Source organism: Streptomyces sp. NPDC048606, from assembly GCF_040650855.1.
In the GTDB taxonomy this organism is placed as follows: Bacteria; Actinomycetota; Actinomycetes; order Streptomycetales; family Streptomycetaceae; genus Streptomyces.
The window spans coordinates 53,886-108,825 of sequence record NZ_JBEZIB010000024.1; the positions used below are offsets into that span (position 1 = coordinate 53,886).

General features: G+C 73.0%; 56 protein-coding genes (2 of these 56 only partly in view). 30 read left to right on the top strand and 26 right to left on the bottom strand.

Annotated features, from left to right (window positions below; all coding sequences use genetic code 11):
• The 3 genes from AB0D01_RS24830 to AB0D01_RS24840 all read right to left on the bottom strand — a co-directional run.
• Nucleotides 1–8, bottom strand: the beginning of a protein-coding gene (locus tag AB0D01_RS24830) for a DUF6286 domain-containing protein (RefSeq protein ID WP_363058792.1). It extends 1,111 nt beyond the left edge of the window; the window shows 8 of its 1,119 coding nt (coding positions 1–8); its start codon is at nucleotides 6–8; its stop codon lies beyond the left edge, outside the window.
• Nucleotides 9–25: 17 nt separating this feature from the next.
• Nucleotides 26–211: a hypothetical protein gene (locus tag AB0D01_RS24835; RefSeq protein WP_363058794.1), complete on the bottom strand. Its 186-nt coding sequence runs from the start codon at nucleotides 209–211 to the stop codon at nucleotides 26–28.
• Nucleotides 212–288: 77 nt separating this feature from the next.
• Nucleotides 289–783 (bottom strand): Asp23/Gls24 family envelope stress response protein, encoded by a 495-nt coding sequence (locus tag AB0D01_RS24840; RefSeq protein ID WP_363058796.1) that lies wholly within the window; start codon nucleotides 781–783, stop codon nucleotides 289–291.
• Between the two features lie 195 nt (nucleotides 784–978).
• Here AB0D01_RS24840 and AB0D01_RS24845 point away from each other — a divergent pair, with 195 nt between their 5' ends.
• Genes AB0D01_RS24845 through AB0D01_RS24855 form a run of 3 tightly spaced genes read left to right on the top strand, consistent with a single transcriptional unit; the run spans nucleotide 979 to nucleotide 2,509 of the window.
• Nucleotides 979–1,560: a sigma-70 family RNA polymerase sigma factor gene (locus AB0D01_RS24845; protein WP_363058798.1), complete on the top strand. Its 582-nt coding sequence runs from the start codon at nucleotides 979–981 to the stop codon at nucleotides 1,558–1,560.
• Nucleotides 1,551–2,195, top strand: a complete 645-nt coding sequence (locus tag AB0D01_RS24850) for an Asp23/Gls24 family envelope stress response protein (protein WP_363058800.1) — start codon at nucleotides 1,551–1,553, stop codon at nucleotides 2,193–2,195. Before AB0D01_RS24845 ends, AB0D01_RS24850 begins: the two co-directional genes overlap by 10 nt.
• On the top strand, nucleotides 2,192–2,509 hold the full coding sequence (locus AB0D01_RS24855) for an Asp23/Gls24 family envelope stress response protein (protein ID WP_363058802.1): 318 nt from the start codon (nucleotides 2,192–2,194) through the stop codon (nucleotides 2,507–2,509). Before AB0D01_RS24850 ends, AB0D01_RS24855 begins: the two co-directional genes overlap by 4 nt.
• A 54-nt stretch (nucleotides 2,510–2,563) precedes the next feature.
• Here AB0D01_RS24855 and AB0D01_RS24860 read toward each other — a convergent pair whose 3' ends face one another.
• The 3 genes from AB0D01_RS24860 to AB0D01_RS24870 form a co-directional block, all read right to left on the bottom strand.
• Entirely contained in the window at nucleotides 2,564–3,145 is a 582-nt protein-coding gene (locus AB0D01_RS24860; RefSeq protein WP_363058804.1) for a helix-turn-helix domain-containing protein, read from the bottom strand.
• A 73-nt stretch (nucleotides 3,146–3,218) separates the two neighbouring features.
• Complete coding sequence (locus tag AB0D01_RS24865) at nucleotides 3,219–3,440, bottom strand: hypothetical protein (protein ID WP_363058805.1); 222 nt, start codon at nucleotides 3,438–3,440, stop codon at nucleotides 3,219–3,221.
• Nucleotides 3,441–3,460: 20 nt separating this feature from the next.
• Nucleotides 3,461–4,975, bottom strand: a complete 1,515-nt coding sequence (locus AB0D01_RS24870; RefSeq protein WP_363058807.1) for a hypothetical protein — start codon at nucleotides 4,973–4,975, stop codon at nucleotides 3,461–3,463.
• A gap of 158 nt (nucleotides 4,976–5,133) precedes the next feature.
• Between AB0D01_RS24870 and AB0D01_RS24875 the strand changes: the two genes are divergently transcribed.
• From AB0D01_RS24875 to AB0D01_RS24885, 3 genes are all read left to right on the top strand, one after another.
• On the top strand, nucleotides 5,134–9,864 hold the full coding sequence (locus AB0D01_RS24875; protein WP_363058809.1) for an AAA family ATPase: 4,731 nt from the start codon (nucleotides 5,134–5,136) through the stop codon (nucleotides 9,862–9,864).
• Nucleotides 9,865–10,224: 360 nt separating this feature from the next.
• Nucleotides 10,225–10,923: an RES domain-containing protein gene (locus AB0D01_RS24880; protein ID WP_363058811.1), complete on the top strand. Its 699-nt coding sequence runs from the start codon at nucleotides 10,225–10,227 to the stop codon at nucleotides 10,921–10,923.
• A 742-nt stretch (nucleotides 10,924–11,665) separates the two neighbouring features.
• Nucleotides 11,666–12,073, top strand: a complete 408-nt coding sequence (locus AB0D01_RS24885) for an XRE family transcriptional regulator (RefSeq protein ID WP_363058813.1) — start codon at nucleotides 11,666–11,668, stop codon at nucleotides 12,071–12,073.
• A gap of 21 nt (nucleotides 12,074–12,094) precedes the next feature.
• Here AB0D01_RS24885 and AB0D01_RS24890 read toward each other — a convergent pair whose 3' ends face one another.
• The 4 genes from AB0D01_RS24890 to AB0D01_RS24905 form a co-directional block, all read right to left on the bottom strand.
• Nucleotides 12,095–13,636 carry a hypothetical protein gene (locus AB0D01_RS24890; RefSeq protein WP_363058815.1) on the bottom strand — a complete coding sequence of 514 codons (1,542 nt, stop codon included), beginning with the start codon at nucleotides 13,634–13,636 and terminating at the stop codon, nucleotides 12,095–12,097.
• The gene (locus AB0D01_RS24895; RefSeq protein WP_363058817.1) at nucleotides 13,633–13,983 is read right to left on the bottom strand and encodes a hypothetical protein; all 351 of its coding nucleotides are present in this window, start codon (nucleotides 13,981–13,983) and stop codon (nucleotides 13,633–13,635) included. The genes AB0D01_RS24890 and AB0D01_RS24895 overlap by 4 nt, the downstream gene beginning before the upstream one ends.
• Nucleotides 13,984–14,148: 165 nt before the next feature.
• On the bottom strand, nucleotides 14,149–14,616 hold the full coding sequence (locus tag AB0D01_RS24900) for a hypothetical protein (protein WP_363058819.1): 468 nt from the start codon (nucleotides 14,614–14,616) through the stop codon (nucleotides 14,149–14,151).
• Nucleotides 14,617–14,763: 147 nt separating this feature from the next.
• On the bottom strand, nucleotides 14,764–15,288 hold the full coding sequence (locus tag AB0D01_RS24905) for a carbonic anhydrase (protein WP_363058821.1): 525 nt from the start codon (nucleotides 15,286–15,288) through the stop codon (nucleotides 14,764–14,766).
• Between the two features lie 385 nt (nucleotides 15,289–15,673).
• Here AB0D01_RS24905 and AB0D01_RS24910 point away from each other — a divergent pair, with 385 nt between their 5' ends.
• Nucleotides 15,674–16,666: an Lrp/AsnC family transcriptional regulator gene (locus AB0D01_RS24910; protein WP_363058823.1), complete on the top strand. Its 993-nt coding sequence runs from the start codon at nucleotides 15,674–15,676 to the stop codon at nucleotides 16,664–16,666.
• Nucleotides 16,667–16,822: 156 nt separating this feature from the next.
• Here the strand turns inward: AB0D01_RS24910 and AB0D01_RS24915 are convergent, their stop codons facing one another.
• Nucleotides 16,823–18,571: a nucleobase:cation symporter-2 family protein gene (locus tag AB0D01_RS24915; RefSeq protein WP_363058824.1), complete on the bottom strand. Its 1,749-nt coding sequence runs from the start codon at nucleotides 18,569–18,571 to the stop codon at nucleotides 16,823–16,825.
• 480 nt (nucleotides 18,572–19,051) lie between these two features.
• On the opposite strand from AB0D01_RS24915, the gene AB0D01_RS24920 reads away from it, so the two are divergent.
• Together AB0D01_RS24920 and AB0D01_RS24925 are read left to right on the top strand one after the other, a co-directional pair.
• Nucleotides 19,052–19,795, top strand: a complete 744-nt coding sequence (locus AB0D01_RS24920; RefSeq protein WP_363058826.1) for a helix-turn-helix transcriptional regulator — start codon at nucleotides 19,052–19,054, stop codon at nucleotides 19,793–19,795.
• Nucleotides 19,796–20,178: 383 nt separating this feature from the next.
• Complete coding sequence (locus tag AB0D01_RS24925) at nucleotides 20,179–21,573, top strand: nucleobase:cation symporter-2 family protein (protein WP_363058828.1); 1,395 nt, start codon at nucleotides 20,179–20,181, stop codon at nucleotides 21,571–21,573.
• Between the two features lie 55 nt (nucleotides 21,574–21,628).
• On the opposite strand, the gene AB0D01_RS24930 is transcribed toward AB0D01_RS24925, so the two are convergent.
• Nucleotides 21,629–22,507: a LysR family transcriptional regulator gene (locus tag AB0D01_RS24930; RefSeq protein WP_363058830.1), complete on the bottom strand. Its 879-nt coding sequence runs from the start codon at nucleotides 22,505–22,507 to the stop codon at nucleotides 21,629–21,631.
• A gap of 70 nt (nucleotides 22,508–22,577) precedes the next feature.
• Between AB0D01_RS24930 and AB0D01_RS24935 the strand changes: the two genes are divergently transcribed.
• Complete coding sequence (locus AB0D01_RS24935; RefSeq protein WP_363058832.1) at nucleotides 22,578–22,949, top strand: nuclear transport factor 2 family protein; 372 nt, start codon at nucleotides 22,578–22,580, stop codon at nucleotides 22,947–22,949.
• A 37-nt stretch (nucleotides 22,950–22,986) separates the two neighbouring features.
• On the opposite strand, the gene AB0D01_RS24940 is transcribed toward AB0D01_RS24935, so the two are convergent.
• The 3 genes from AB0D01_RS24940 to AB0D01_RS24950 form a co-directional block, all read right to left on the bottom strand.
• Nucleotides 22,987–23,559 carry a hypothetical protein gene (locus AB0D01_RS24940; RefSeq protein ID WP_363058834.1) on the bottom strand — a complete coding sequence of 191 codons (573 nt, stop codon included), beginning with the start codon at nucleotides 23,557–23,559 and terminating at the stop codon, nucleotides 22,987–22,989.
• Nucleotides 23,560–23,666: 107 nt separating this feature from the next.
• Nucleotides 23,667–24,980 (bottom strand): amidohydrolase, encoded by a 1,314-nt coding sequence (locus AB0D01_RS24945; protein WP_363058836.1) that lies wholly within the window; start codon nucleotides 24,978–24,980, stop codon nucleotides 23,667–23,669.
• A 166-nt stretch (nucleotides 24,981–25,146) separates the two neighbouring features.
• A complete protein-coding gene (locus AB0D01_RS24950) occupies nucleotides 25,147–25,800 on the bottom strand; it encodes a GntR family transcriptional regulator (RefSeq protein ID WP_363058955.1) in 654 nt (217 codons plus the stop codon).
• Between the two features lie 223 nt (nucleotides 25,801–26,023).
• On the opposite strand from AB0D01_RS24950, the gene AB0D01_RS24955 reads away from it, so the two are divergent.
• Together AB0D01_RS24955 and AB0D01_RS24960 are read left to right on the top strand one after the other, a co-directional pair.
• Nucleotides 26,024–27,403, top strand: coding sequence for an MFS transporter (locus AB0D01_RS24955; RefSeq protein WP_363058838.1), 1,380 nt, complete (start codon nucleotides 26,024–26,026; stop codon nucleotides 27,401–27,403).
• Nucleotides 27,404–27,453: 50 nt separating this feature from the next.
• Nucleotides 27,454–28,215 carry a hypothetical protein gene (locus AB0D01_RS24960; RefSeq protein ID WP_363058840.1) on the top strand — a complete coding sequence of 254 codons (762 nt, stop codon included), beginning with the start codon at nucleotides 27,454–27,456 and terminating at the stop codon, nucleotides 28,213–28,215.
• 43 nt (nucleotides 28,216–28,258) lie between these two features.
• On the opposite strand, the gene AB0D01_RS24965 is transcribed toward AB0D01_RS24960, so the two are convergent.
• Nucleotides 28,259–28,867 (bottom strand): GNAT family protein, encoded by a 609-nt coding sequence (locus AB0D01_RS24965; protein ID WP_363058842.1) that lies wholly within the window; start codon nucleotides 28,865–28,867, stop codon nucleotides 28,259–28,261.
• Nucleotides 28,868–28,977: 110 nt separating this feature from the next.
• On the opposite strand from AB0D01_RS24965, the gene AB0D01_RS24970 reads away from it, so the two are divergent.
• Entirely contained in the window at nucleotides 28,978–29,454 is a 477-nt protein-coding gene (locus AB0D01_RS24970; protein WP_363058844.1) for a hypothetical protein, read from the top strand.
• 66 nt (nucleotides 29,455–29,520) lie between these two features.
• On the opposite strand, the gene AB0D01_RS24975 is transcribed toward AB0D01_RS24970, so the two are convergent.
• Nucleotides 29,521–29,967: a hypothetical protein gene (locus AB0D01_RS24975; protein WP_363058846.1), complete on the bottom strand. Its 447-nt coding sequence runs from the start codon at nucleotides 29,965–29,967 to the stop codon at nucleotides 29,521–29,523.
• Nucleotides 29,968–30,306: 339 nt separating this feature from the next.
• Here AB0D01_RS24975 and AB0D01_RS24980 point away from each other — a divergent pair, with 339 nt between their 5' ends.
• Nucleotides 30,307–31,908, top strand: a complete 1,602-nt coding sequence (locus AB0D01_RS24980; protein WP_363058848.1) for a hypothetical protein — start codon at nucleotides 30,307–30,309, stop codon at nucleotides 31,906–31,908.
• 74 nt (nucleotides 31,909–31,982) lie between these two features.
• Here AB0D01_RS24980 and AB0D01_RS24985 read toward each other — a convergent pair whose 3' ends face one another.
• Nucleotides 31,983–32,480, bottom strand: coding sequence for a hypothetical protein (locus tag AB0D01_RS24985; RefSeq protein WP_363058850.1), 498 nt, complete (start codon nucleotides 32,478–32,480; stop codon nucleotides 31,983–31,985).
• A 125-nt stretch (nucleotides 32,481–32,605) separates the two neighbouring features.
• Between AB0D01_RS24985 and AB0D01_RS24990 the strand changes: the two genes are divergently transcribed.
• The 5 genes from AB0D01_RS24990 (at nucleotide 32,606) to AB0D01_RS25010 (ending at nucleotide 35,987) form a co-directional block, all read left to right on the top strand.
• Entirely contained in the window at nucleotides 32,606–32,845 is a 240-nt protein-coding gene (locus AB0D01_RS24990) for a hypothetical protein (protein ID WP_363058852.1), read from the top strand.
• Between the two features lie 12 nt (nucleotides 32,846–32,857).
• Nucleotides 32,858–33,340, top strand: a complete 483-nt coding sequence (locus AB0D01_RS24995) for a hypothetical protein (RefSeq protein ID WP_363058853.1) — start codon at nucleotides 32,858–32,860, stop codon at nucleotides 33,338–33,340.
• A gap of 108 nt (nucleotides 33,341–33,448) precedes the next feature.
• The gene (locus AB0D01_RS25000; RefSeq protein WP_363058855.1) at nucleotides 33,449–34,393 is read left to right on the top strand and encodes an NUDIX domain-containing protein; all 945 of its coding nucleotides are present in this window, start codon (nucleotides 33,449–33,451) and stop codon (nucleotides 34,391–34,393) included.
• Nucleotides 34,394–34,449: 56 nt separating this feature from the next.
• On the top strand, nucleotides 34,450–35,244 hold the full coding sequence (locus AB0D01_RS25005; protein ID WP_363058857.1) for a PIG-L family deacetylase: 795 nt from the start codon (nucleotides 34,450–34,452) through the stop codon (nucleotides 35,242–35,244).
• Nucleotides 35,245–35,477: 233 nt separating this feature from the next.
• Nucleotides 35,478–35,987: a VTT domain-containing protein gene (locus AB0D01_RS25010; protein ID WP_363058859.1), complete on the top strand. Its 510-nt coding sequence runs from the start codon at nucleotides 35,478–35,480 to the stop codon at nucleotides 35,985–35,987.
• Nucleotides 35,988–36,004: 17 nt separating this feature from the next.
• Here the strand turns inward: AB0D01_RS25010 and AB0D01_RS25015 are convergent, their stop codons facing one another.
• Nucleotides 36,005–36,991 (bottom strand): alpha/beta hydrolase, encoded by a 987-nt coding sequence (locus AB0D01_RS25015; protein WP_363058861.1) that lies wholly within the window; start codon nucleotides 36,989–36,991, stop codon nucleotides 36,005–36,007.
• 79 nt (nucleotides 36,992–37,070) lie between these two features.
• Here AB0D01_RS25015 and AB0D01_RS25020 point away from each other — a divergent pair, with 79 nt between their 5' ends.
• Nucleotides 37,071–38,039: a DUF5937 family protein gene (locus tag AB0D01_RS25020; protein ID WP_363058863.1), complete on the top strand. Its 969-nt coding sequence runs from the start codon at nucleotides 37,071–37,073 to the stop codon at nucleotides 38,037–38,039.
• Nucleotides 38,040–38,066: 27 nt separating this feature from the next.
• Here AB0D01_RS25020 and AB0D01_RS25025 read toward each other — a convergent pair whose 3' ends face one another.
• The 4 genes from AB0D01_RS25025 to AB0D01_RS25040 form a co-directional block, all read right to left on the bottom strand.
• Complete coding sequence (locus tag AB0D01_RS25025; protein WP_363058865.1) at nucleotides 38,067–38,756, bottom strand: hypothetical protein; 690 nt, start codon at nucleotides 38,754–38,756, stop codon at nucleotides 38,067–38,069.
• A 148-nt stretch (nucleotides 38,757–38,904) separates the two neighbouring features.
• Nucleotides 38,905–39,153: a helix-turn-helix transcriptional regulator gene (locus AB0D01_RS25030; RefSeq protein WP_363058867.1), complete on the bottom strand. Its 249-nt coding sequence runs from the start codon at nucleotides 39,151–39,153 to the stop codon at nucleotides 38,905–38,907.
• Nucleotides 39,153–39,644 carry a DUF2975 domain-containing protein gene (locus AB0D01_RS25035; protein ID WP_363058869.1) on the bottom strand — a complete coding sequence of 164 codons (492 nt, stop codon included), beginning with the start codon at nucleotides 39,642–39,644 and terminating at the stop codon, nucleotides 39,153–39,155. Before AB0D01_RS25035 ends, AB0D01_RS25030 begins: the two co-directional genes overlap by 1 nt.
• A 339-nt stretch (nucleotides 39,645–39,983) precedes the next feature.
• Nucleotides 39,984–40,637, bottom strand: coding sequence for a DUF1963 domain-containing protein (locus AB0D01_RS25040; RefSeq protein ID WP_363058871.1), 654 nt, complete (start codon nucleotides 40,635–40,637; stop codon nucleotides 39,984–39,986).
• Nucleotides 40,638–41,201: 564 nt separating this feature from the next.
• Here AB0D01_RS25040 and AB0D01_RS25045 point away from each other — a divergent pair.
• Entirely contained in the window at nucleotides 41,202–42,302 is a 1,101-nt protein-coding gene (locus AB0D01_RS25045; protein WP_363058873.1) for a serine hydrolase domain-containing protein, read from the top strand.
• Nucleotides 42,303–42,413: 111 nt separating this feature from the next.
• Nucleotides 42,414–42,779, top strand: coding sequence for a hypothetical protein (locus AB0D01_RS25050; RefSeq protein WP_363058875.1), 366 nt, complete (start codon nucleotides 42,414–42,416; stop codon nucleotides 42,777–42,779).
• Nucleotides 42,780–42,809: 30 nt separating this feature from the next.
• Here the strand turns inward: AB0D01_RS25050 and AB0D01_RS25055 are convergent, their stop codons facing one another.
• Nucleotides 42,810–43,286 (bottom strand): hypothetical protein, encoded by a 477-nt coding sequence (locus AB0D01_RS25055; RefSeq protein WP_363058877.1) that lies wholly within the window; start codon nucleotides 43,284–43,286, stop codon nucleotides 42,810–42,812.
• 155 nt (nucleotides 43,287–43,441) lie between these two features.
• On the opposite strand from AB0D01_RS25055, the gene AB0D01_RS25060 reads away from it, so the two are divergent.
• From AB0D01_RS25060 to AB0D01_RS25075, 4 genes are all read left to right on the top strand, one after another.
• Nucleotides 43,442–44,812 (top strand): hypothetical protein, encoded by a 1,371-nt coding sequence (locus AB0D01_RS25060; RefSeq protein WP_363058879.1) that lies wholly within the window; start codon nucleotides 43,442–43,444, stop codon nucleotides 44,810–44,812.
• A 203-nt stretch (nucleotides 44,813–45,015) separates the two neighbouring features.
• Nucleotides 45,016–46,200 (top strand): ParA family protein, encoded by a 1,185-nt coding sequence (locus tag AB0D01_RS25065; protein WP_363058881.1) that lies wholly within the window; start codon nucleotides 45,016–45,018, stop codon nucleotides 46,198–46,200.
• Nucleotides 46,197–47,237 (top strand): ParB/RepB/Spo0J family partition protein, encoded by a 1,041-nt coding sequence (locus AB0D01_RS25070; RefSeq protein WP_363058883.1) that lies wholly within the window; start codon nucleotides 46,197–46,199, stop codon nucleotides 47,235–47,237. Before AB0D01_RS25065 ends, AB0D01_RS25070 begins: the two co-directional genes overlap by 4 nt.
• 226 nt (nucleotides 47,238–47,463) lie before the next feature.
• The gene (locus tag AB0D01_RS25075) at nucleotides 47,464–48,432 is read left to right on the top strand and encodes a hypothetical protein (protein WP_363058885.1); all 969 of its coding nucleotides are present in this window, start codon (nucleotides 47,464–47,466) and stop codon (nucleotides 48,430–48,432) included.
• A gap of 232 nt (nucleotides 48,433–48,664) precedes the next feature.
• Here the strand turns inward: AB0D01_RS25075 and AB0D01_RS25080 are convergent, their stop codons facing one another.
• Nucleotides 48,665–49,492 (bottom strand): oxidoreductase, encoded by an 828-nt coding sequence (locus AB0D01_RS25080; RefSeq protein ID WP_363058886.1) that lies wholly within the window; start codon nucleotides 49,490–49,492, stop codon nucleotides 48,665–48,667.
• Between the two features lie 112 nt (nucleotides 49,493–49,604).
• Between AB0D01_RS25080 and AB0D01_RS25085 the strand changes: the two genes are divergently transcribed.
• Nucleotides 49,605–50,057: a MerR family transcriptional regulator gene (locus AB0D01_RS25085; RefSeq protein ID WP_363058888.1), complete on the top strand. Its 453-nt coding sequence runs from the start codon at nucleotides 49,605–49,607 to the stop codon at nucleotides 50,055–50,057.
• 237 nt (nucleotides 50,058–50,294) lie between these two features.
• On the opposite strand, the gene AB0D01_RS25090 is transcribed toward AB0D01_RS25085, so the two are convergent.
• On the bottom strand, nucleotides 50,295–51,083 hold the full coding sequence (locus tag AB0D01_RS25090) for a hypothetical protein (RefSeq protein WP_363058890.1): 789 nt from the start codon (nucleotides 51,081–51,083) through the stop codon (nucleotides 50,295–50,297).
• Nucleotides 51,084–52,027: 944 nt separating this feature from the next.
• On the opposite strand from AB0D01_RS25090, the gene AB0D01_RS25095 reads away from it, so the two are divergent.
• From AB0D01_RS25095 to AB0D01_RS25105, 3 genes are all read left to right on the top strand, one after another.
• Nucleotides 52,028–53,089 (top strand): bifunctional DNA primase/polymerase, encoded by a 1,062-nt coding sequence (locus AB0D01_RS25095; RefSeq protein ID WP_363058957.1) that lies wholly within the window; start codon nucleotides 52,028–52,030, stop codon nucleotides 53,087–53,089.
• Nucleotides 53,086–54,666, top strand: coding sequence for a phage/plasmid primase, P4 family (locus AB0D01_RS25100; RefSeq protein ID WP_363058892.1), 1,581 nt, complete (start codon nucleotides 53,086–53,088; stop codon nucleotides 54,664–54,666). Before AB0D01_RS25095 ends, AB0D01_RS25100 begins: the two co-directional genes overlap by 4 nt.
• A gap of 163 nt (nucleotides 54,667–54,829) precedes the next feature.
• Nucleotides 54,830–54,940: the beginning of a DUF6009 family protein gene (locus AB0D01_RS25105; protein WP_363058894.1), read on the top strand. It continues 270 nt past the right edge of the window; 111 of the gene's 381 nt are visible here — the first part of the coding sequence; it begins with the start codon at nucleotides 54,830–54,832; the stop codon falls past the right edge of the window.

A 54,940-nucleotide genomic window follows, 5' to 3' on the forward strand; every position in this document is an offset into this window, starting at 1 on the left:
GTGGTCACACCCCGTCCGGCCGCCTTCACGGGCGCCTGCGGTCATAGGAGAACAGCAGGTCCCTGAGGTCGGCTCCGCCCTCCAGGTGCCGGCCGGCCGCGTAGCCGAGCGCGCCGAGGACCGCGACGAGGAGGAACGCCCCGAAGCCTCCGAACCAGCCCGCGAACGCCAACGCCATCCCGGTGATCAACCCGAGCCCGTCCTTGCCCATGCCTCTTCCACCTCGTCCTCGTTCTCGTCCTCGATCGACCGAACCGACCGTCCGGTGCCCCCCCCTTGCGCCGCCTCCTACTCCACGCGCGCCTCGCCCGCCGCGAGGAGCTCGTCACCGGGCAGGTGGACGTCCACGACGGCGATGTTCACCTCGACGACCTCCAGTCCGGTGATGCGCTCGACGGCGCCGATGACGTTCTCGCGGACGTCGCGCGCGACCTCCGGCACCGGAACTCCGTACTCCACGACGAGTTCGACGTCGATGGCGGCCTGCCGTGCGCCGACCTCGACCTTCACGCCGCGCCCGAGTTGGGGCCTGCCTCCGGGCACCCGGTCGCGTACCGCGCCCAGCGTCCGCGACAGCCCGCCGCCCATGTCGTGGACGCCCGGGATCTCCCGCGCCGCCATCCCGGCGATCTTCACGACGACCGCGTCCGCGATCGACGTCCTGCCGCGCGTGCCCGTCGGCTCGCCGACCTCCGTCCGGCCGGCACCGAGGTCCTTCTCGGCGCCGAGGCCGTTCACACGTCCCGGCCGGGCGGGTGCGGTTTCCTGCGTCGTCGCGGTCATGACTGCCCTTTCGTCCACTTCGGTCACTTCGGTTGCTTCGGTCACTTCGGATCCCTGCCTCCCTTTGACACCGCCGGTGGGGGATCCGTTACGCACCTCTTCCGTGGGCGAACCGGACAAAAGTGCGGATTCTGTCGCCGTAACGGACGGGGCGGCATCGGTGTCAAAGCAGACAAGGCCGGAAGGAGCCCGCGTGTGAGTGCTCGATGGGACGCCGACGGGGACGGCGGCGCGTCCGGGGCCGGTGACCAGCTGCTGGCCGTGAGGGCGGCGGAAGGGGACGAGGAGGCGTTCGAAGTGCTCGTACACCGTCATGGACCGGTCATGCTCCAGCTCGCCGAACGCCTCCTGGGCAACGGCGCCGAGGCCGAGGACGCCGTACAGGACGCGTTCGTCAGCGCCTGGCGCAAACTGCCGGAGTTCCGCGGCGAGGCCGGCTTCGCCACCTGGCTGCACCGCATCGTCACCAACCGGTGCCTGAACCTCCTGCGCGCCCGCAGAACCACCGCCGACCTCGACACCGTGCCGGAGCCGGCAGCTCCGGAACACCAGTCCTCCCCCGTCCGCGCCGCCGAATCGCACGCCGCGGCCGACGACCTCGGCCGGGCCATGCGCGCTCTGTCCGCCGAGCAACGGGTGTGCTGGGTCCTGCGGGAGATCGAAGGCCTGCCGTACGAATCGATCGCCTCGACGGTCCGCATCAGCCCGGAGGCGGTCCGCGCGCGCGTCTTCCGGGCCCGGCGCGTGCTGACGGAGGCGATGGCCGCATGGCGATGAACGACCCGGCCCACGAGACCGGCCACCACCCCCACCCCGCCCCCTTCGACGACGCGGACGCCGAACTCCTGGCCTGCGGCCGCGACCTGGCCGCCGTATGGGAACAGGCCGAGGAGGCGGCGGCGGACCCGCACACCCCGGGCTGCGCCTACTGCCAGGAGGCCCTGGCCGACCTGAGGCGGCTCCGCGCCGCCGCACTGGCCCCCGCGGTCTCCCCCACCGGCGCACCCCCGGACGCCACGGCCCTCGCGCGCCGGGTCATGGACGTGGTGCGGCTGGAACTGCGCCCCGGCAGGACCCTGCCCCTGGGCGAGCGGGACGAGGACACCTGGATCTACGAGTCCGTCGCCGCCCGAACACTGCGCGTGGCCGCCGAGGAAGTCCCCGGCGTCCGCGCGGGCGGCTGCCGCGTCGCCCCGCCGGACGGCCACGGCCCGCCGCGGCGCGGTCCGGTGACGGTCCGTCTGGAGGTGACGGTCGAGTTCGGCCGCGACCTGCGGGCCGCGGCCGAGGCCGTGCGCGCGGCCGTCACCCGGGCCGCCCAGCGGCGGCTGGGCCTGGAGCTCGCCTCGGTCGACGTCACCGTCACCGACCTGCACGACCCGCCGGACCGACACCGGGAGAGCACGGCATGAACACACCACGGACCGCCACCGTCTCCGCGGCGGTGACCGACGCCGTGCTGGACGTGCCCGGCGTCGCCTGCCTGCGCCCCGGCTTGCGGAGCCTGCTGCACGCCGCCGTACGCCGCCCCGGCCCGGTCGAGGACCGGGGCGCCGTACGCGTCACCGTCGGCCCCTGCGGGTCCGTCACCGCCCTGCACATCGAGTTCGTCGCCCGCGCCCCCCACCGGGCGGCCGACGTGGCCCGGGCGGTACGGGCCGCGGCCGCCGAGACGGCCTCGCTCCCCCGGGCGGCGGTGCGGGTCACCGTGACCGGGATCGTCTGAGCCGGGCGCGCGCCGCGGCGGCTTCCGCGGCGGGGCCTACGGCGGCGGCCGGGCCTACAGCGGCGGCGGGCAGGTGAGGATCACCCACAGCGCCAGCGACCACAGGCAGGCCGCCGCCCCGAGCAGTCGCAGCCGGCGCACCCGCTCGGGCGAGACCGGATCCACCGCCCGCCGGACGACGGCGCCCGCCCGCACCGGGGACGGCGGAGCGGTGGCCACCGGGTCTTTGGAGTTCCCGAGGTGCCCGGGGTGCCCGGGGTTCCCGACCGGCCGGACCACGGGGCGCCGCGCCTCGGCCGCGCGGACCGGTCCCCCGCCCCGGGGACCGACGCCCGCGAGGGCGCCGTGCTGGGCGAGCCCGGCCAGGAACCGCCGGTACGCGTCGCGCCGGCCCCCTCGCGGCGCGCTGCGACCGGACTCCCAGGACCGTACGGTCGCCGGCTTCACCCCGAACGCGACCGCGACCTGCCGGGTCGAAAGCCCCCACTGCTCCCGGAGCCGACGCCGCTCCTCGGGCGCGGGCAACCCCGTCGGACGGAAGGACCGGCCGACCGATCGGTCTCGCGACCGGTCGAGCGACCGGGAGCGCGGGCGGACGAACTGACTCTGGCGCGGCAGGAGCTGATCTACTGTCATACAGATCGGACAATCCTCACCGCCCAGCTGTGACGCCCGCCCGCCCCCCTTCACCCGATCGGCCGCCCGGGGCTCAGACCAGGTTGGCGAGCAGGCCGATCTCCGGGGCCGTCACACCGGGTTGGCCGAGCGTACGGAAGTCCCGCTCGACCTCCACCGGATCGAGGACCCCGGCGCGGACGGCGTGGTAGCGGAGCATCGTCCAGACGAAGACGTCGAGGTCGTCGAACCCCGTGCCCTCCTCGATGGCCTCCTCCTCGTGGAACCACAGCGCCTGTTCGACTGTGAGTGACATGCGGCGAGGCTAGCCGAGGTTCAGTCTTCCGACTCCGCCAGGGTTTGGCCCGGTTCGGCGGCCAGGAGCAGTTGGGTGATGTCGGAGCCGTCGGGCGTGTGGACCTCAATGCGGTACAGGCTGGGGGCCGGTACGGACGGGCGGGCGGTGGCGATGCCGTCCTCCCAGGCCAGGGTGGGTTCCAGGGCCGGGCGGTCCGGGTGCGCGAGGTCGGTGATGCGGCAGGTGACGCCCGCGAGGGAGTCGACGTCGCCGAGCTGGAGCTTCCACGTACGGTCGGCCTCGACGAAGTCGGGCGCGCTCAGGCCGCATCCGGCCTCGCCCAGGGGCGGTCCGGGGTGGATGTCGTCGCGGAGGATCTCGGTGACGGCTTCGAGGGCGGTCTGCGCCTTGGCCACGTCGCCGTGTTGCAGGGGCAGGTGCGTGACGGCCTCGGTGAGGATCGCCGACTCCTTGTAGACGGTGCCGTCGCCCTGGACCCGGAAGAAGCGGACGCGTTCGTTCGCGTCGCGCAGGAGCGTGCCGTCGGAGTTCGCCCGGGCCCCGTCGAGGTGCGGCACGACCGTGCCGCCGTTGATGGTCAGGTTCTGGAACGTGGGTTGGTTGACGCCGACGACGGAGCGGTGCCCGGGCAGGGTGATCGTCTTCTGGCCGTGGTGGAAGCGGGCCGCGTCACGCGCCAGCTCGGCGTTGCCGCCGATGGCGGTGACGTCGCGCGGGGTGAGGTGGCGTACGTCGCCGCCGGAGCGCAGGCTGCGGTACTGCGGCAGGAGGTCGTGCAGGCCGGGCATGGTGGCGCACAGGGTCCGGAGCTTGCGGTGCGGCAGCGGTACGGGGGCGCCGCGTCCGGTGGCGAGGATGACGGCCGCCTTGACCGCGCCCTGGAAGGGGGTGCCGAGCGTGATGACGCCTCGGGTGTCGCCCTGGAGGTCGCCGTCGTGGCGGGGATCGAGGGCGGCGCGGGTGACGAGGCCGCCCATGGAGTGGGCGACGAAGACGAGTCGGCCTTCGCGCTGGTCGACGCGGTGGCGGCGGGCCTCCGTGTGGGCGGGGTGGTCGCGCCAGGCGGTCAGGTGGCGGCGGGCGGCCTCGGCCAGGAGGCGGCCGTTGACGGCGACGGGCAGGCGCCAGTCGTAGGCGAACTCCAGTACCGCGGCGGGGTCGGCGACGCTGGTCAGCACGGTGTCGACGAGGTCGGTGTACGGCTCGCTGCCGGCGAGGTACGGGGTCCACGCGGAGGTGCGCAGCAGGCCCGTGGCCTCGATGCGGCCGGTCTTGCCCGCCAGTTCGTCCTCGGTCATGGCCAGGGCTTCCAGGCCCTTGGGGAGGGTCCACGCCTTCAGCAGCCAGGAGATCCCTCCGATGCCCCAGACGTGCTTGCCGGTGGTCGTGTCGCGCAGGGCGCTGCCCATGATCCCGGGGACGACGACGACCGCGTCCTGGGTGACGTGGTCGGGTAACCCGTCGGTGTCGGGCGGGGCGGGCGTGGCGGAGGTGGCGGGAGCGGTGGTGGTGTGGCGATGGTGCTGGTTCATGGCAGTGAAGAATAGGGAGCATGGACGGGGAGCGGGGCGAGAACGGCTTAGCCGGACCGGTGGGGCTGGGGGTGACCGTGCCCGCGCCGACAGCGGCACCCACAGCGGTACCGGCACCGACGCCGGCACCGGTCCGGGTGCACGTGCGGGATGCGACGATGCCGCCGGCGGCCGGCACGCTGTACGTCCTGCCCATGGAGGACGGTACCGAGGCGCTGCGCCACGCGTTCGAGACGCAGTGGGAGGCGGTGGCCCTCTGGTGGGAGAGGCCGCCGCCGGACGGGCCCGGTTTCGTGAGGGTGGCCCCCACCGAACCGGTGACCGACCGTCATGGCGTGGAGTGCTTCCTGGCCTCCTCCGGGATCAGGGAGGCGGAAGCGGACGTACCGCTGGTGCTGTACGTGACGGGCCACGGTGTCACGTCGGCCGCGGCCAAGCACTTCGCGGTCCTGCGCGACACCGACACCCACCGCCTGCTGGCGACGGGGCTGCGCACGACGGAGATCGTGGTCGCCGCGCTCGACTCGTACGCCCGTGACGTCCTGGTGATCGTGAACATGTGCGAGTCCGCCGACCTGGCGGGGGAACTGCTGGAGCTCTCACGGGACCTTTCCACCGCGCGCACCACGTACGGCACGCTGAACGTACTGGTCACCGCGGCGCCCAAGATGCGGGTGCTGAGCGGGGAGTTCGCGATGGTGCTGGCCAGGGCGCACGAGTGGCTGCGGACCGCCGGCGGGATCACCCGGCGGTACCTGACCGTGTCGGAGTTCAGCCGGGCGCTCTACCAGGCGACGCGGGCGCTCGGGGAGGAGCTCGGGCGCGTCCTGTCGGTCGACTGTTCCGTGGTGTGGGGCAAGCTCCACGTCCCGACCGCCGCGCTGCCCAACCCCGGGCACCGGCCGGAGATCGCCGCGGTGGAGGACAGCCGTCGGGAGGTGGCGGCGAGCCCGGACGATCTGGAGTACTGGCTGGAGAAGGCCAGCGGGCGGCCCGGGGCGCAGGACGCGGGCTGGTACTTCTCGGGGCGCGAGCCGCTCAACGCGGCGGTGGTGGCCTTCCTGTCGGGCAGCCCGGGGGTGTTGCTGGTCACGGGGGTCACGGCGAGCGGGAAGTCGGCCATCCTGGGCCGCGCCGTGACCTTGAGCGACGCGCGGTTCAGGGGGTCGCAGCTGTTCGCGGAGGCCGTCCGGCACTGCCCGGAGGGAACCGTTCCGCAGGAGGGGGCGGTGACCATCGCGATCACCGCGCGGCACCGGGAGGCGCTGACGCTGCTCCAGGTCGTCTGCCAGAGGCTCGGCGTCACCCCGGACCCCTCGGGGCGGGACCGGTCGAGCCGCTGGCAGGCCGGGCTGCGGAAGTTCCTCGACGCGCCCGGCCCGCCGGTGACGATCGTCGTGGACTCCCTGGACGAGGCGAGCGAACCGTCGGCCGCCCTCTACCAGGCCCTGGTCCCGCTGGCCGACCACCTGTCCGCACGGCCGGCGCCGGACACGGCCGGGGCGGCGGACGCGGCCGGCGGGTCCGACGCGCCGCGCCGCGGGGTCCGACTGGTGGTCGCCGTCCGCAGCACCGATCCGGGCACCGACGGCGGCGGCGCCCGCTCCGACCCGGACGACGGCCAGGACCTGTTGGGCCGCCTCCAGGAGGCCTTCCCCGGCGCGGTCGTCCTGCGCACCGACGACGCGGACATGGGCGAGGACGTCCGGGGGTACGTACGGGCCCTGCTACACGGGGAACCCGCGTGGGCGGGCCACGACCTGGACGAACCCGCGCGGACGGTCGCCGCGGCGGTGGGCCGCTCCTTCCTCGACGCCCGGGTCGCGGCCGGCCAACTGCGTACGGCGGGACCTCGGCTGTTGACGGACCGGGCCTGGCTCGCGGGGCTGGGCGAGGGGACGACGGGACTGTTGCGCGCGGATCTGGCGCGCGCCCCGGAGGACGGGTTGGCGGCGGACGAGGCGCTGGCGCTGCTGCGCGCCACGGCGTTCGCGCGGGGGCGGGGCATCGCCTGGGGCGAGGTGTGGCCGGCGGTGGCCTCCGCGTTGCTCGGGCGGACCCTGGAGGACGCGGACGACAAGATCAGGACCCTGCTGGGAGGCCGTCTGGCGGGATATCTCACCCGTGACGTACAAGAGGACCAGCGGGTGTACCGGCCGGCGCACGAACGGCTGGCCGCGGTGCTGCGCGCCTGGCGCGGCGCCGGCGACGCGCCCGGGGGGAGGCTGGGCATGACGGGGGATCAGCTCGACGTCGGTGACGCGGAAGGGGCGCCCGGGGACGGGGCCGGGAGGGACGACGGGCGGGCGTACGCGTCCGACGGCGGCGCGCGGGACGCCGCGTACGAAGCCACGCGGGACGAAGCCCCGCAGGACGACGCCTTGCAGGACGAAGCCGACGCGCCCGACGACGCCGACGCCTCCGGCGGTACCGACGCGTACGAGGCCGACGCCGACGCGCACGCCCGCATCGCGCGGGCGCTCGCCGAGCTGGCCGCCCCGCACACGGCCGGCGCCGACGGAACCGCCCCGCACCCGTACGTGCGGCAGCACCTGGCGCGCCACGCCCGCCTGGGCGGCGTCCTGGACGACGCGCACGTGCCGGCCGACTTCCTGCCGTGGCTGACGGGCAGCCCCCTGCGCGGGCTGCTGGGCCTGGACCGGGGGCGGGAGGACCGGCGCCGGCTGGAGGCCTGGGCGGCGGTGGAGCCGTACCTGCACCGCGCCGGCCACGTCTCGCGCCTGGCGAGCCTGCACCTGGCGTACACGGCGCTGCGCTCCCCCGGGCCGGCGCGCCCGCGCACCCCCGAGGAGGCGGAGGCCGCGCGGCGGGCGCCGTTGGACGTGCTGTGGTCCCGGTGGGCGCCCCCCGTCAACGTCCTGGCCACCCTGGACACCGCGGTGCGGTCCCTGACGGCGCTGACGGCACCGGACGGGCGCGGCGTCCTCGCCGTGGGCGACACCGAGGGCGGCATCGAACTGCTCGACGCGGTCGACGGGACGACGCTGCGCGAACGGGTGCCCGGGCACGAGGGGGAGGTCCGCCACCTGCTGGGGGCCCGGCGCCCCGGGCAGTCCGCGCTGCTGGTGTCCGGGAGCACCGACGGCACGGTCCGCCTGTGGGACTTCGCGAGCGGCGACCTCGTCGACCAGGTCCACCGCCCCGGTGACATCTGGATCGCCGACGTGTGCGCGTACGTCGACGGCGAGGGCGAGCTCGCGGTTCTCTGCGTCAACGGCAACGGGCGGGTGGTGTGGTGGAACGACCGCATGGGGCCGCAGGAGCTGCCGGGCCTGCCGGGGGAGGTGCCGCGTACGACGACCCCCCGCCTGACGGTGGTGCGGGGGCCGGACGGTCGGCCGCTGCTGGCGGTCGCCGACGGCGACGCCCTGGTGTTCCGGGACGCCGAGACCTCCGCGGAGGTGGCCCGGTTCGAGCTCCCCGGCACCGTGCGGGTGCTGGTCGCCGCCTCGGCGGGGACGGTCGCGGCCGGCCACGCGGACGGGAGCGTCACCCTCTGGGACACCTCCGGGCCGGGTGCGAGCCTCACCGGGGCCGTCGGGCCGGTGAGTGCGCTGGTGCCCCTCGAACTCGACGGGCGCCGGCTCCTGGCGGCCTCGTCGGGCCGCGACATCGCCGTGTGGGACACCGCCGCCCCGGGCCCGCCGGGGCTGCTGCGGGGGCACGACTCCTCGGTGACGGCGCTCGCTCCCCTGGTCTCCGCGGAGGCCACGACCCTCGCGTCGGCCTCGACGGACGGGACGCTGCGGCTGTGGCACCGGGAGGCCCTGGGGCGCGTACTGGACGTACCGGGGGCGGCTGCGGGCGGGTCCGTCGAGCCGGTTCCGAGCCGGGGCGCCCTGTCGGTGCCGGGGATCGGGGACGCGGCCGGTCCCGCCTGGTTCGCGCTCGGCAACGACCAGGACGCGCGGATCGAGGTGCGTGACATCGGCTCGGGCGAGGCGGTCGCCCTCCTCGACGTCGGCCGGCCGGCGACCGCCCTGACCTGGGCCCGCCGGGCGGGGGGCCGCGTACTGGTGACGGCCGCGGACGAGGACCACTCCATCCGGCTGTGGGACGCCGACGGGCACCGGTTCCTCCCGGGAGCCACGGGAGCCGCAGAACCCGCCGGAGCCGCAGAACCCGAGGAACCATTGGAGGCACCGGAGGCGGCGGGGATCCTCGAAGGGCACATCCTGCCGGTCCGCTGCCTGGCCGCCTGGACCGGCGGCGACGGCCGGAACCTGCTCCTGAGCGGGGGCGACGACGAGCGGGTGCGGCTGTGGGACCTGGACCGCGCCGCTCCCCTGCGGGCGTGGGCCGGGCACGGCATGCGCGTACGGGCCGTCGCCGCGGCGGCGGCCCCGAACGGCGCCGGCCCCGACCTCGGCCCCGACCTGCTCGTCTCCGCCGGCGCCGACGGCACCGTACGGCTGTGGGACCCGGAGCACGGCCCCGTCGGTGCGCCGCTGCGGTGCGACCAGGGTGTCCTCAACGCCGTCACCGTCAACGCCGACCCGCTCGGCGGCCTGCCCCCGTACGTGGCCAGCGCCGGCGACACCGGCACGGTGCGGCTGTGGGACCTGCGCGAACGGCGGCCCCTGGGCGATCCGTTGACCGGCCACGGCGCGGCCGTGCACGCGCTGACCTCGTGGAACACGGAGGGGCAGGGCAGCTTCGTCGCGAGCGGGTCCGCCGACGGGACGGTCCGCGTCTGGGACGCCGCCGGCGGGCGGTGCCGTCTGCTGCTCGCGGTGGGGAGCCCCGTGCGGGCCCTCGGCGCGCACCCGGGGGCGTCCGGCGGGCGGGTGGTGCTCTCCTTCACCGGGGACGCGGGGGCCGCCGTCGTGGAGGTGGACCTGGCCCGCTGCCGGGCCGGTGAGGCCTGAACGCGTCGGTATGCGCCCCCCTTGTTCCCTCGTGCGCCCCCGATGAGCACCTCATCCCGGTCGCTTCCGGCCTGTCCGCGCATGAAAATGATCGTTCGGCACGTGGCGGGGACCGGTGCGCCTCCGGTACGCGCCCCCTGGCCCGCCCGTCCCACGCGCCACAGGCGCCCCACGCACCACCACCACCCGCAAGCGCCGCTCCCTCCTGGACGAACACCGCACCGACACCGTCACGACACCGGCCCCGTGCCGCGGACCGGCCGGCCGACCCTCGTCCGCCGTCCCTCGTCCGCCGTACGAGCCCACGAGCATCACCGGCCCGAGCCCGCGCAGGGTGGCCGGAGCAAGGAGCACCGCCCTATGAGCAGGGACACCGCACAGCCCGACGTCGTCCTCGTCCCGGCACCCGAGCGCGGCATCTGGCGCCTGGGGAAGGCGAAGAATCCGCTCACGTTCGAAACGATCAGTCGGGAAGACGCGTCGGGGAAGGGGGGAAACCGCTGGAGCCTGATCACCCACGGGACCCTCTACTGCGCGTCCGAGCACGACGGTTGCTTCGCCGAGGCCTTAGCGCACTTCCGGGTGGCCCCCGGGATGCGGGAGGTCATCGGGGACGAGTGGCAGGGCGGCCCCCACCACTTCCCCCCGGGCAGGCTCCCCCGGGACTGGACGACCCGGCACACGCTGGTCCGCCTCCAGCCGCCCAAGGACGCCCGGTTCCTGGACGTGGACGAGGAACGGACCCTGGAGACGCTCTCCCACGAGCTCAGGGACGAACTGGCGGAGCGGGGCGTGCGGCGGCTCACCCCCGAACACATCCAGGGCTTCGACCGCCGGATCACCCGGCTGATCTCCGCCTGGGCCATCACGCGGCGGACCGGGCCGATGGAGCGGGAGCGCCTCATCCACGGGATCGCGTACCGCTCCCGCTTCGGGATGCGCCAGTGCTGGGCCGTCTTCAACGACGTGGAGCTGAAGCAGGAGGAGTCCAGTCTGGTCTTCCCCGAGGCGGAGGCCCTCAGGCGGGTGGCGGACGAGTACGGGCTCACCATGCTCTGACCCGGACGTGACACCCCGCAACCCCCTGGGGCAGCCCACCCGGAAACCCACCTGAAAACCCACCACAAAAGCACTACGCGGACGTCGTCCGAAAGAAGGAAATCAACCCCTCATCGGCCGACCACACGCCGCCGGCACCTGCCCTGCCGGCGGCGTTCGCGCAGGTCGGAGCGGTAAGCACCGCTCCAAACAGGGCAGTTGACGCAACGTCCGCGCGTGCGTGATTTCGCCCAAGAGGTGGAGTTGGGGCGGGATAATGGGTAACCTAACAACTACTCAGACTACGTGGAGCATGTGGGGGATCTCATGAACGTGATCGGCAGGACTGTCACCCGTCGCTTATCCGGGGCTTCCGGGTGGTGCGCGCAACCGCCGCCGTGCGTCGCGGTCACCGCCCTCACGACCGGGGTCGCGGAGTGCCGTAGCGCCCCCGACGGACTCCCCCACCTGCTCGGCCGACCGGGTGCCGGATCCCCACGGACCGGAATACCTCGAAGCTGAACGCCGGCCGCGACCGGCCGACACCCCCCGCCCGCACGGTCACGCTTCCCTGCGGTCGGGCGCACGACACGACGACACGAAGCGTCCACAGCTCGCGGAGACCCGAGCGTCCCCTCCGGCCGTCCCCCGTGACAGCCCGCGACAGCCAGGTCCCCCGGGCACAACTCGACACCCGTCGCCTGAACACGTGACCCGCCGCCAATGGGGGGCGCGCAGTCAGGGCAACGAGGGAGACCCGACCATGCCTTCAGAGACCAGCACGGCCTCCGCCACCGTCACCCGGAGCACGCACAGCGCCGAACGGGCCCACGCGATCACCGTGCGCATGCACATCAGCGAGATCGCCCGCTTCCTCCAGCACAACCTGGGGCAGCGCCTGACCGCGCGGATCGCCAACATCAACGACCCCAAGCAGGTCGGCAAGTGGGCGGCGGGCGACAGCACGCCCCGCCCCGAATCCGAACAGCGCCTGCGGGCCGCGCTCCAGGTCCTCCAGCTCATCCAGGACGCCGAAAGCCTCTACACGGCGCGTGCCTGGATGATCGGCATGAACCCGCAGCTGGAGGACGAGGCGCCGGCCCAGTGCATCGCCGACGGCCGCATGCGCGACGTCATGGTGGCGGCCCGCGCCTACGTCGACGGCGGCTGACCGAAACCCGCGCGCGTCCGCCTACGCCCGGACACGCGGAGCCGCCATCACGTCCGCCATCACGGCCGCCATCGCACTCGGTGGCAGGGACGGGTTGGCGGCGGCGGCCTCCACCACGTCCCCGTCGTGGTCCGCGAGCAGCTCGACGATCGCCTCGGGCCGCAGGGCCGGATGCCCGGCCGCCACCCGTCGCGCCCGCCGGTCCGCCAAGCAGGCGAGCAGCGCCGTTCCGGTCGCGTGGGGGTGGCGGGCGATCGCTCGCAGTGCCTTGCCGACGGGCAGTACGCGCCTCGCCAGGTCCTCCAACAAGGCCGGTGGGGCTTCCGTGTTGGCGGCCACCCCGGCGACGACCTGGTCTCCGTGACGTTCGACCATGGACCTCAGCCGAGCGTCCGAGAGGCCGGGGTGACCCGCGATGGCCTTGACCACCTTCGCGTCGGGATCGTCGGCCAACGCCTCACGGATCGGGGCCGGCAGATCGCGCCGTTCCGCGAGGAACATGCGCATCACCGGATGCGCTGACGCGGACAGTTCCTCGACCTCCGAGGGCGAGGCGGCGGCGATCCGCGGCAGCGGGGACGGGCCGACCTTGATGGCGGCGGCCAGGTCGGAGAGCACGTCGAGCGGCACGCGGGGGTTGTGCGCCAGTCGGCGCCGCACGTCGTGTCCCCGGTCTGCGGCGAGCACGCGGATCAGGGCGTCGTCGAGCACCGGGTTCTCCGCGAGTTCGGCTCGAACGCCGGGAACGGGGTCGCCGGTGAGCCTCGCCGCTGCCTCCGGCGGCAGGTCCGGGCGGGTGGCGAGCGCGTGGCGCAGCAGCCACGAAGGGTGGTCGACGAATCCGAGGAGGGCCGCGACCGGCGTGGCGGGGTTCCGCAGGGCCTGCTGCGCCAACTCCTGGAGCGTGGATTCGTGCGAACCGGTGCACGAGGCGCCCGGGCGCAGGTCGCGGTCGGGCCGCGGACCGTACGGACCGTGTGGGTGGGGCGTCTCCTCGGCGTCGCAGACCAGGCACCGTTCTGCCGGTGGCAGCCCCTCGCCGGTGAGCAGCGCGGCCAGGACGTGCGGTGGTGTCGCCTCGTTGGCCGCGACCGCGCGGCGGACCTCGGCGTGCGGGTGTCGCGCGAGACGGGTCGCGATGTCCGGAGTGCTCCACAAGGCGAGTTCCTCCACCACCGGCACGTCCGGGTCCGCGGCGAGGGCCTCGCGCACGTCGGCCGGAAGTACGGGGCAGGCTGCCAGTTTCACCCGGCGATCGGCGTCGGGATCCCGGGCGAACGACCGCGCCCACTCCGGGTCACCCGAGCCCTCGTCGAGCAGGGCGAGCGCGGCTCGGGGCTGTGTGAGGGGGTCGATGTCGGCAGCGGTCAGGTGGCCCCCGTACGCGAGGCGCACCGCGCTCTCCTCGAACCGCGCGGCCAGGGCGACCGCCTGCTCGCGGCTGAGGACCGTACGGGCGGCGAGGCAGTAGGCGACGTCCTCGTCCGCGACCGCGATGAGCCGGTCGAGCAGTTCGGAAGGCAGTGCCTCGTTGACGGCGAGGCCGCGCAGGACGTGGTTCACGGGGAAACGTCCTGCCCGAGCGTGGTCTGCCCGTCCCGGTGGGGCAGTCCCTCGGCGACGAGCCGGATCCGGCCCGCCCAGGCGTCGGGGGGCAGGGGGGACCACTCGACGTCGATGTCGACGCCGTGATGGGTGCGGGTGAGGTCGGCGAGGGTGGCGGATGCCGCGCGCTGCACGTCCTCGACGGCCGCGTCCGTAGGCATCCGGAGCTTCCCGCATCCGCCGCCGGAGCCGTCGGCGCGGAAGGTGTACGGCCACTCGTCGTCCCGCCCTGCCATCAGGACGATCTCCCTCGGTATGCCGAAGGGGGGCCGCTTCGTCTTCGTCGTCTTGGCTCGTCGCGTCACGCAGCCATCCAATCCGACGGAAGGCGAAGCGGCACGCGCATTACGCGCCAGTGGTTCGGCCACCGGCGCAGCCGGCCGCCTGGAGCCGGTGAGGCCCCTCGTCCCACACGTGGAACACGAGCGTGTGGGACGAGGGGCCTGCCGGTCAGGGCTTCACCGGAGCTTCTACCACCACGTCGTGCAGCGGCCGACGTCCGGGGAAGTCAGTCGGGCGCACGCCCGGAACTTGTACGTGGCGGCGGAGCTGGTCGTCTTGGCGGCCGAGGTCTTGCTCCGGCCGGCGCCGCGGTCCGCGGCGAAGGGGCCGCACTGTAACCACGTCCTCCCGCCGTCGTTCGTCCAGTCCATCCAGACGAGGTCGCCGTTCTGCGTGCTGCCGCCGAGCTTGGCCCAGCCCCGCTCGGCTCCGTTCACGGACCCGTACTGAAGGGTGAGCGTGCGGCCGTGGCCCATGTCCACGGACCGGGCCACTCTTCCGGACAGGTCGTCCGAGATGTCCACGAAGCCGTTGGCGCCGTTGGCGCAGTCGGCGGCGGTGGCCGCGGCGCTGCCGGCGGGCCCGACGACGACCAGGCCCGCGGCCAACGCGAGGGCCGCGCCCGCCCCACCCCATACGGTGCGAGTAGTACGCATGAGAGTCCTCCCCAGCCAGTCCCCCACCCTGTGCGGCGAGGGATCCGTACAGGAAAGATGCCGGGCGGCGCGTACGCGGGACGTGAGTATGGGATCCGTCAACTCGGGTTATGTGTAAGGAAGTTGATGACTTCTTTTGCTCCGGGGTCAGAGCGGGGTGAACGTGCCCGTTCCCGGTTGGTAGCGGGACGTGGTGCCGGTGGTGAGGTCGTGGTACCAGCCGTGGAGGCGCAGGCGGCCGGCGGTGACGCGGGATTCGACGGTGGGGTGGCTGCCGAGGGCCGCGAGGTGGAGGGCGACCCCGTTGTGGCCGGCTTCGTCCGGTGGGCAGGGTTCGGGCCGGTTGTCGTCGCAGTCGGAGTGGCCCAGGACGACGATGTCCCTGAGGGAGGGGAAGGCCAGGGCCTGGGTGAGGACGGGGGTGTCCGGGTGGGGGACGGCGGCGCCCGGGGTGCGGAGTTCGAGGGTCTGCCCGGGGAGCGATCCGGTGATGAGGGCGGGGTGCAGGCGGGGGTCGGAGCAGCAGATGATCAGCACGTCGGGGCGGGGGCCTCGGGCCAGGCCCGGCAGGTACGCGCCCGCGGCCGTGGCGCGGGCGCGGTAGCCGCGGGCGCCGGCGGTGATGCGCTGCATGGCGTAGGACTGCCGCCGGCCGCGTCTCCGCTCGGTCACCGGAGCCGCCGTCGGGGGTGTGGTGGTACGGGGGTGCGGTGGTGCATCGGGGTGGTCTCCGGGCGGTGGGAGGGAGAGGCGAAGGGGGGAAGCGGGGAGGCGGGCGGCGCCCGGCGGGGGTGCGGGCCCACCCCCGCTGTCAATGTCGCCTGCCGGCCACCGGGGGTGGGTTCCGCGCCACCAATGTCGCCAATCAGCCACGATCATGGCAAGAACCCTTCGGTATCTCGGGGGATCCTGGCACCGGGGGTTCGGCGGCGGCGGATCGCGCGTGCGGGGCCGTCCGCGGTGGCGGAAGCCGGCGCCTTCCGCGTCGCGGTCCGGCGGGGCCGTACCGTCTTCGCGTCCGACCCGGCGCGACGACACTGGCCTCTAGGAGCCGTTCATGCCCCGTTCCGTCCCCGAAGCACCTGATGCGGAAGTACCGCTGGACGCCCTGGACCACGGCATCCTGCGGGTCCTGCACCGCGCGCCGAGGTCGTCGTACGCCGATGTGGCGCAGGCCCTGGGGGTGCACGAGCGGACGGTGGCGCGCCGCCTGGAGCGGATGATCGACACCGGGCGCGTGGCGTTCCTCGCGGCGCTGGTGCCCGACTATCTGGGGGAGGGGATCACCGCCGAGGTCGCGGTGCGCTGCCGGCCGGGCCGCGTGCACGAGGTGGCCGTGGCCCTGGCGGCCCTGCCCGAGGCGTGGTCGGTGGAGGTCTGCACGGGTTCCCTGGACGTGTTCGCCGAGCTCCTGGTGCCCGCCCCCGAGGCGCTGCTGCGGCTGGTGGACCGGGTCGTGGGGCGGATCGAGGGCGTCGTCGACCTGCACACCTCGCTGATGCAGCGGCTCGTGCTGACGGCGAGCGACTGGGCGCCCTACGACGACGAGCCGACGCGGGTGCGGCGGTACGCGATGGAGGGGCGTCCGCTGCCGGCGCCGGTCGAGGTCGACGAACTGGACCGGCGTCTGGCGGAGTTGTTGTACCGCGACGCGCGGATGTCCACGGCGCATCTGGCGCGGGAGTTGAACGTCGGGGAGACCACCGCGCGGCGGCGGCTGGCGCGGTTGATGGAGTCGCACGTCCTGCACCTGCGGCTGCGGGTGGAGCCCGGGTTCCTCGGCTTTCCGGTGGAGGGGCGGTTCCGGTTGGAGGTGCCGCCCAGTCGGCGGGAGGAGGTGGTGCGCCTGGTCGCGGCGGAGCCGGCCGTGCGCTACCTGATGGTGACGACGGGGCGGATGAGCGTGCTGGGGTACACGAGCCACCGCACCGTGCCGGAGTTCCACGCGTTCGCGGAGCGGGTGTTCACGGGGCTGGACGCGGTGATCGCGGCGGATACCGGGCTGATCATGAAGTCCTACAAGCGTGCGGGGTTCCTGGACGGGGAGTAGGGGGTCCGGTCGGGCGCGGTGCGGTGCCGTTCGGCGAGGGCAGAGCGCCTCCCGCTCGGTGTGTGCGGGAGGCGCTCTGTTCGACCGGCTTGTCGGAGCCGGTGTTCTCGGGGCCCGGGCCCGCTGGGGTCCGGGCCGCTGGTGGGGCGGCGGTGGTCAGTCCGTTGCCGTCGTCGGGGGCAGGTGACGGCCGCGGGTGTGGTGGGGGTGGAGGGGGCCCGGGAAGGTGATGGCGGTGGGCTGCGCGGGGGCGACCCCCGGGGTGGCCTCCGGTTCCGGTGCCGGTGCCGGGTCTGCGGGGTGGTCGGGGGGCTGGACCCCGGCGGTGGCGTACGGGGGCCAGTCGGTGCCGTGCGTCGGGGGCGCGGCGTGGCGGGGCGATCGGCCGGCGGGGGCGGCGTACGGGGTGGCGTACGGGGACGCGGCCGGGCCGGCGGAACCGTCCGGGGCGGCGATCCGTCCGGTGGGGACGGCGTCGGGGTCGGCTTCGGTGCCGCGCCCGAGGTGGTTGAGGAGGTGGTTCAGGACGACGGCGACCAGGCAGCCGGCGGTGACCCCCGATCCGAGGATGGTGGCGGCCGGGTCGGGCAGGCGGTCGTAGAGGTCGGGGGCGGCGAGGGGGAAGAGGCCGAAGGCGAGGGTGACGGAGACGATCACGCCGTTGTGGCCGGTGCCGAGGGAGGCCTTGGCGAGGGTGCGGATGCCCGCGACGGCGACGGAGCCGAAGAAGACCACGCCGGCGCCGCCGAGGACGGGCATCGGGACGAGCGCGACGAGGGAACCGAGGACCGGTACGAGCCCCATGAGGAGCAGGATGGCGCCGCAGAGGGTGACGACGTAGCGGCTTCGGATGCGGCTGAGGGCCACGAGGCCGACGTTCTGCGCGTACGAGGTGGTGGTGAAGGCGCCCAGTACGCCGCCGAGGAGGGCGGCCAGGCCCTGTGCGCGCAGGCTTCCCGCGATGGTGCGGTCCTGGGTGGGGCGTCCGGTGACCGCGCCGAGGGCGAGGAGGGAGCCGGTGGATTCCACCATCGACACCAGCATCACGACGACGGCGGTGGCGATCACCGTGGGGACGAGGCGGGGCGCGCCGAACGCGAACGGTTCGGGCAGCGCGAACAGGGGTGCCTGTGCGAGGGGGGCGAGGTCGACCTTGCCCAGGGGTACGGCGATCAGGGTGCCACCGAGCATGCCCAGCAGGACGGCGACCCGGCCGAGGAAGCGGCCGGAGAGCAGGCGGTGGATGGCCAGGGTGAGGACGAGGGTGGCCGCGGCCAGGGCCAGGTTGGAGGGTGAGCCGTGGTCGGCGGAGCGGACGTCTCCCCCGGCGGCCCAGCCGGCGGCGACCGGGAGCAGGGAGACGCCGACGAGGGTGATGACGCAGCCGCTGACCACGGGCGGGAAGAACCTGACGAGCCGGCAGAAGACGGGTGCCAGCAGGAGGCAGAGGGCTCCGGCGACGAGGGTGGCTCCGAAGATCGCCGGGAGGGCGGTTCCGGTCCCGTCGGCGGCTCCGTCGGCGGACCCTTCGGCGGCGATCGTGGCGAGGGCGGGGGACACGACGGCGAAGGAGACGCCGTTGGTGAGGGGCAGTCGGGCGCCGATGCCGAACACGCCGAGGGTCTGGGCGATGGTGGCGAGGCCGGCGACGAGGAAGGAGGCGGCGAGGAGGGCGGAGAGTTCGGCGGGGGTCAGGCCCAGGGCGCCGCCGATGATCAGGGGTGGGGCGGTGAGGCCGGCGTACATGCCGGCCACGTGCTGGAGGGCGGCCGGCACCAGGCGGCGGGCGGGGAGCATCTCGTCGACCGGGTGCGGGGGTGCGTCGGCGGGCGAGGCGGGGCCGGGGGTCGGGGTGGGAGTCCGGGTGGAAGCCGGGGTGCTGCCGGCTGAGGCGCGGGGCGACAAGGCAGGTCCTTGGGACACCGCCCGTCGGCAGGGGGCTGCCGGGGGCGTGCGGATGGAGGGTCGACGTGTGGACCGGCACCGGGGGACGGCCCGGGCCGGAACTCGGCAGGCGGTGGTTCGGGTGGTGCGGGGGTGAGCAACATCCGGCCACCGCCGATTTCGCATCACGGAAATGTTTTTCCGCTGTGGACGGGACGGGACTCTAGGTAGCCGCCCCGCCCTTCGTCAACTCCCCCAAGAGGTGTGGTCAGTTCGGCCGACACTTTGGAGGAACTGCCAGTACCGGCGAGTTCGGCGAGCCGCTTCGACACCGGACCCGTCCGACAAAAGACCTGGTCAGCGGGTTTCGCCCGGCGTGATTTCCGACAAAGTCACCGCCGCGTCACCTCCTGCGACCGGGCTTCGGATTCGGGCCGCGGAAGCGGCCGGGAAAGATCCGGGCCTTGGCGAAATCCCGATGGGTCTCTACGGTCTGCCGCTATGCCTTCCGCAGAAGAAGACCCATCCGGCCTGCCCCCGTTCGCCCCGGCCCGGGCCGCGGCGGTGCGCACCCGGCTCGGGCTGACGCTCGGCCAGGTCGCCTGGGCCGTCGCCGCCTACCGCGGTGAACCCGTACACCCCTCGACCGTGCAGGCCTGGGAGACGGGGGCCGCCGTACCCGACGACGACCTGGTCAAGGCGCTGGCCGCGGCCCTGTGGTGTTCCCCGGTCGACCTCGTCGGGGAAGCCCGCACCCTCACCCAGTGCCGTACCGTCGCCGGGCTCTCCCTGAGCGAGACCGCGACGGCGCTCGGCCTGACCCGGGCCCGCTGGGAGGCGGCGGAACGCCGCAACCACTGGCAGGGCAACGCCGCCCAGACCGCCGCCCTGCTGCGCACGCTGCGCCCGCAGCCGGCCTGCTTCGTCGCCGCGTGCGGCACGACCGGCCGGCTGCGGGTGCTGCTCCGCGAGGCCGTCACCGGCTGGTGGCCCAACTACACCGGCCCCGTCGGCCGCATCGTCCCGCTCCAACCCGCCGTGATCCGGCACTCCCTGGAGCGGCTCCACTTCGCCTACCAGCTGCTCGAAGGCTCCGTGGGGGCGTCGACGCACGCCGCCGCGGCGGCCGACGCCGAGGCCGCGGACTTCCTGGAACGGATCGACCTGCGCCTGTGGGACGAGGTCCGCGCCGCGGTCGCCACGGCCCCGCACCCGGACCCGCACCCGGACCCCGGAGCCTCTTGACACCACGGCCCCGGCGTGAGCAACTGTTCCGACTTCGCCGGACGGAGCGGCTCCGTACGCATCGTGGACTGATGTGACGCGGCCCCGGCCACCCCTTCGCCGCCGCGCTCAAGCCGCTCCCCGCTCACCGGCCACCGGTCCCCCGCTCACCGGCTCCGGCCCCCCGGCCCATGACTCATGGTCCCGGCCCCCGGCCGAATCGGTCATCACGGCCGCACCGCCCCGCATCCCCACCCCCGTGCACCCGTGCACCCGTGCACCCGTGCACCCGTGCACCCGCACATCCGCACATCCCCATCTGCCCACCGCAGAGCGATGGCCGCGCGCCACCGCTCCATCCCACGCTGCGCGCGCACCCGTCGCGCCCGGCCAGGAGGCTCCTCGTGTCGCACCTTCCGCCCACCCAGGAACCGGACACCGTAGAAGGGTCGTCCGCCCCGCACCCGGTCGACCAGACCCTGCCCCCGCTGAAGCTCCTCAGCGCCGGTCTGCAACACGTCGCCGCCATGTACGCCGGCGTCGTCGCCCCGCCGCTCGTCGTGGGCATCGGCGTCGGACTGTCGACCGCCGACATCGCGTTCCTCATGAGCGCGTCCCTGTTCACCTCCGGCATCGCCACCCTGTTGCAGACCCTCGGCTTCTGGAAGGTCGGGGCACGGCTGCCCTTCGTCAACGGCGTCTCCTTCGCGGGCGTCGCCCCGATGCTCGCGATCGCGAAGGCCGAAGGGCCCGAGGACGCCCTGCCCGTCATCTACGGCGCCGTGATGGTCGCCGGCGTCTTCGGGTTCCTGCTCGCGCCGTGGTTCTGCAAGCTCATCCGGTTCTTCCCGCCGGTCGTCACCGGTACGGTCATCACCCTCATCGGCGTCTCCCTGCTGCCCGTCGCCTTCAACTGGGCCCAGGGCGGCAACCGTCAGGCACCGGACTACGGCAGCCTCACGTACATCGGCCTGGCCACCGCCACCCTGCTCATCACCGTGGCCCTGCGGCGACTGCTGCGCGGGTTCCTCAAGCAGATAGCCATCCTGCTCGGGCTCGTCGCCGGCACCCTCATCTCGCTGCCCCTGGGAGTGGCGGACTTCAGCGCCGTCGCCGACGCCGACATCGTGGGCATTCCCACCCCCTTCCACTTCGGCGCCCCGCAGTTCGCTGCCGCCGCGATCATTTCCATGTGCATCGTGATGCTCGTGTCGATGACCGAGTCGACCGCCGACGTTCTCGCCCTCGGTGAGATCGTCGACAAGCCGGCCGACGAGAAGACCCTCGCCGCCGCCCTGCGCGCCGACGGCCTCGGCACCGCGATCAGCCCCCTGTTCAACGGGTTCGCCGCCAGCGCCTTCGCCCAGAACGTCGGCCTGGTCGCCATCACCAAGGTCCGCAGCCGCTTCGTCGTCGCCGCGGCCGGCGGCATCCTCCTGCTGCTGGGCCTGTGTCCGGTCCTCGCGTCCGTCGTCGCCCTGATCCCCCAGCCCGTCCTCGGGGGCGTCGGCATCGCCCTCTTCGGCACGGTCGCGGCCAGCGGCATCCAGACCCTCACCGGAGCCGCCCTCGAACGCGGCGACAACATCCTGATCGTCGCGATCTCCCTCGGCGCCGGCATCATCCCCATCGCCGCCCCGGAGTTCTACCACTCCTTCCCCGAGAGCGCCCGCATCGTCCTCGACTCCGGGATCAGCACCGGATGCGTCGTCGCCGTCCTGCTCAACCTCGCCTTCAACCACCTCGGAAAGCAGCCCGCCCCCGAACCGACCCCCCTCACCCCGGCCGCCCACCACTGACCCCGGGCCCGACCGGGCGGGACACCCCGCCCGGTCGGGCCGGCGTGGCCATCCCCTACCCGGCTCGCAGCGCGGCGAGGAGCCCGGTGCGCAGGAGTTGCGCGGCCGGGGAGTTCTGGCCTCGGCGGGTGATGAGTCCGAGCCGGGCGTGCGTGGCGGCGTCGGTGAGCGGGATCGTCCGCAGGGCGGCACCCTGTGTGGAGGACGCGCTGAGGACGGCGACGCCCGCGCCGCGCTCGGCGAGGCGGAGCAGGGTGGCCGGAGAACTGGCGTCGATGTCCACGCGCGGGTCGAGGCCGATCCCGTGGCAGGAGTCCTCGTATGCGGCGCGGATGCCGGTGCCCGTGGAGAGGCAGAGGATCCTCTGGTCCCGCAGGTCGCCGAGGCGGAGGTCCGGCCGGTCCAGGGGGTGCCCGGCGGGGACGGCCGCGGTGATCGGCTCGTCGAGGACGACGTTCGCCTCCAGGCCGGGGGCGATGCCGTCGCCCGCGTAGCCGATCAGGGCGAGGTCGAGCGAGCCGGCGAGGACCTGGGCCTGGAGGTCGTCGGAGTGGCCCTCGTGGAGGCTGACCTCGATGCCCGGGTGGGTGTGGCCGAGTTCGGCGACGGTGTCGAGGAAGGCGGGGATCGCGCAGCCCATGATCATGCCGAGGCGGACCCGGCCCCGGACCGCGTCGGCGAACCCGGCGGCGGTGTGCCTGATGGCCTCGAACGTGGCGAGGGCGTCCTTCGCGAGCGGGAGAACGGCCTCACCGGCCGGGGTCAGTCGGATCCGACGGCCGGAGCGGTCCAGGAGCCGCTGTCCCAGTTCCGTTTCCAGCTTGGCCAGTTGGGTGCTGATGCCGGACTGGCTGACGTGCAGACGATGGGCGGCAGCGGTGAAGGAGCCCTCCTCCACGATCGAGGCGAAGTAGCGCAGCTGGTGCATCTCCATATCCGAAGATGATAGATCCCATCCGATCCATCTGTTGGACGGATGGATCGGATGGTTGAAGGATGGAGGCATGACACCGAGGACGAGGACTGCGCGAGAGCTTGCCGAGACCTACTTCACCGCCTGGGAGGCGGGCGACCTGGGCACCTTGAGGGGGGTGCTGGCCGAGGACGTCGACTTCGTCGGGGCGCTGGGAACGGCCTCGGGAGTGGACGAGGCGCTCGCCGGGTTGCAGGGACTCGGCCGCGTTCTGGAGAAGATCGACGTGAAGGTGCGGGTGGCGGAAGGCGATGACGTGATCACCTGGTTCGACCTGCACACGAGCGTCGCGCCACCCACTCCGACGGTGAACTGGATGCACGTGGAGGACGGAAGGGTGACCCGGATCCGGGTCACCTTCGACCCCCGGGCCCTCCTGGCAGGGTTCGAGACGCGGAACTGACCCACCCGAAGCTCCGCCCCGCGGCCCGCTCGGCACTTCATCGGCCCGGCCCGAGGGGCTCGGGAGGCGCGGGGGCCGCCTCGGGAAGGGCGAAGGAGGTACGTCGTGCCGGCGGGCGCCACAGGAACGCGTCCTCGATCTCGGAGTGGAAGGGAACCTCCTCCCAGGAGTGCGTCACGTCGCGCCAGCGCGTGATCACGGCGTTCCGGTCGTCTCCGTCCTTAAGCCGGTCGTAGGCGAGGTCGAAGGCGTAGACACGGCCTCCGTCCGTGTGGACCACGCCCGTCTCCGAGCAGGCGCCGTCGGGGAAGAGGGAGACAAGGACGGTGGTCGGGATGGTCAGTCCGCGTTCGACGAGCAGCTCGCGCAGGCGCACCCAGAGGCCGAAGGGGCTCGTGCGCAGCAGACGGGTGCAGTTGACGTAGCTCGTCGTCGTGCGCAGGCCGGGCAGATGCCCGTGGAGCAGAACGGCCAGTGGGGCCCATCTCTCGTGCGTTTCCGCCGGGAGGAGCGCGTCGGGGGGTGTGCGGGTCGGGACGTACGGCTCGGTCTTCTTCGCGGCCCCGGAGCGGGGCTCGCGTCGGATCCGGCCCGGGGGCCTACGCGGCATGTGCCTTTCGGATGGTCATGCCGCGCATCCTGTCATGCCCGCGTCCGGCTCCGGTATCCGGATGGCGCACCGGGGTGCATGGGCTCGGCGTCCGGATCCGGCGGTCGTCAGACCAGTTCTCCGTTGCGGGCCACGATGCGGCCGGCGTGGACGACCATGTCGCGCTGCGGCATGTCGACCACGACCTGGGGCAGGCATTCCGCCGTGACGAGGACGAAGTCCGCCGGGGCGCCCGGGGTGAAGTCGGCGTGCGGCAGGCCCATGACGTCGGCTCCTCCGTGGGCGCCCACCGTGTAGCAGGACTCCAGCTCCTCGTCGAGGCGGGCGTCCGTGACCCAGCCCAGCAGGTGCGCGCGGTGCAGCATGTCGGCGTTCCCGAACGGGCTCCACGAGTCGCGCACCCCGTCGGAGCCCAGGCCGACCCGTACGCCGTGCGCGCGCAGGCGGGTGAGGGGCAGCACCAGGGACTCGCTCGGGGCCACCGTGGTCAGGGCGATGTCCAGGTCGGCGAGGTCGGCGGCCATCGCGTCGAGCGCCGGCTCGGCCAGGAACGGCAGGCAGAAGACGTGGCTGACCGTCACCTTGCCGCGCAGCGACAGCGCGCGGGTGCGTTCGACGATGGCGCGCAGGACGCGTACGCCCTTCTCGTCGCGGTCGTGGAGGTGGATGTCCACTCCGACGCCGTAACGGTCCGCCAGCCGGAAGACCAGGTCGAGTTGTTCGTCGAGGGCGTGGTCGAAGCTGATCGGATCGATGCCCCCGATCATGTCGACGGCGCCGCTGCGCGCGGCGTCCTCCAGCAGCGCGGCCGTGCCCGGGGTGCGGACGACCCCGTGCTGGGGGAAGGCGACGATCTGCACGTCGAGCGCGTCGGCGAGGCGCTCCCGGGCCTGCGCCACCCCCTCGACGCCGGCGAGGCCGTACGCGGGTGCCACGTCGGCGTGCGCGCGCATGGCCCGGGTGCCGCGCGTGACCGCGTGCGCCATCAGCGCGTACGCGCGTTCCCCGACGGGTCGGCGCTGGGCGTGGAACAACTCCACGTCCTGGGCGCAGTACTCGGCGATGCCGGAGGCCGGCTTGCGCGACACCCAGCCGCCGCCCCAGCTGGTCTTGTCGGGGTGGATGTGGGCGTCCACAAGCGAGGGCAGCGCCAGGCGGCCGACGCCGTCGACGACCTTGGCGCCCTTGGGGGCGGGCGCGGCGGAGATCCGGCCGTCGACGACGACCAGGTCGACGGGGCGGCGGGCGCCGAGGGGGCGTACGTCGCGGAAGACGACGGCCTTCTCGGGACGGCGGGCCCGGTCCTGGGCCCGGGCGGCGGTCGGGGGCAACGCCGTCGCACCGAGGGCGGCCGCTCCGGCGAGGACGCCTCGTCGGGACACGGACGAGGGTGTGGAGGAGGGCGGCGTGGAGGAGGTCATGGCGGTTCTCTCCTTGGGTGGGCGACGGAGCGCGGGTCACCTGCGCGGGGGGCGACCTTTCTCAGTTTGTATACCAAATGGGTGATGGCGACAAGGAGGACCCGTAAGCGTCGCGATTTTTGCGGGCTTTGACATGCCTGATGCGGTCACCCTGCCCCAGGGTCGGCTATTCGGTATACAAAGAGGGGTCACCGAAGAGCGAGCTGAAGGCCACCGCGCGACTGTCGCGCACGTGCAGCAGGGTGCTCGCCGCGGCGGCCTCCTCGTCGCCCGAGGCGATGTGCCGGAAGATGTCCGCGTGCTGCGCCCGCATGTGCGCGGGTTCCGCGCGCATGCCGAAGAGGAGCCGGAGCTGCCAACCCAGCTGTTCCATGGTGCGCGCCAGGAGCGGGTTGCCTCCCAGTACGACGATCCGCTCGTGGAAGGCGGTGTGTTCGGCCACCTCACGGGCACCCTCGCCCGCCGTGGCCGCCTCCTCGGCGCGCTCCAGGGACTCGCGCAGCGCGGCCAGCCCCGGCGGATCGTGCGGTCGGGCCGCGGACACGGTGCGTGCGGCGAGCCGGGACGCCTGCACGGCGAGCGGCTCCCACACCTCGTACAGGCACCTGACGTCGGCGCGCTCCAGGCGGCGCACCCGCACCCCGCTGTGCGGGAGCAGTTCCAGCAGCCCCTCGGCGACGAGGGCCCGCAGGGCCTCGCGCACCGGAACGCGCGACATCGCCAGTTCCTCGGCGACCTCCCGCTCCACGAGGCGCGAGCCCATCGGATAGCGGCCGTCGACGATGCGCTCGCGCACCTCCTCACGCGCCCGCGCGCTCAGCGGCGTACGCCCCTGTCCCGGTGCCGGTGCCGTTCCCGTTCCCGTTCCCGTTCCCGTGCCCGTTCTCGTGCCCGCCACGCCCGTCCGTCCTTCGCTCGTCCGCTCCGGGCGAGGATACGGCCTGCCGCCGCCCGGCCCGCGGGGCCGACCCGGCGCGGTAGGAGGATGGACCGACCCCTCGGGACGCGACGTACGCACCGAACGGCGGCCCGGCACATGGCCGTTGAACCCCTCCCCACGTCGTCGTCCCACCGACCGAACCTTCCGGGAGCACCTGATCACCACCTCCGAAGAGCGCCCCGCACGCCCGACGACCACCACCTCCGGCCGCCCGCCCGCCCCCCGGGCGCACAGGACGGACGACGGGAGGCCCGGGAAGGCGTACACGCCCCTGCCCCGCTCCTACCTGCTGTGGCTCGGCGGGATCCTGGCCTCCCTCGCCGGCAACGCCGTCTTCTACTTCGCCCTCGGCTGGGCCGCGAGCGAACACGGCGGCGCCGTCGCGGGACTGGTACTGAGCGCCGTCACCCTGCCGCGCGTCCTCCTGCTGCTCATCGGCGGCGCCGTGAGTGACCGCGTCAGCGCGCGGTACGTGCTGATCGCGGGCGACGCGGCCATGCTCGTCTTCTCCCTGATCCTGGCGGCCGTCGCCTACCGCCTCGGCGCCCCGCCGGTCCTGCTGATCGCCGCCGGCGTCGTGCTCGGGATCGCCGACGCGTTCTACCTGCCGGCCTCCGGATCGATGCCGCGCCGCCTGGTGCCGAAGGAGCAGTTGCCGCGCGCCCTGTCCCTGCGGCAGATCGGCGGGCAGGTGATCAACCTGGGCGGCGGGCCGCTCGGGGGCATCCTCGTCGGGATCGCCGGCCTGGCCGGTGCCTCCCTGGTCAACGCCGTCACGTTCGCGCTGGTCCTGGTCGTGCTGGTCGTCGTCCGGCCCCGGCACGAGGTGCCGCCCCCGCCGAAGGGCGCGAGCCTGCTCAAGGACGCCGCCGACGGGGTGCGCGTCGGCTTCTCCCACCCGGTGCTGCGCCCCGGACTCCTCCTCACCGGGGTCGCGGCGGGCTTCCTGCTCCCGATCCTGCCGCTGATGCTGCCGTTGCTGGCGCGCGAGGAACACTGGGGCGCGGGCGCGGCGGGTCTGGTCGTCGGGGCGCAGGGCATCGGCATGGTCGCCGTCAACCTGGCCGTCCTGCGGCGCGGGCCCCTGGGCCGTCCCGGTCTCCTGTCCGCGCTCGGGCTCGTCCTGGCGGGCCTGGGCGTGCTCGGACTGGGACTCGCCCCCGGCACGGCGACCGCCGTCGCGGCGGCGACCGTCATCGGCCTCGGCAACGGACTCTTCTCGGCACACATAGCGCCCCTGGTCCTGGCGGCGACGCCCGAGACCCACCTGTCCCGCGTCCAGGCGGTGCTCGTCCTCGTGCAGAGCCTCGCCCTGCTCCTCATGAACAACGTCCTCGGTAACCTGGCGGGCCTCGGCGGCGCCGCGGCCACCGTCGTCGGCTGCGCCGTGGTGACCATCGGCATCGGTGTCCTGGGGGCGCTCTCGAAGCCCCTGCGCAACGCCCACACGGACGCGGACCCCGCGCCGGCGCGCTCGGGGTGACCACTGCCCCCCTCGCCGCGGACGCCCGACCCACGCCCTAGTCTGCGACCATGCGCCACTTCCCCGACCCCCCGCGCCCCGAAGCGGTCCTGCACGGTACGGACTGGGCCTCGGCGGAGACCCCGTGCGGGACGGGCGCGTCCTTGCCGGCGGCCCTCGCCCGTCTCGTCGACCCGGACCCCCTCGTCAGGAAGGCGGCGCTGGGCGACTCGTTGGGCCGGGTGACCCACCAGAACAGCATCTACGGGGCCACCCCGCCCGTGGCGCTCTACGTGGCGGCGATCCTCGACCATCCGGCCCTGGCCGTGCACGACTCCCCCGTCGGAGGCGGTCCGTCGCCGACGCCGGCGGACCATCCCACGCTCGTGTCGCTGCTCGACTGGCTCGGGGACACCGCCCGCGACGCCGACGACGCGTGCGCCGCCATCGCCGAAGACGCCGAGGAGGGCCCCGACGAGCCGATGCGCGCGTTCCGGGAACTGCGTCCCGTACTGTTCTCCGCCGTCCATCCCTTCCTCGGTCACGCGGACGCGGACGTACGCGATTTGGCCTTCCTCGCCGCCGTCCCGCTCGCCGAGCACCCCGACCTCGCCGCGTACCACGGTGCCCTGGCCGCTCACGCCCGTCGGCTGCTGACCACCGGCACCGACCGCCGCCACCGGGACCGCGCCCTGCGGGCGTTGCGGGCGTGGGGGCACGACACCGCCGACCTGGAGAACGCGTCCGACGTCGAGGCCCGCGAACGGTACGCCCGCTACAGGGCCGAACGCGCCTCCGTCAGCGGCGGTTACAGCGCGGAGCCCCCGTTCTGATGCCGGATCCGCCCTCCGCCCTCCGGGCTCTCGCTCTGTCGGCTCAGGCGTCCCAGGCGCGGGGGCGCTTCAACTCGTCCCACTCGGGGCGGAGCAGCGAGAACACGGCGATGTCGTGACGGCGGCCGCGGTGGAGGCAGGCGGCGCGGCTGGTGCCTTCGCGGGTGAAGCCGGACTTGGTCAGGACCGCGAGGGCGGGGGCGTTGTCCGCGTGGGTCTCGGCCGTGAGCCGGTACATCGGGAGTTCACCGAAGGCCAGGTCCACCACCGCGTCGAGCACGGCGGTGCCCAGACCCCGCCCGCGCTCCCCCGGAGCGAGCATCAGCTCGACCTCGGCCGTGCCGTCGACCATGTTCTGGCCGGTCAGCGCCACGTGGCCGACGGGGGTCCCGTCGGGGAGGAGGACGAGGAAGTCATCGCGCTCGTCGTCGTCGACGTACCGCTCGACGCGTTCGCGCACGGCGCTGAGCGGGCGCGGCCAGATACCCATGTGGTGGGCGATCAGCGGATCGGACCGCCAGCCGAGCAGGAGTTCGGCGTCGTCCGTGTCGAGCGCCGCCAGGCCGACGGACCCGGCCCGCCAGGAGACCACGCGTCCGGCTTCCTCCTCGTCGCCGTGCTCGTCGCCGGTCGTCTTGTCGTCTGCGCTCATGAGCGGATGCTACGACTCCTCTCCGCGCCGTGACCAGCGGTTTTCACCGCCCGGCAGCACACCGCCACCCTGCTCCGCGACGTGCTGCGCGGGCGTGAGACAGTCGCCGCATGAGACGCCTGCCCACCGCCGCCGAACTCGACGAGTTCCACGTCCTCGTCGTCAGGACCGACCACGGCGACGAACCGTCGTGGCGGACCGTCGTCGCGGAGCTCACGCGCCCCTGGGGCGACGGGGGCCACGAAGCCCTCGTCCACGTCGTCGACGACCGCGCCTGGGCGGGCGCCGACGTGGACGACGTACTGCGGGCCGCCGCCGCGAACGAGGAGCTGAGCGTCGTCTTCGTCGCCGACGCGGTGACGATGGCCTCGGCCCACCACGCCCTCCTGGCGGTAACCACCGTCCCGGCGGAGGAGTACGAGAACTTCGAGGAGTACGAGGGGATCCACGCGTTCGGCCGCGAGTTCCGCACGACACCGGCCGGCGTGCACGACATCCACGCGAACCTCTCGCTCGGCAACATGGACTTCGAGGAGTTCGCCGAGGCCGCCCACGAGGACCTTGAAAAGGTCTACCGGGCCGTCTGACCGCCCCGCTCCCGCCCCGACGACCGTCGCGGCGGCCTCCGGGTGCCGGGGGCCCTTCGCCGCCCGTCAGGGGCGACAGGTCTCGCAGGCATGGCGGTCGATCGCCGCCACCAGGTCGCGCGCGGCTGCCCGCACTGCGGGATCCTCGTCGTCGGCCAGGGCGTCCACCACGTGCCTGCCGCCGAGTACGGCCCGGTGGGCCGCGTACTGCACGTCCGGCCTCGGAGGGTTGTCGTGGTCGAGGATCGCCTCCAGCAGCTCGATCACACCGGGCCGGGCGGCGACGTCGTTCGTCGCCGCGAGATCCCACAGAAAGGGAACCGCCGCGACCGTCGCGTCGAAGACGGCGAGCTCACCGAGCCACAGCGCGAGATCGCTCAACGCGTCGACGCTCGTCCTGGCGTCCCCCCACGCCACCCGCGACAGGCGGCCCGGAACGTCCTGCGCGGACCCGTAGGCATGCGTCAGTTCATGCCACCGCACACGGCTTATGCCCTTGAGGACCGTCCCCATCAGGCCCCCTGTCCCCAGCTCCCCCGCGCCCCTGCTGCTCGTCCCCGGTGTGACTCGCCCCGCCGGGCAAGGTCGCGCACACCCGCCCACACCGCGCTGAACGCGAGGGTAGTTCCCGTCGGGGTCGGGGCGCGCGGCGTTTCCGCAGGGGCTCGGGTCGCGGTTCGCGCAAGGCCGTCCGGCAGTTCGACCACCCCACGGATGAACAGGGCCGATTCCGCCGCTCATCGGGGTGTCCGACGCGTACGGTGGGCCCCGCCATCGCGTCCCGTCCTGCGGGGTGGTGACGGATGAGGCGAGGGCGGTCGGGCACACCGCGCGGGTGGAAGGAGAAGCGGGATGACGGAGGCCACGGCGAACGAGCCGGACGAGCGGGTGCTGGGGCGCAGGTGGACGGTGCGGCTGGACCCCGTCGGCCGTGGCAGTACGGCGGTACGCGTCTCGTGCAGCCGTCCTTCCTGTGCCGAGCAGCGCCTGCCGTCGGCGGCGGCCGGGCGGGCGGCGGCGGTCGAGCACCTCAAGGCGCACCTGCGGAGCGTTCCCCGGCCCCGGGCGGAGGCGTACTGCGCCTGCCGGGCCGACAGTTGCCACACCCACCTCCGTCCCGAAGAACGGCAGGAGCGGGGCCGGCCGTGGCGGTGCGGCGGGGCGGTCGTCCTGGCCGTGGTCACCGACCGGGAAGGCCGTTGGTGGCGGGCCATGGAGTGCTGTTCCCGCTGCGTGGCGGCCACCCCCGGCGCGCGGACGGTCAGCTCCGCCGCGCCGGCCGACGCCCCGCCCGCGGGCACCGCGTCGGCATCCGCCCCGTCAGGATCCTCCCCGTCGGCCGCCCCACCGGGTGCCGTCGACCGCCCCCCGGTCGTCTCCCCCGTCGGCGCCCCGCAGTTCTCCTCCGCCGCTCTCCCGCCGGGGGCGACCGGCGCGCAGCAGGTGCCGGGGCCGCGCACGCGGCCGGTGCGGCGCCGGCACCCGTACGGGAGGATCGCGCAGCGGGACATCCCGTACGATCTGCGACCCACCGCCCTGCGCGACGAACTCGGCGCCCTCGGCGACCGTTTCCGCACGTACCAGCAGCGCCCGGAGCCCGACCTCGCGATCCTCGCCGACCTCCAGGAGCGCAAGGCCCGCGCCTTCACCGCCTGGGCCGAGGTCACGGGTGACCCCACTCTGCGGAGCGAGGCCGAACGCGCCGAGCAGGCCGCCGCCACCGCCCGCCTCCAGCACCAGCAGCGCACCGGCGAGAGCGCGGACGGCAGCGGGCCGACGGTGGCCCGGCTGCTGACCGCGCCGGCCCAGTGGGAACAGGCGCGCGCCGTCCTCGCGCACGTGGCCGGGCACGACCCCCTGCCCGACCCCGAGGCACGGCTCCTGGCGGTGATGGTGACCCTCCGTGCCGCCCTCACCGGCGTCGGCAACCTGGTCGGGCAGGACGTCGCCGCCCTGGGGCTGACCGACGCGCGGGGTCTGATCGAGAGGCTGACCGGCTGCGGCTGGCTGGTCGTCCCCGGAACGGCCGACGACCTGCTCGCCTCCCGGCCGGAGAACCCCACGCCCATCACGGTCCCGTCCCTGGTGCCCCCCGAGGACGGCCCCGGGCCCCTCGTGTTCGGCAAGAAGCTGCGGCCCCGGCTCTCCGGGTGGGCGCAGCGGATCGTCACGGACAAGAAGCTCCGCAAGGCCAAGGCCGGCGCGGCCACCCGGCTGCTCGCCCTGACCCTGGCCACCCGGGTGGGCCCCGACGGCCGACTCGGCGCGGGCGGCGAGGGCGTCGAGCTGGAGGCGCTCGTCGCCTGGTGCGGCCCGCTGGGTCCCGAGGGGCTGCGGGGCCTCGTCGACGAGCTCATCGCGGCGCAGTGGATCGACGAGGCCACCCTCACCGACACCCGCCTCACCGGCCGGCTGCACGAACGCGCCCTCCCGCTCACCTGCCCCCTGCCCTGACGGGCGGGGCCGTAGGGTCTGTCGTCGAACTCCTGTCGTTGCCCGCGGAGCAGGCAGGAGTTCGAGGACAGTCCCTACGCCGCCCCCGCGCCCGGGGTCGCCGCCGGGCCGGGCTCCCGCCGTCGGCGCGCGAGGAGCCCGCTGAGGCCGCGTCCGAGCGCCCAGAGCGCGGTGGCGTTGACCAGGGCGCAGGCCAGGACGACACCGTAGAACCCGAAACCGAGCCAGGCGTCGGACAGTTCGGCGCCGCCGCCCGCCAGGTCCGGCACGGCCTCGGGCATGGCCTCGGGCATCGCTTCCGGCAGCGCGACAGGGGCGGGCAGGGGCTCCGGCGGCACGGGGCCCGTGTGGACGGGCGGCGCGGCTTCCGCGGACCCGAGCGAGGCGGGATCGGGCACGATCAGCCCCAGGGCGAGGACGCTGAGCGGCGCGGTGGCCAGCAGCGGCCAGACACCGGCGAAGCCGGCGTCACCGGTGCGGACGAGGACGTCCACCCAGACCAGCAGCCCGACCACCAGGGCCAGGTATCCGGCCGGCACCCACACGTGCAGTCTTGCTCTTCGCGGTCCCACGACTCTCCCCCGTTCGTCCGTTACGACAGCCAGTATCGAAACGGCGGGGACGGCGCGCCTGAGTACGCCTACTCAACCGCGCGTGCGCACCCGCGCACCCGCCCACGCGCGCACCGACGCGGTCCGTGCTGCCGAAGCGGTACCGGCTCAGCAGGGGCGTGTGGAGCGAGTACCGCTCCGGCCTCAGGGTCATTCCGCTGCCCCGCCTCGCCCGGGTCGTCGAGGACCGCTTCCCGCGCGACGCCCGTGCGCGCGAGGGACACCTCGCCGAGGCCCGCCGGCTCCACAGCGCGGCCGTGGCCTCGCCTGCGGCCCTGCCGCCGCCCCGGACGGCCTCTCCGTCCCGGCCGATTGGCCGCGTGTGACATTCTGCGGTGATGCTCTTGAGTGATCAGGCCGGCAGTGTCGAGCTGCTCCCCCTGCGGTACCAGTTCTCCGCGACGCGGGGCGACGCGTACGACGACAACTGGCTGGTCATCGGCGGGCGGCTGACGACCCCCGAGGGCAGTTGGTCCTTCACCGACCCGTGTCTGCTGACCGACGAGGCCCGCCGGCTGGCGCCCTGGCTGCGCGCGGTGGCCGCCGGGACGGTGCCCGTGACGGAGCCGGACGACGACGGCGAGCTCTCCCCGGACACCTCCTTCATCGAGCCGGTGCTGGCCTTCAGCCTCGCCGGGCGGAGCGAGACGGAGGCCGTGATCCGCGTGCACCTGTCCTTGGAGGCCGCGCCCCCGTGGCGACAGGACGACGACGGCGTGGACATCTACCAGTACGCCGTGGAGGTGCGGATGGGCACGGCCGCGCTGCTGGAAGCCGCCGACCGGTGGGACCTCGCCCTGGCCCCCTTCCCGCCGCGCTGATCCGCGCCGATCCGTGCCGATCCGCGCACCTCCACGCGCCCTTGCCACGGCCGGCCCACCCGAACGATCCTCCAGGTGACGCGCCCGCGAACGATCCGAGGAGCCCACGTGACCCTCCCCACCCCCGAACCGCGCGGTACCGCAGCGCTGTTGGTCAACGCGCGCGGCGAGTACCTCCTGCACTTGCGGGACGCCAACAAGCCCCACATCTGCGACCCGGGTACGTGGTCGATCCCGGGCGGGAACCGTGAGGACGAGGAGTCCTGCCGCCAAGCCGTGGAACGCGAACTCCGCGAGGAGACCGGCCTGACGGTCCCGCTGGAGCCGCTCGCCGTCGTCGACGCCAAGGGCCCCACCGGCGGGGGCAGCCAGATCCAGGTGTACGTCGGCACCTGGGACGGGGACGCGAGCGGCCTTCCCTGCCCCGAGGGCATCATGTTCAAGTGGTTCCCCGCGGCCACCACCGTCTGGCTGACCATGTGCCCCTGGACGGCCCAGGTCATCGCCCTGCACCAGCAGACGGCCCCCGCCCCTGCCCTCACCCCCGTCCCCTCCTCCACTCCTCGCCCCGAAGCCCCGCCGGCCCGCGCCGGAGGGGGCCGGGCCCGCCCGAACGTGCTCGGCGTCCACCTCTACCTCCAGCGCGAGGACGGGCACGTCCTCCTCGGCCTGCGCCACCCGAGCCTCCCCTTCGCCGGCCGGACCTGGCACTTCCTCGCCGGCCACTGCGAGACGGAAGGGGCGTTGGCCTGCCTGGTCCGGGAAGCCGAGGAGGAGGCGGGCCTGACGATCGCCCCCGAGGACGTCGAACTCGTCCACACCGTCCACGTACGGGGTGCCGACGCCCACGCCGACGCCGAACGGCACCCCCGACTCCAACTCGTCTTCCGGGCCCGCGCGTGGTCGGGCACCCCGGAGGTCCGCGAGCCGGACAAGTGCCTGGAGTGGCGGTGGTTCGACCCGGCCCGCCTCCCCGAGCCCCTCGTCCCCTACACCCGGATCGCCCTCGACGGAATCCGCGCGGGCCGCGCCTACTCCGAGCTGGGCTGGTGACCCCGGAAGGGGCCACCCCGATCGGGCCGGCCGTACCTCTTCCCACCCTGCTCGGCGTGTTCGCGCACCCCGACGACGAGGCGCTCCTCGCCGGAGGGGTCCTCGCCCGGCACGCCGCCTCGGGCGCGCGGACCGCCGTCGTCACCGCCACCTGGGCCCCCGGTACCCACCGGGCCGCCGAACTGGCCGACGCCACCGCGATCCTGGGCGCCGGCCCGCCCCTGCTGCTGGGATACGCCGACCACCGCATCCCGCACTCCGCCCCCGGCCGGCCCCGGCTGTGCGACGCCCCGCCGGACGAGGTGATCGGGCTCCTCGTCGGGCACATCCGCGCGCTGCGGCCCGAGATCGTCGTCACCCACGACGCGTACGGGCAGCTCACCGGCCACCCGGACCACCGCCGCACCCACCGCCTCACGGCCCTCGCCTTCACCGCCTCGGGACTGGAGCACCTCTACCCGGACGCGGGAGAGCCCTGGCAGCCGAAGGCCCTGTACGCGGCGACGCACCCGCACTCCGCCGTCGCCGACCTGGGCCCGCTGCTCGCGGGCGTCGACAAGTCGGTCCTGAGCGTGCCGGACGGGATGGTCGACACGGCGGTGGACGTCCGACCGTGGCTCGACAGGAAGTGGGACGCGATCCTCGCGCACCGCAGCGAGGTCGCCAAGGCACGCCCCCTCCCCGCCCTGCTCTCCCGCCTTCCTCCCGAGGTCCGCGCCCGGATCATCGGCACGGAGTACTTCACCGCCGTCCACCGGGCCCGGGAACCGGGCGGCCGGCTCAACCGGCTGACGGCCGGGGGCGGGGCCGGTGCCGCGGCCGGGGCCGGTGCGTCGGACCGTACGGGCTGACCGGGTGCCTCCCACCCCGTATGCCCGTTCGGTTAGGCTTACCTGGCCTGGCGTGCAGGTTCGCGTTCCCCTGTCACAGGTGGCACGTGACACGTATGGATCGAAACGGCAGAGGCAGAGGCAGAGGAGGGCGCAGGTGAGGGTCGGTGACCGGGCTTGCGCCCGCCGGGGTGGGACGCCCACAGGGGCGACGGGCATCGTGGGTTCAGGCCCCCGGTCGGGAATGAGGCGTCGTGGATAAGATCGCGTTCACGGCCGGCGCGCTGTACTTCATAGTCCTGCTCCGGGCCGGTGGCACGTTCGCCGTCGGGTGGCTCGCCGGCGCCGGGGCCCGGCGCAGCCGGTTCGCCGAACGGATCTCCTCGGCCAAGTTCCAGCGCGCCGAGCGGGCGATCCAGCGGTGGGGCGCCCCGGTGGTGGCCGTCTCCTTCCTGACGATCGGCTTCCAGACCGCCGCCAACTTCCTCGCGGGCAGCATGCGCATGCCGTTGCGGCGCTACATCCCCGCCCTGGTGGTGGGCGGAGCCGCCTGGGCCCTGATCTACGCGACCGCGGGCATCGGCGTGCTCAAGGTGCTGGGACGGCTCTTCGCCGAGCACACGGCCCTCGGCGTCGCGGCCGTGGCCGCGCTCCTCCTCGCGGTGTGCGCGGTGGTGCTGTACCGCAGGAAGCGGGCGGCGTCCCCGTCCCCCGCCGAGGCGACGGCCAAGGCGACGGCCGAGCCCGCGACCGAGGAGTCCTGAGGGCACCCGTCCCGCGCTCAGGGCGTTTCGAGACCACGGCCACCACGGCCACCGCAGCCGCCACCGCCGCCACCGCCGCCACCGCCACCGCCACCGCCACCGCCGAGGAAGCGTTCCACGGTCTCGGTGAACCCCCGGGCGTCGTCCAGCCACGGGTAATGACCGGCGCCCGCCTGGACGGCGAGGCTCACCTGCGGGAAGAGCGACGCGGCGTCGGCGGCGGACGCGGCGGTGGGCCACAGGTCCACCTCGCCCGCGAGGAGCAGGACCGGGCATTCCAGGGCGCCCAGGCGGCGCCGGAGCCCCTCGGTGTCGGGCGTGTACCCCTTGTAGTAGTGCTCGCTGACCGCCAGGGCGCGCTGGGCCGGGTCGGACGCCGCGTGGGCGCGGGCCGTTTCGTCCCAGCGTCCGTACATCAGCGGTTCGAAGGCGAGCCGGTACGGGGCCGCCTCGGCGAAGGAGCGCGCGCTCTTCATGTGCCGGTACGCCGTCACGGCGTCGGCGTACCAGGGCTCGGCCGCGCGGGCGGCGATCACTGCCTCCGCGCCGGTGTCGGAGGGCTGTCCGACGGCGGCGAACGAGGGGGTGATCAGGGTCAGGCTGCGCAGCCGCTCGGGGTGGGCCGCGGCGTAGAGCATGGCGAGGCTGCCTCCGGCGGAGTGGCCGAGCAGGTCGACGCGGTCCAGGCCGAGGTGCTCGCGCAGTGCCTCGACGTCGGCGGTCAGGCGGTCGACCCGGTAGCCGGCCGGATCGTCGGGTATCGCGGAGGCCCCGGTGCCCCGGAGGTCGGGGAGGATCAGGGTGCGGTGGGCGGACAGGCCGCCGAGGTCGCCCAGGTACGCGGCGGCGCGGCCGGGGCCGCCGGGGAGGCAGAGCAGCGGCGGGCCGTCGCCGAGGGTGCGGAAGGCGAGCCGCGTCCCGTCGTACGCGGAGAAGTACGAGGGCGAGCGACCATGGCGGGAAGGGGTCGAGTGCGTGCCGGCGTTCTCGGTGGAGTGGATCATGTCGGACAGCCTGCCGGGCGGCGGCCGGCCCCGGCTACTGTTCAGCCACGGCTAAACGATCAGGGGCGGGGTGGTGGGCATGGCCGTGGAGATCCGGCTTTCGGCGGCCGAGGTGGCGCGGGTGCGGCTGGCGGTGTCGCCGCTGACCGAGACCGTGCTCGGGGTACGGGCCGCGCTCGCCGGGCACGGTCACGAGGTGCACCGGGCGTGGGTGCGCGAGGCGCGACCGGTACTGGCCGGGGAGCCGGAACTGCCGTTGCTGCGGACCCTGCTCGGGGGCTGCCTGCCGTCGTTCCTGTTCCCGGTGCCCGAGGAACGGCTGCCCGCGTTCGAGGCCGAGCTGGCGCGCGTATGCGCCATGGACGCGGCGTACGTGGAGGCCGAGTGCGTCGCCGCCGTGGGTTCCACCCGGGCGGCTGAACTGCCGCCCCCGGCCGAGCTGTTGGAGCGCGTGGCCGACGCACTGGCGCGCTGCCACGACCGGCTGGTGGCCCCGCACTGGGGGCGCATGCGGGCGGTGCTGGAGGCGGACGTGAGCCGGCGGGCGGTGGCGTTGGTCGACGGCGGGGTGGAGGAGCTCTTCGCGCAGTTGCACGGCGATGTGGTGTGGCGGGAGGGGGAGTTGGTCGTACGGGGACGGCGCCGCGCGGGCGGGACGTGGACGGTCGGGGCGGGCGGTCACGGGCTGGTGCTGATGCCGTGCGTGTTCGGCTGGCCGGACGTCATCGTCGACCACTCCCCCCGCGCCGCCGCCTCCATCCGCTACCCGGCGGCCGGCGTCGGGTTGCTGTGGGAACAGCCCAGGCCGACGTCCGCCGGCCTGGCGGCCGTCCTCGGTCGCACCCGGGCCGCGCTCCTCGCCGAGCTCGGGGAACCGCTCGCCACCCCGGACCTCGCCGCCCGTCTGGGGGTGACCGCGAGCGCGGTCTCCCAGCACCTGGGCGCCCTGCGCGGTGCGGGGCTGGTGACGACCCGCCGCACGGGCCGTACGGCCGTACACCTGCGTACCCGAACCGGTACGGCGCTCACGGCCGAGCCGCCCGCCTGACGCGAGGGGGCGCGACGGCTGCGGGGGCTATCGCGGAACCACGTCGAAGGCGACGGTCGTGCTCCCCTTCTGTCCCCAGTCGGTGGTGATGTCGGCCGTCAGGGTGTACGCGCCGACCTGGTCGAGGGTGTCGCCGAAGCTGAAGAGGGTGATGCTGGGCGGCCTGCACCGCTCGCTTTGGGCAAGCTGTACGACCTCACCGCCGCGTTTGACGGTCCACTGGACGTAACAGCCCCGGTCCAGTCGGCCTCCGGAGTCGTTCACGACGGTGTTGGCGCCGGGGTTGGACCGGGCCCGCCAGGTGGTCGGGCCCACCTTCCCGCTGGTCCCCATGTCGATGCGCACGATCAGGGGACCCGAGTGGGCGGGCGGTCGGGCCGCGGGGGTGGGTACGGCGGCCCGTCCGGGCGTCGAGGGCACGGATCGCGTCGGGCGGGTCTCCGGCTCGACGGTCTCCTCCTCCGGTTCGGGGAAGATCTCGACCGACCGGGTCCGGGTGGGTGACGGCCTCGACGTCGGCGTCGGCGGGGAATCGTCGGCGTCGGCCGGGGGTGCCGGGGCGGGCGCGGAGGCGGGTGCCGATCCCCCGGCTCTGGGCGGCGTATCGTCCGAGGAGAACAGGTCCTTTCCGGCGGCCAGGGCGCCGATGATCGTGGCGATCACGCCCAGGAAGATCAACACGGGGTGTTCGGTCAGTTTGCGCTGCGCACCACTCAAGGCGGCCTCCCTCTCCCCTTGGCCCGGCCGGCCTCCTGCCCCATGACCGTCGGGCCACCACTGTGCGCTGCCGACCTTAACGCTCCGTGGAACGCGCCGGTGGCCGAATGTGGAAGCCCGAACCCTCACGTGTAAGCCCTCGGGCGCGTCACGCGCCCCCGCCGACCCTCTCCTCCTCCAGCCCTTCGACTTCCTCGGCTTCCCAGCGCAGGAGTTCGCCGGGTTGGCAGTCGAGCACCTCGCAGAGGGCGGCGAGGGTGGTGAAGCGTACGGCCTTGGCGCGACCGTTCTTGAGTACCGCCAGGTTGGCGGGGGTGATGCCCACCCGGTCGGCGAGCTCGCCCACGGACATCTTCCGCCGGGCGAGCATCACGTCGATGTCGACGACGATCGGCATCAGATGACCTCGTCCAACTCGGCCCGCATCCGGGTGGCTTCGCCGTCGCGGTCGACGGCCTGGGCGAGGAGCGTCCGCAAGACGTGCACGATGAGCGCGACTCCGAGGATGGCCAGACCGATCCCGGCCATGATGACGGTGACGCCCGGGTCTTCCCGTTGGCCGGGCGCGTTGAGGGCGGTGACCACGAACCACAGGAGGGCGATCGCGACGATCGCCCCGATCACGCGGTCCACGTATCGGAACGCGGTACGGGAGAAGACGGTCCCTCGCCGCACCATCGTCACCAGCCGCCACACGCAGACCAGGGCGACCTGTACCGCCACCATGCCCAGGATCGTGATCACGCGCATCGGGGTCAGCGGGAGCGACCCGTCCTCCGGGTCGTTGCCCGAGATCACCATCCACGCCATCCCCGCCTGCACGCACACGGTGCCGACGAGCACCACCGCGAGCACGGCGCGCAACGCATGCACTGCCAGATTGCCCATGACTCACCCTTCCATCGATTTACGATACGAATCTATCGATTTTCGATAGGCGAAGCAAGGGCGGCCGCAGAAGCCGCATAACGGGCTCCCCCGCCCTCCACCGAAGCGCATCGAGCCCTCCAGCCCGTACCCCAACCGCATAATTCACACTTATCCGGTGAAAAGCGACGCACAGAACGGGGCCGTCAGACGCCGAACGCAAGACCCCCGGTATGGATCGACCCACACACCTCTCCCGGGCCCTCAGCCGGGCACCTGCGCCCTTCGCTGCCTCCCCGCGACGCCGAATTACGCAATTCGGGGCTCGTCACAGGTCGGGGAGACTCCGAACTCCGCGGATCAGCAGCAGTCCCACCAGTGAGCGAAGGGACGGTCCGGGCAGGCGCGGCACTCGAAGAGGTACACCGAGCCCAGGCTGCCGAGATCAAGACCCGTGGGGTCTACGGGGACGGCCCGACCGCCGTCCTCGTCCCGGTCCTCCAGCGGCAGCCAGATGTGCCACGAGCCTCCGTCGCATTCCCAGCTGGCCACGGTGAGCAGGTGGTCCATGCGGCCGCCGCATCCCTCGCAGTCCACCCACCCCTCCCCCGTGAACCAGGACGGATATCCGCCGAGTTTGGTGCCCGGTGCTTCGGCGAAGTCGGAGTACGCATGGGGCGGGATGGCCGCCTTCAGTCGGCGGAAGTCGTCCCGCCACTCGTCGGCCAGGTCTTCCGGCAGATCCCAGTTCGGGTATTCCGTCACCCGCTCCGGGTACACCACGCACGGCGCCGGAACCTGCCAACGGGTCGCAGCCGGATCCGTTGGCGGCGCCGGAAGCACGGCCTGGACGGCAGCGGAGTCGCGCCAGAACACCAGGGGCCACGGGGACGCGGGAAACTCGTGGGTGAACGGGCACCAGAGCACCTGCAAGACATCCGCGCCCTCGGGGAACGGCACCACGCCGGCCGGCAGGTCCGCGCGGAAGACCTGCACGACCGGCACCATCGGCACGCGTGAGCTGCTCGGCAGGCCGCTGCTCAAGTCCCGGTGCATTTGCGTACACACCGGCCAGTCCTCGTTCGCCGGCCACAGCAACGGGCCGCCGACGGAGCTCTCCGCAGACGACGGCGCACCCTGCCTCGGGTGCAGACGCACCGTGTCCCGCGCCCACGCGGCGAGCCCCGGAACCAACGCCTCCACGTCCACGGGACGCGGCGGCGTCCGCCGTTTCGCCACGTCCACACCAGGCACCGAATCCATCAGGTGATCATTCATACGCGGAACCCTGCCAGATGTGAGCCCACGGCTCTGCGGCGCGTCCCGTGGCCGCGACGGAGGGCTATCCGCTCGCTCGGGTCGAGCAGGGTTGCGCACGCAAGGCCGGCAGCCGAGCGACGTCCTCGGCTCCGGACAGATTCTCCCCCACTGACCCACACCGACCGGCCGTGTCAAGGGGGTTGGCCGCACTCCCGTCCGGGGGGCGGGCGCAATGATCTTCCGGCGGCATCCTGGCAGAGTCGTCAACGAGCAACCGACCGGCCCGCGCGGGCCGAAAGACGACCAGGGGGAACACTCATGTACCGCAAGCGCATAGCCGCCACGCTCCTACTCGCCGCCACCACCATCGGGGCACTCGCTCCCGTGGCAGCCGCCCGCCCGGTCGACCCCGTACAGCGGCAGTTGGACCTGCTCGTCAACCGCGACGACGTTCCGGGCGCCCTGGCCTACGACGGCAGGACGACGCGCACCGCCGGTGTCGCGGACAGGGAGTCGGGCCGCCCCATGGTCGACGCTCAGGGTCGGATCCGGTTGGCCAGCAACACCAAGGCGTTCACCGCGGCGGCCGTGATGCGCCTGGTGGCGGACGGACGCGTACGCCTCGACGACCGCGCCGGCCGCTACGTGCCGCAGCTCGCCGAACGCGACATCACCGTCCGGCAGTTGCTCAAGCAGACCAGCGGACTCCCGGAGTACACCGGCCTGGTCGACTGGACCCGTGCCGGAACCTCCGAGGAGTACCTCGCCCTCGCCCTCAAGGAGAAGCCCCTCTTCGAGCCCGGAACCGACTGGGGGTACTCCAACACCAACTACCTGGCGCTCGGCATGGTGATCGACAAGGCGTCGGGGGTCGGCTTCCGCACGTACGTCGAGCGCACGATCCTGCGCCCGCTGCGCCTGGACGACACGTACTGGCCTGCGCCCGGGGAGATGTCCCTGCGCGGACCGCACGCCCGCAACTACGGCATCCACCCCGCCGCCCCGGAGGCGGGCCGCGTGGACGTGACCGAGCTTCCCGGGTACGAGTTCGGCGCGTCCGGCGGCCTCGTCTCCACCCCCAAGGACCTCAACGCCTTCTGGGACGGCCTGTTCGGCGGGCGCATCCTCCCCGACTGGGCGGTGAAGCAGATGACGCGGGACACCACCGCGATCGGTGGCCGCGACGTCTACCCGGCGGGCAGCCAGTACGGATACGGCATCGCCTCCATCCCGCTCAGCTGCGGCGGCGTCTACTGGGGGCACGGCGGCGACCTGCCCGGCAACTCGGTCGGCGGGGGCCGGGCCACGGCGGGCCGCGGCACCGTGACGGTCTACACCACGACCTGGGCGGCCGAGGGCGCGAGCCTGCGCCACCTCCAGGGAGCCGTGGACGCGGCCCTGTGCGCGAAGCGCCGCTGACCGGCGCCGCTGATCACACCGCCCCCTGAGAATGGAACCGCGGCCGGCCCACCCCGACACCGGATCGTCGTGAGCCGGCCCGCGACCACTACGAAGGAAGGGGACGCACCCGTGGGTGTGTACGTGTCGGTCAGGGGATGGTTGGAGTGCGACGAGCGGCAACTGGCCGCCGCCCGGGAGATCATCGCCTCCCATCAGGACGACCTCTACTCCCACGGGTGGGCCACCCCCGCCCGGCACGTCAACTGGACGCACTACCTCTTCTACGGAGCCGACATCAGAGCGTCGGCCGTCGACTGGCTCCTCGACCAGATCCGAGAGATCGCGCGGATCCCGGCCTCCGACGAAGACGGCGACCGCGTCACGGGGCTGTTCCTCGCCACGCACGAATCCGACGGCACCGCCGAGTGGCAGGTCCGCGAAGGCCGACTCTCCATCGCGCCGGGCGACATCAGGCACCGCTACCTCGACAGCTAGGCAGCGCCTTCCCGCACCTGACACCCGCCGCTACTCCAGCATGCGTTCCGCGTCGTCCGGTACCCAGGGGAAGGGGACGTCGGGCCACCGTGCGGCGGCCCACGCGTCGAGGTCGACGGCGAGCACGGCGTCCATGAAGGACCGCGGCGGCCGATAGCCGTGGGCGGTGATGTAGTGCGTGATGAGGAACGGAGCGGCGTAGGCCATTCCGGGTCCGCCCGGAATCCGTACCTCCCCCGTCCCTTCCGGAGCCCCGTCCGCAGGGCACAGGTCGCACTCGTGGAAGCCGAGGCAGACGTTCATCCACTGGACCTCCTGAACGGCCTTCAGCTTTTCGACGAACGCCGTGGGCACGCTCCCTTTCGAGTACGGCTTGCCGGCCTCCAGCCAACCGATGTTCAGGCGGGCGTACGCCGGGCGGTACCAGAGCGCGTAGACGCCCGACTCACTGTCCGTGAACGAGTCCTCGTCCCGGTAGTCGTAGTCGCTGAGGTCTTCGTAGAACATCCGCACATCATCGCGGCACCGCTTCCGACCCACTCCCCCACCCCCCATCCCCCACCACAACCACAACCACAACCACAACCACAACCACAACCACAACCACCAATAGTTGGCCTCACCACGGATCGCTCGCGCGGGTCCGGTTAGAGTGCGCTGCCATGGACGCTTCCGACCTTGATCGCCGCACTCGAACCCTCTCCGGCTGCATACCCCCGCACCTCGTCTCCCGGCTCCTCGACCTCGGCCACGAGGAGGAGGTGGCACGGCAGGCCGGCCGGGCGGAGTGGTTCTGCGCGCTGGAGTGGGCCCGGCTGCTCGGTGCGCGGGGGCGACACGAGGAGGCGTTGGAGGTCCTCGATCCGTACGTCGCCACGGGCTGGTGGACGGCCGTCCGGGCACGGGTGGAACTGCTGGAGGACTGGGGCCGGGTGGAGGAGGCGATCGCGCTGGCCCGGCCGCCCGCCCGGGGCGGGGGCTTCAAGCTGGAGCTGCTCGCGCGCCTGCTGGCCCGGCACGGCCACCGGGACGAAGCGGTGACGCTGCTGAGCGCCGGCATCGAGGATCCGGGCCTCGCCTCCGCGCTGGTCGAACTCTCCGACGGGGCGGGCCGCGACGAGGAGATCGCCCTGCTGCTCGCCGCCCGCATCCCCGTCGGGCACCGCTGCGAGGACCCCTGGTGCTGCCGTGGCCTCGACCCCGACACCGCCATCGGCCTGCTGTCCACGATCCGTGAACGTCAGGGCCGCGTCGACGAGGCGATCGCCCTGCTGCGCACCCGACAGATCACCTCCGTGAACGGCCGCGACCGGCTGGCCGACCTCCTGGCCGAGCAGGCCCGGACGGAGGAACTGCGCGCGTACTCCGCCTCGGAACCCCACGGGTACGCGGTACGGCGCCTCGCCGAACTGCTGGAGGAACGCGGCGACGTGGACGGCGCACTCGCCGTGTACGGGCAGTCGGACGACACTTCGATGGACGCGGCCGACCTCCTGGCCCGCCACGGCCGGGGTGACGAGGCGATCGAGCTGATGCGCTCCCTCGCGAAGTCCGACGGCAGCGGGCACGACGCCTACGACGACGACCGCGTCGTCGACGCGCTCTGCACCCTGTACGCCGACCAAGGCCAGGCCCTCGACGGCCTGGCCTACCTCGACACCCTCACCGGGCACCACGCCGACGGCGGGGAAGGCAGGCTGCGGCTGGGCCCACGGCTACGGCTGATGGCCGCCTGCGGCCTGCTCGACGAAGCGATCGAGCTCGTACGTCCGCACCTTGAGGGCGACACCCCGGAGGCGGCTTCGCTCGTCGCCGACCTGCTGGCCGAGGCCGGTCGAACCGAGGAGGCCGTCGCCATCCTGGCTCCGCACGCCGCCGACCACCCCACTCCCCTGGCCGGCCACCTCATCGAACTCGGCCGCGTCGAGGAGGCCCTGGCACTCCTCCAGCACCGCGTGCGCGAGCCCTTCGTACCGGTCTGGTCGGGCACCTTCACCCACGCCGACCCGGTGGTGAACGCGCCGGGGTGCTAACGCGGTTAGCACCCCGGCCCCTGCGGATCCGGATGCCCGACACCTGCCCGTGCTCGCTTCCCCTCGCGGGGGTGCTAACCGCGTTAGCACCCCCGAGGGAACCTCTGCCGTTAGTAGTTTGGGGACGTACTAACGCGAGAAAAGTGAAGAAACACTGCCAGTGCGCCATCTTGAAGCATCGTCACGGCAGTATGCTGCCGTACATGGCATCTCCGACCTCGGGAGGTGAGCGGGAAAAGCTGGTATCCAAGCTCCCCCCGCACCTCCAGCAAGCACTCAAGGTCCGCGCGGCGCAGCTCCAGATCGACATGCAGGACGCCGTCGCCGCCGGCATCCAGGCGTGGCGCGACTGCGCCGACACCCTCCCCGAACTCAACACGGCGGGCGCCGAGTCGTTCGGCACGTACCTGCCCGAAGGCCTCTACGAGGAGTTCAAGGCGGACTGCCGCGACCGCGGCGTGTCCTACATCCAGGGACTCGCGCAGTCGGTCGCGCTCTGGCTGGTCGACAACCCGGCCCGCGACGAGAACGTCACCCGGCGCATCATCGTCTGCAACCAGAAGGGCGGCGTCGGCAAGACCGCCATCTCCGCCGGGCTCGCACAGGCCCTCGCCGAGGTTCCGGACGCCCTCGAAGCGGCGGCGACCGCGGCCGCGAACGGTCTGCGGGTCCTCCTCGTCGACTATGACCCCCAGGGCCACCTCTCCCACCAGCTCGGCCTGACGGCGATCCCGGCCGGCGAGGAAAGCCTCATCACGCACATGCTCCACCGCGAGCAGGCGAAGAAGCCCCTCCTCGACCTGACCGTGGTCATAGGGGGTGACCGCTTCGGCGGCCGCCTGCGGATCCTGCCCGCCGCGTTCGAGGCCTTCCTCCTCGACTCCGGCCTCACCATGTTCCGCGGTCCCCGGCACGCCGCACTGGAGCGGGCCCTCGCCCCGCTGGAGGAGCACTTCGACGCGATCGTCGTGGACTCCCCGCCGAGCCTGGGCCTGGCGATGGACGCGGCCCTGTACTACGGCCGGCAGCGCGAGAGCGAGAAGCCGCGCACCTCCGGTCTGGTCATCCCCGTCGAGGCCGAGGACACCTCCGCCCAGGCGTACGGCATGCTGCTCCAGCAGATCGACTCGCTGTGCCGGGACTTCGACATCTCCATCGAGCAGCTCGGCCTGGTCGTCAACAAGTACGACAGCCGGCGCGGCTTCATCGCGACGTCCTCGCTGGAGAAGTGGAACTCCCTCGGCACTCCCCCGGTGCTGGCGGTGATCCCGGACGTCAAGGAGCAGCGGGAGGCCGTGCGCAAGCAGCACGCGCTGCTGGACTACGCCCCCGACAGTGAGCAGTCGCATCAGATGCGGAAGATCGCGCGGGGGGTGACCACGGAATGAGCAAGGCGGACATGCTGGGGGACTCCCCCACGTTCGACGCGGTCGCCCAGCCGATGAGCAGCCGGGCCGCGAGCTTCGCCCGGTTCTCGGGACAGGGCACCGAGCCGGCCGTCGTCGGTCGGCAGGAGACCCTGCGCGTGCCGGTCGAGGGCCTGGCGCACAACCCGTACAACCCGCGCGTGGAGCTCCGTTCCGTCGAGGACCTCGCCGACAGCGTGGCCTCGCGGGGCATCATCCAGCCGCTGACGATCGTCACCAGGATGGCGTTCCTGGAGGCGCACCCCGGGCAGTCGGACCTCGGCCGCGCCGCGTTCGTCGTCGTGGACGGCAACAGGCGGCTGGCCGCCGCGCGCCTCGCCGGCCTGGACGACGTCCCGGTCCACGTCGACGACTCCCTCGCCGAGAGCGCCGACACCCTCCTGGAGACCGCCCTCACCGCGGCCGTGCAGCACGAGGGCCTGGATCCGCTGGACGAGGCGAAGGCCCTGGAGCGCCTCGTCGCCGTGCACGGATCGCAGCGTGCCGTCGCGCGCGCCCTGGGCAAGTCCAGCCCGTGGGTGACCCAGCGCATCGCCCTGCTGAAGCTGACCCCCGAGCTCCAGGCAGCGGTCGAGGACCGCAGCCTGCCGGTCGCGATCGCGCGGAACGTCGGCCAGCTGCCGGCGCAGCAACAGCAGGAGGCGGCCGAGGAGGCCCTGGAGAAGCGGGCGCGGACCAAGGAGCGCAAGCAGACCCAGCCGGCCAAGGGTGCTAACGCGGTTAGCACCCCGCCCGCCCCGACCCACCTCGACCCGCACCCGGCCCCCGCCCCGACGCCCACTCCCGCTCCCGTGGCGTCGCCGACCCCGGACACCGCGAGCCCCTTCACGGAGCCCGCCCCGGTTCCCCAGTCGGCCGCCCCCCAGGCACCCGTTCCCCAGGCACAGGCACCGTGGGACGACGGCCACAAGGTCGCCGACCTCATCTTCGAGCGGATGGACACGGCGCAGCGCGAAGTCCTCCTGGAACGCCTCCTGGCCGCCCACGGCAACGACTAGCCGACCCACACCGTGTGCGAGAGCCCGTGCAGTGACCCCACTGCACGGGCTCTCGCACGTCCGGGGCCCGGGGTTCCGGACCCCCAGGGTGCTAACGCGGTTAGCACCCCACCGACCCGGGGGAGTGGAGCCGCGGAGGAACGGGCCGTCCTCGGTGTCCTGTCTCACGGTCCAGGTGTCAGTACATGCTGCTTGGATACGGGTTGCCGTTCCGAAAGAGGGAAGTATGACCCGTACCACTCCGCCCCGCCCGCTCGACGCCACTTCGGTGTTTCCGGAGCTCGCGGGGATGTCCAGGACCGCGACCAGGCTGCACCCCCGGCCCGGTGCGCCCACCGTGCACGAGAGCTCGGTGGGCGGACCACTGCTGTGGCCGACCGACGAGCCCTGGGCGTCGTGCTCGCAGGAGCACGACGCCTCCTTCGGACTGAAGACACCCGACGAAGTGCGGCTTCTGCGGCGGACATACGCCCAGGACGTCTGGACGACCGAGGACCACGCCGAGGTCTCCCGGATCAACATCGGCCACGATGCCTCACTGCTGGCCGAGGGCCCGCACCCGCTGATACCGGTGGCGCAGCTCTACGCCCGCGACGTTCCCGGCCTGCCGTTCCCCGAGGGTACGGACCTCCTCCAGGTGCTGTGGTGCCCGTTCATCGACATCGAGGACCAGAGCGGCTCGGAGGCCGTCCAGCTGCGGTGGCGACGGACCGAGGACGTGGCGCAGGTCCTGGGTGCCGCGCCTGAGCCCGCGTACGTCGGCACGGAGGAACTGGTGCCGGTCCCGTGCGTGCTGCATCCGGAACAGGTCCGCGAGTACCCGGCCACCCACGATCTGGACCCCACCCTGGCCACGCGGATCAACAGGTGGGAGGAAGACAGTGACACGGGATACCGCGGAGCCCTGTCCGTCGCACCCGGATGGAAGGCCGGCGGCTGGGCCGCCCCCTTCACCTTCCGTGATTCCGGCGGCCCGGAGGAGCTGCGCTGCTCGCGGTGTTCGGCCGTCGGCGAGCCGTTGCTGACCGTCGACTACGCAGAATGGAACGCGGAGAGCGACAGCTGGCGGCCGGTCGAGGAGGCGCACGACGCGTCCACGACCCCCACACAGGTCAGCGTGGGCCGTGGCTACACCCTGCAGTTCTACGCGTGCCCGGTCGACCCCCGGCACCCTCCGATCACCGTCATGCAGTGACACGGTAAGGCGGCGAACGACGGAGCGCGCCCCGGCCCTGGTGTCGAGGGCGTGCTCCGGCTGTTTTCCGCGCCGGCGCCGTCGGCCGTCAGCCGCCGGTCAAAGCTCGCTGAGATCGGTCACGGTTCAGTGAGACGGGACACTCGGGGGAGCCGCCGGTGGGGGCGTGGCCCGGCCCTCGGGCCGGCCACGGCGCAGTTGCCCGCGCCCGCGCGCAAGCGGGCGGCGGTCCTCAGTGAGCGGTGGAGAGTGCGACGTGGCGCCAGCGGTCGAGTTCGCTCCGCACCAGGTCCAGCTTCGCCTCGACGCGTTCGACCGCGTCCGCGCCCAACTGGAGGCGCAGCGGCGGGCCGGCGACCTCGGTGACGTCGACGATGGCCTTGGCCGCCTTCCTCGGGTCGCCCGGCTGGCGGCCGTCGTTCGCGGCCAGGGCTTCGCGCACCGCCCCCGCGCCGGTGGCGTAGTCGGCGATGGCGGCCGGTTCGACCCGGATGCTGGAACCGCCCAGGAAGTCGGTACGGAATCCACCCGGTTCGACGATCGTGACGTGGACGCCCAGCGGGGCCAGTTCGCCGTGCAGTGCCTCGGAGATGCCTTCCAGGGCGAACTTCGACGCGCCGTACAGCCCCACGGCCGGGGCGGTGGCGAAGCCGCCCACGGAGCCGATGTTCACCACGTGCCCGGAGCGTTGGGCGCGCAGCGTCGGCAGGGTCGCGCGCAACGTGTTGAGCACGCCGAACACGTTGACGTCGAAGAGAGCGCGAGCGGCTTCGTCGGAGGTTTCCTCGATCGCGCCCACGAGACCGTATCCGGCGTTGTTGGCCACGACGTCGATCCGTCCGAACTCCGCCAGGCCGGCTTCCACCGCGGCCTCCAACGCCTTCGGATCGGTCACGTCCGCGCGCACCGCCAGCAATCCGCTCCGCTTCTCCGGGTAGGCCTCGGTCACGGCCGCCGCGTCCCTGGCCGTGGCGATCACCGCGTGCCCTCGCTCCAGTGCCTCACGGGTGATCTCCGCTCCGAGCCCGCGCGATGCACCGGTGACAAACCAGACGCTCATGTTTCCCCCACCTTCCGATGACCCGATTGGCCCGACTGGCCGATTGGGCTGTGACTCGACGCTAAGAGCTAGAGTCCGGTCTAGATCAAGAGCCAGGGGAGGGGAGTCGTTCATGGATCTGAGCATCGGCGAGGTGGCGGAGCGCAGCGGGTTGAGTGTCCACGCCCTGCGGTTCTACGAACGGGAGGGACTGTTCGCCAACCCGGTGCGCCGTCTGTCCAACGGCCGCCGGGTCTATCACGAGGAGGATCTGGAGTGGCTGGCGATCTGCACCAAGCTGCGCTCCTCCGGCATGTCGCTGGCGATGATCCGGCAGTACATCGATCTCGTACGGCACGGCCCTGGCAACGAACCCGGACGGTTGGAGCTGCTGCGCCGGCACGTCGCCCAGGTGGAGGCACAGATCCGAGGACTGCAGGAGACCCTGCACGTCATGCGGGGCAAGGTACGGCTCTACGAGGAACACGTCATCCGTGGTGAGGCCGATCGGCTGTGGAACCCTTCGCACCGCGATGCGGCCGGGGCCGACACCGGAGACGTCTGCCGTCCGCCCGAGGGCACCTGATCGCCTGGTCGTTCAGCGGCTCATCAGGGACGCATCAGAGATGCATCAGGGACCGAAGCGACTGAAGCGACTGAAGCGACTGAAGCGACTCAACTTCGGATATGGAGAATTTTCCGGTGTCCTGTACACCCTATTTGGAAAGTTCGGTCCCTTCAGTCCCTGCCCCTTCGCCTCCTCCCTCCTGACCTGCTCTTTCTTCGAACGGTCTCCAGGGACCGGAGTGCCTCTCGGTCCCGATCAGTGCAGGTCCACCTGGAACGGGTGGCGGTGGTCGGTGGGGCAGGTGAAGAGGCGCAGCTCGCCGTGGCGACCGACGACGACGCCCGTCTCCCCGTCGCTCGCCACCGTGAACAGGAGCGTCATCTTCGTACCGCAGGCATCGCAGGAGAAGGCCGTGGGGTGCGTCAGGTGCCAGGTGGGCCGGCCTCCGAGCTTCCAGCCTGCGAGGCGGGTGACGGCGTCGCCCCCGTCACCGGTCTCGCGCAACAGCTCTTCGAGCCTCGGGCGGAGTTCGGCGGGCAGTTCCTCGCGGAAGGGGAAGTCGGTCACGGGTTCGACGGCGAGGGAGCACGGCCGGGGCAGGTAGCCGTCCTCGTCGTATCGCGAGGGTGCCGGCGCCTCCGCCAGGACCTCGGTCACGTCCGCGGCCCGGCGCCAGCGCACTTCGAGCACCGGGCTGAGGTCGGCCTGCCGGCGCGGAGGATCCCAGTGCGCGTTGGGACACCAGAGGATCTGGAGGAGGTCGATGCCGGGCGGCCACCAGGGACCGGGCGCGTCCGTCCGGTGGATCTGGGCCACCGGAACCATGGCCACGGAGGGGCCGCCCGGGGGACCGCTCTCGTCGGGCAGGGAGCACTCGGGCCACGGTTCGTCACTCGGCCACAGCAGGGGACCACCGATCGAGCTGTTCCGCCGGTCCGCTTCGGCCCGCTCGGGATGGAGCAGGGCGGCCTCCCGTGCGTACGGAGCGAGTTCGGGAAGCGCGTCGAGTATCGCTTCCTTGGTCGGTCGGGGAGTGCGCGTCATCGTGTCGTCCGCTCGGTCGGTCGTAGGTCGCTCGCAGGGTATCGGCCGGCACTGACAACGGCTCCGAGTCTCGGACAACTCCCTCGCGGGAACTTCGGTCCCTCTCCCTTCCGTCCCTGTTCCTCTTCGGTCCCTGTCCGTTCGGTCCCTCGCGTCCTCCAGGGACTGAAGCGTTTTCGACCCCCACACCGCCTCCTCAGGGTCGAGGGTCCAGGGTCTGTGAGGGACCCTTCGGTCCCTCACGGTTCAGTCCCTGTACAAAGCTGCAGGTCAGAGCGTTCTCTCAGGCAAACGAGGGACTCAAGGGACTCAGTTTTCCTATTTCCACTCTTCGTGTGCGTGCGTGTATGCGCGGGCGTATGTAAGCCTTGTGCTCTGGTTGCGTCATAACTAGGAAATTGGGTCCCTTCAGTCCCTTGAAAACGAGGAGCAAGCCGCTGACCAGCAGGTTTGTCAGTGACTGAAGGGACAGGGACCGAAAGGGTCCGACGGAGGGTCCGGACCCTGGTTCCGGGTGGAGCGGGAGGGAGGGGGACAGCAGGGTCCGAACCTGACAGACGGACAGGGGCCGAACAGTCCCTGCCTTCTGACGGGAAGGGACCGGAGCCGTGGACGGCACGCCACGCCCGGGATTTCGCATCCGTCCAAATCGGGATGTTCTGCGCAGAGCACCAACTCAACAGTGGACTCAAGGGACTCAAGGGACTGAAAAGTGACTAGGGGGCCACCGACCTGCAGAGTTCCGGTGAAGAGCTGCGCTAGGCTCCGCAATACCGAAACTTCGGTCCCTTCAGTCCCTCAGTCCAGCAGCCGGGGCCAGGGTCCGGGGAGTACACCCAGCAAGGCGACACCCAGGCAACCTGTCGAGGAAGCAGAACGTGCCAGCCCATTCCGGCAACCAGGCCCAGGCCACCACCCCCGCCGCGGCCGCGCGGCACCCGGGAGTGGCGCGCTGGTTCGCGGCACACGGCTACCCGGTGCACCCGCTGGCGGCCGGCCTGAAGACCCCTCCGGCCAACTGCCCCGCCTGCCGTCCGCCCGCTCCACCCCACGAGCCCCAGAACTGCCCCTGCTTCGCCCAGGGCCGCTGGTGCCACGGCTTCCACGCCGCGACCACCGACCCCACCGTCGTCGAGGACTGGTGGCGCCAGGAGCCGGAATTCGGCGTAGCCGTCTCCTGCGGTCCCGCAGGCCTCGTCGTCATCGACATCGACGCCCACGGGCCCACCCTTCCCGACCGCCAACGACTGCTTCCCGGCATCCGGATAGACGACCGTGTCGACCTGTCAGGCCTGGCCTCGGGATTCGACACCCTCGCCCTCCTCGCCGCCTGCCGCTCGCAGCCGAACCCGGCCGACGACACCACGACCCTGCGCGTACGGACCCCCTCGGGCGGACTGCACGTCTGGTACCGGGTCCCGCGCGGGGGACCCGCGTACCGCTCCTCCAGCGGCTCCAGCCCCCGCGTGGCCCTCGCCTGGCAGGTCGACGTACGGGCCACCGGCGGCTACATCGTCGCGCCAGGGACCCGGACCGGCGCGGGGACCTACGAGGCGCTCCCCGGCGCCCGCACACCCGCCGCCCTGCCCCTGTGGCTGAGCGCCGAACTCATCCGTACCGGTCACACGGGCCACACCGGCCCTACCCACACCCACACCCCTACCCCGAGCACCGCGCCGACACGCAGCCCCGGGGCGGCGCCGTCCCGCACCGCCCCGCAGGACGGCACGGAAGCGCACCGGATCCTGCGTCCCCTCCTCGACGAGGTGCGCGGCTGCGCCACCACCCCCTCCGGGACGGCGTTCACCGAGAAGCTCAACCGAGCCGCGTTCACCGCCGGAGGCCTCGCCGCGGCCGGACACATCACACAAGCCGAATGCGCCGGCCTGCTGACCGCGGCCGCCGACGCGGCACGCCCCCGGCAGAGCCGCAGAAACCGACTCGTCATCGACTCCGCACTCCGCGCAGGCGGCAACCGCCCGATCCACCCCAAGGGACGTTCATGAGCAGCGCAGGCAGCAACGGGTTCGACGCGCACGCCGCGGCCGAGCAGCTCGCCGTCTTCAACGCCGAAGCCGCTCCGCCCGCCGCACCACAGTTGCCCGCCCAGCAGGGCGCCGTCGGCGCCGGGTTCCGGCCGGGCGACTTCATCCAGTCGGGCCTGTTGGGCAACCTCACCGACCGGGGCAACGCCAAGCTCTTCGCCCACCTGCACAACCACCGCTTCCGGCACGTCGAGGGCCTGGGCTGGTACGTGTGGGACGAGTACCGCTGGAAGCGCACCGGCGGCGAGAAGGCCGCCATCTGGGCCGCGGGCGACATGGCCGAGGACATGCCCCTGCACGACCCGCGCGGCATGTTCACCGACCGGGAACTCAACCAGCACCGCAAGCGGGCCATGTCCACCTCCGGGGTCAAGGCGATGCTCGCCCAGGCCAAGGCCTCGCCCGAACTCGCCCTGGACCCCGACACCCTCGACGGCGACAAGTACGCCCTGTGCACCCCCGCCGGCGTCGTCGACCTGCGCACCGGCGATCTGCGCAAGCCCGACCCCCGGCGCGACCTGCACTCCCGCGCCACCTACGTGGCCCCCGAGGCCATGCCCACGCCCCGCTTCGCGCGCTTCCTCACCGAGACGTTCGGCGACGACGACAAGGGCAGGGAGATGATCAACTTCCTGCACCTGCTCCTCGGCTACTCCATCACCGGCGACGTCGGCGGCCAGGTGCTGCCCTTCCTCTACGGCATCGGCGCCAACGGCAAGTCCGCCCTCATGGACGTGGTCATCAAGATCCTGGGCGACTACGCCGACGTCGCCCCGCCCGGCTTCCTCATGGAGCGCGGCAAGTTCAACGAGCACTCCACCGAGCTGACGGAACTCCACGGCCGCCGGCTGTTCGTGTGCAGCGAGCTCAAGCCCCACGACAAGTTCGACGAGGCCCGCGTCAAGCTCCTCACCGGCGGCGACCGCCTCAAGGCGCGCCGCATGCGCCAGGACTTCTTCAGCTTCGAACCCACCCACAAGCTGTGGCTGCTCGGCAACCACCGCCCCGAGGTCGGCACCGGCGGCCACGCCTTCTGGCGCCGCATCCGCCTCATCCCGTTCGACAAGGTGGTCCCCGACCACCGCAAGATCGACAACCTCGCGGAGGAACTCGTCGCCGACGAGGGCCCCGGCATCCTCCAGTGGATGGTCCAGGGCGCCATGGCCTACCTCGCGACCAAACCCTCCCTCGGCGGACCCACGGTCGTACGCACCGCCACCCAGGCCTACGCCACCACCGAGGACCACATCGGCCGCTTCCTCGCCGAATGCTGCACCACGACCGCCGACCTGGACGAGCCCTGCGACCTGCGCGTCGAGCAGGGCGCCCTCTACCGCGCCTACAGCAACTGGTGCCAGGAGGGGGAGGGGCTGCGCCCGGCGACGACCCGTGCCTTCGCCACCCGGATCCGCGCCGAGGCGGGCATCTCCTCGCCGAGCGAGATGCTCCGCTCCAACGGTCAGAAGTTCTATCCGGGCCTCGCCCTCCTGGCCGAGGAGAGCCCCTCGGGCGGGGCGAACGGAGCAGCCCGCGCGTGAACCGACCCCGGCGTACTGTCCGCAGCAATCCCAGCCCCCTACGATGGACGGAAGAAACCATGACCCAAGCCCGGCACGCCATAGCCGGACCACGGCAACCTGCCGAGCACGGGGCCACCTGCCCGACCGGACAGGAACGCAAGACCGAGGAGGGACGAAAGCCATGAGCTCGCTACTCGAACCGAGCGATCTCGCCCACGAGGACAAAGTGGTGTGGCTGGAGGACCCCGACGAACTCGATTACGTACGCCAGGCCCTCGACAAGACCCCCCGC

Coding starts and splice junctions, on each gene's coding strand:
- AB0D01_RS24975 (WP_363058846.1), bottom strand. CDS start 29,967: ATGGGGACGGTCCTCAAGGGCATAAGCCGTGTGCGGTGGCATGAACTG.
- AB0D01_RS25020 (WP_363058863.1), top strand. CDS start 37,071: ATGGCCGTGGAGATCCGGCTTTCGGCGGCCGAGGTGGCGCGGGTGCGG.
- AB0D01_RS24965 (WP_363058842.1), bottom strand. CDS start 28,867: ATGAGCGCAGACGACAAGACGACCGGCGACGAGCACGGCGACGAGGAG.
- AB0D01_RS24885 (WP_363058813.1), top strand. CDS start 11,666: ATGCCTTCAGAGACCAGCACGGCCTCCGCCACCGTCACCCGGAGCACG.
- AB0D01_RS24960 (WP_363058840.1), top strand. CDS start 27,454: ATGCGCCACTTCCCCGACCCCCCGCGCCCCGAAGCGGTCCTGCACGGT.
- AB0D01_RS24930 (WP_363058830.1), bottom strand. CDS start 22,507: ATGGAGATGCACCAGCTGCGCTACTTCGCCTCGATCGTGGAGGAGGGC.
- AB0D01_RS25085 (WP_363058888.1), top strand. CDS start 49,605: ATGGATCTGAGCATCGGCGAGGTGGCGGAGCGCAGCGGGTTGAGTGTC.
- AB0D01_RS24970 (WP_363058844.1), top strand. CDS start 28,978: ATGAGACGCCTGCCCACCGCCGCCGAACTCGACGAGTTCCACGTCCTC.
- AB0D01_RS24920 (WP_363058826.1), top strand. CDS start 19,052: ATGCCTTCCGCAGAAGAAGACCCATCCGGCCTGCCCCCGTTCGCCCCG.
- AB0D01_RS24935 (WP_363058832.1), top strand. CDS start 22,578: ATGACACCGAGGACGAGGACTGCGCGAGAGCTTGCCGAGACCTACTTC.
- AB0D01_RS24940 (WP_363058834.1), bottom strand. CDS start 23,559: ATGCCGCGTAGGCCCCCGGGCCGGATCCGACGCGAGCCCCGCTCCGGG.
- AB0D01_RS25070 (WP_363058883.1), top strand. CDS start 46,197: ATGAGCAAGGCGGACATGCTGGGGGACTCCCCCACGTTCGACGCGGTC.
- AB0D01_RS24855 (WP_363058802.1), top strand. CDS start 2,192: ATGAACACACCACGGACCGCCACCGTCTCCGCGGCGGTGACCGACGCC.
- AB0D01_RS24870 (WP_363058807.1), bottom strand. CDS start 4,975: ATGAACCAGCACCATCGCCACACCACCACCGCTCCCGCCACCTCCGCC.
- AB0D01_RS24880 (WP_363058811.1), top strand. CDS start 10,225: ATGAGCAGGGACACCGCACAGCCCGACGTCGTCCTCGTCCCGGCACCC.
- AB0D01_RS25035 (WP_363058869.1), bottom strand. CDS start 39,644: ATGGGCAATCTGGCAGTGCATGCGTTGCGCGCCGTGCTCGCGGTGGTG.
- AB0D01_RS25065 (WP_363058881.1), top strand. CDS start 45,016: ATGGCATCTCCGACCTCGGGAGGTGAGCGGGAAAAGCTGGTATCCAAG.
- AB0D01_RS25075 (WP_363058885.1), top strand. CDS start 47,464: ATGACCCGTACCACTCCGCCCCGCCCGCTCGACGCCACTTCGGTGTTT.
- AB0D01_RS25090 (WP_363058890.1), bottom strand. CDS start 51,083: ATGACGCGCACTCCCCGACCGACCAAGGAAGCGATACTCGACGCGCTT.
- AB0D01_RS24840 (WP_363058796.1), bottom strand. CDS start 783: ATGACCGCGACGACGCAGGAAACCGCACCCGCCCGGCCGGGACGTGTG.
- AB0D01_RS25015 (WP_363058861.1), bottom strand. CDS start 36,991: ATGATCCACTCCACCGAGAACGCCGGCACGCACTCGACCCCTTCCCGC.
- AB0D01_RS24910 (WP_363058823.1), top strand. CDS start 15,674: ATGCCCCGTTCCGTCCCCGAAGCACCTGATGCGGAAGTACCGCTGGAC.
- AB0D01_RS24850 (WP_363058800.1), top strand. CDS start 1,551: ATGGCGATGAACGACCCGGCCCACGAGACCGGCCACCACCCCCACCCC.
- AB0D01_RS25060 (WP_363058879.1), top strand. CDS start 43,442: ATGGACGCTTCCGACCTTGATCGCCGCACTCGAACCCTCTCCGGCTGC.
- AB0D01_RS24980 (WP_363058848.1), top strand. CDS start 30,307: ATGACGGAGGCCACGGCGAACGAGCCGGACGAGCGGGTGCTGGGGCGC.
- AB0D01_RS25055 (WP_363058877.1), bottom strand. CDS start 43,286: ATGTTCTACGAAGACCTCAGCGACTACGACTACCGGGACGAGGACTCG.
- AB0D01_RS24875 (WP_363058809.1), top strand. CDS start 5,134: ATGCCGCCGGCGGCCGGCACGCTGTACGTCCTGCCCATGGAGGACGGT.
- AB0D01_RS25030 (WP_363058867.1), bottom strand. CDS start 39,153: ATGCCGATCGTCGTCGACATCGACGTGATGCTCGCCCGGCGGAAGATG.
- AB0D01_RS24860 (WP_363058804.1), bottom strand. CDS start 3,145: ATGACAGTAGATCAGCTCCTGCCGCGCCAGAGTCAGTTCGTCCGCCCG.
- AB0D01_RS24945 (WP_363058836.1), bottom strand. CDS start 24,980: ATGACCTCCTCCACGCCGCCCTCCTCCACACCCTCGTCCGTGTCCCGA.
- AB0D01_RS25080 (WP_363058886.1), bottom strand. CDS start 49,492: ATGAGCGTCTGGTTTGTCACCGGTGCATCGCGCGGGCTCGGAGCGGAG.
- AB0D01_RS25045 (WP_363058873.1), top strand. CDS start 41,202: ATGTACCGCAAGCGCATAGCCGCCACGCTCCTACTCGCCGCCACCACC.
- AB0D01_RS25100 (WP_363058892.1), top strand. CDS start 53,086: ATGAGCAGCGCAGGCAGCAACGGGTTCGACGCGCACGCCGCGGCCGAG.
- AB0D01_RS24995 (WP_363058853.1), top strand. CDS start 32,858: ATGCTCTTGAGTGATCAGGCCGGCAGTGTCGAGCTGCTCCCCCTGCGG.
- AB0D01_RS24865 (WP_363058805.1), bottom strand. CDS start 3,440: ATGTCACTCACAGTCGAACAGGCGCTGTGGTTCCACGAGGAGGAGGCC.
- AB0D01_RS24835 (WP_363058794.1), bottom strand. CDS start 211: ATGGGCAAGGACGGGCTCGGGTTGATCACCGGGATGGCGTTGGCGTTC.
- AB0D01_RS24900 (WP_363058819.1), bottom strand. CDS start 14,616: ATGCGTACTACTCGCACCGTATGGGGTGGGGCGGGCGCGGCCCTCGCG.